Origin of the sequence: Weissella sagaensis, from assembly GCF_010306265.1 — a bacterium.
Classification (GTDB): domain Bacteria; phylum Bacillota; class Bacilli; order Lactobacillales; family Lactobacillaceae; genus Weissella; species Weissella sagaensis.
Map to the genome: position 1 here is coordinate 228,381 of NZ_BLKA01000001.1, position 57,671 is coordinate 286,051.

The window sequence follows — 57,671 nt, forward strand, 5'->3', positions numbered from 1 at the left end:
TACATCCCGCTTTGCAGCTAATAATGTAGCCACCATATGAGAACCGATATAGCCAGCTCCCCCCAATACTAATACGGACATTTTTATTCTCCTTATCGTCTTAATATCTTTAGTTTAGCTTAAATATTTACTAACGTCCAATCAATTGTTGCTTCTGCTGAAACAGTTTCCCCAAACATAATACGATGCTTTGTCGTATTGCCAACGACTTGTACTTCAGATTTTACTTGATTTCCTGGCAAGACTTCATGTTCATACTTAATATTCATTGCCGTTGGTTCATGACTGGTTAAAAATTCTAGTGGCAAGACATCTACCATCCAGTCAGCATATTTAGAATTATTCACATGATGATTTGAATCAATATCTAAGTAGCGAACTTCATATTCTTTTTTATAATCAATTGCTTGTGACTCATCAAATTCACTAACATCTGCTAAACGTGGAATCTTACGGACATGTTCCGGTTGATATGCCTCAGCCATATCTTTTGGAATACGCGCTAACTTACGCTTATCCATGTCAATCATTGAAAACAAGCTTTCCATAACAACCAATTTATGATCATCTGCATCAAGCAAACGATATTGACGACGAGCAAAGAACGGATTAAACTGCTTAGCCGTTGTTGCTAAGATGATTTTTTCACCATCTTTTGGTCGACGCTTAATCGTGACTACCTGCTGCAACACAACCCAACCAACGCCTTTGTCATGAGTATAATCAGGGCCAATTCCTAATTCTATCGCTTGTTGCGTTGAACTAAGAATCGCTAAATTATAAACCATTGGCAAACTTAATTTGCCAGTTACATCAGCTTCATAATATACGACGTCATGTGGCATCCGGAATTCTACAGCCATTACTTATTTTCTCCTTGATATTGTAAATACAATGTTTGACGGTCTAATGCACGTTGTTTAGCAATTTGCTTAATAGCTGCTGTAGGCTTTAGACCCTCATCAACCAATGCTTGCACTGCTTGCACTGAAGTCATTTCAGCTAAAGGATCTACCTCCTCTACTTGTTCAGCTTGGTCATTACCTGCTACTAAAACAACAAATTCACCGCGAACCTCGTTCTCATTAGCCCAAGTGACTAATTCAGCAACTGTTCCCCGTAAAAACTCTTCGTAACGTTTTGTTAACTCACGAGCTAGCACAACCTGGCGATCCGGGCCAAAGGCTGTTGCCATTGCCTTTAAGGTCTTAGCCAAACGATGTGGTGCTTCATAAAAAATCATTGTTTCTTGATGCACCTTTAACGTTTCTAATTCATATCGTTGTTCTTTGGGCTTACGTGGTAAAAAACCATAAAACATAAATGGTTGTGGGGCTAGCCCTGACGCAATTAATGCTGTAATCCCAGCACTAGCACCTGGAATTGGGACAACTGGAATATCAACTAAAATAGCAGCTTTCACTAATTCATGTCCTGGATCAGATATCGATGGCATCCCTGCATCGGATACTTGAGCAATACTATCGCCTGCCTGTAGCCGGGCAACTAATTCAGGAATACGATTTTCTTTGTTATGCTCATGAAAGGAAATTTGCTTCGTATCAATATCAAATTGGTTTAATAATTGTTGTGTATGCCGCGTATCTTCAGCTGCAATTAAATCAACTGATTGCATCACTTCAATCGAACGATTAGTCATATCACCTAGATTACCAATTGGCGTAGGCACTAAATATAAGGTTCCCATTGTCTGGGTGCCAAAACTCTTTTGTTGTTTCATGTTAAACCTGCTAACTTAAATTGACTTTCTAATATGGTGGCTTCTAAAGTTGTTTGAAAACTAATATTTTTTTGTAATTTTTGTGGGGCTGCTAACACAATGTTAACGACAGCCAGCAACGTGGTTTCATCGTATCGTTTTACTAGCTGTGTCCAATCTTTAGCAAAATGATTTGTTTGAATACCAGATTTTGTTAACAGAATATCTCGCCAAACCTGTGCAAACATCATCAAAATAGTTTGTTTATCTGCTTGTTCACCTGCTAAAGCTAAACAAGTTGTTTGTACCTGTGTAAATGCTTGGTTAGAATTCTCTAACATCGCAATTGCTAATGTTGAAACCGCCTCACTTACTTGCGTAAACCAATCATCAATCAACCAGTCTTTAGCAACTTGCGCGCTATCTGTTAATGATTGCACTAACGGTATTTGATTATCTGCATATCCCATATTACGTAGTACCACTTTAAATTGTTGTGGACTAACATTAGTAAAATTAATAACCTGTGTTCGTGAAACAATTGTCGGTAATAATTGGGCTTTATTTTCAGCAATTAAAATGGCCGTCTGACCTGGTGCTGGTTCTTCAATAAATTTTAACAAACCATTCGCTGCACTACTCGTCATTGTATCAGCACCGTTAATAATAAAAATCTTCTGTTGTCCTTCAACCGCAGTTTTAGTAAATTCTTCTTTCAAAAAACGTACTTGATCAACTTTAATGCTTTTACCATCCGGTTTTATTTCAATCACGTCAGGGTGTTCATGATTGGTAATTCGTTGACATTGATGGCAAGTACCATCAGGTTGTCCATCTTCATCGATATTCGGACACATTAAACGCATTGCTAACCAGTCAGCCACCAATGTTTGTCCCCGCCCAGCTGGACCCGTAAACAAAAAAGCGTGAGCAAGTTGTTGACTTGCTGACGCCTTTTGTAGTTGCGCAATTAATCGTGGCTGTAAGTCATTGACACGCGCAATTAATTCTTCAGCATCCATGAGCACCTCTTAAAAACGGTGGAATTGCTCAATGTCTTGAACAAAGACTGTTGCACCACCAACTTGAACTTCCATTGGCGTTGCAGCCGTTGATTCCATTGCAACATCAAGACTAACTGCTGGCGTCATAAATTGCTTACGTGTGTGTGATGTTTCTTCAATCAAATCAAGTACTTCTTGAACACGGTCATCTTCAACACCAATCATAAATGTTGTGTTTCCAGAACGAAGAAATCCTCCAGATGTTGCCAAACGGGTTGCACGTACGTTTGCCTTGACAAACTTACCACCTAATTTATTCGCATCTTTATCTTGTACAATTGCAATAATCATTTTCATAATGTGAAAACCTCCTATTCCTGGATACCAAGTATTGGCATCAGTGCTGTCCATGTATCTGAAATAACAGTTGCTAAGTCTTGCTCAGCATCAATAATTAGAAAGCGTTCCGGGGATTGTGCAGCCAATTGATGATATGCATCAGCTACCCGTTTGTGAAACGACAACGCCTCAACATCCAAGCGATTAATTTCATCTTGACGATGCTCTTGAATTCTTTGTAAGCCAATTTCTGGTCTAATATCCAAATAAACCGTTGCTGTTGGCATCACACCATTCGTCGCAAATTGATTAATCGTTGTCACAGCATCTACACCTAGACGACGTCCTCCACCTTGATAGGCAATCGAACTATCTAAATAGCGATCACTAATGACCACCTTGTCAGCTGCCAACGCTGGTAATACCGTGTCTACCAAATGTTGACGACGAGATGCTGCATACAACAATGCTTCAGTCCATGCATCCATGCTAGGTAAATTTGGATTTAATACCAAGTCACGAATTGCCTCAGCCACCGGGCTTCCCTGTCCACCCGGTTCTCTAGTTAAAACGAGTTTCTCATTTAACAAAGGTGTTAGCCGTTCTACTATCGCGCGTAAGACTGATGTTTTCCCTGCACCTTCAGGACCTTCAAATGTAATAAATGTCCCAGACATGTATTTCACCACTTTCTAATCATCATTTGTTTTTAATTATAACCTAAAAAAGAAGTCGACACAAAATAGCTTCGACCTCTTTTTCGTATAACCATCAATAAATTTCATTATTTATACAAAATTTATTATTTTTTCATTTCTCGGGATGAACAAAAGCTGTGGACCAATGACCTTTCATACCACGTTGTCGAGCCGCCCGTAATAAGAAAAAATACTTTTGCTTAGCAAGTGCTGTTTCGGATTTAATCATACTTGGGGCAATATCGCTTTCAAACATAGCCCTCTCAGAAATACGTGCTTTTTCATAATCATACTTAGCGTGTTCAATTGCCTGATTCAAACGCTCATCGTAAGCTTTAGCATCAAATTTAGGACGCTTACTTCGTAATTTAAACATTACAATTGCGTCCTCCCTTCAACCGCCTTAATCAAGGTAATTTGATCAGCGTAATCAATATCACTACCAACCGATAAGCCCGTTGCGAGACGAGATACTTTCAAACCAGCTGGTTTTAACAATCGTGATAAGTACATCGCTGTCGCTTCACCTTCGGCATTGGCATTAGTTGCAACAATAATTTCTTGAATCGTATCGTCTTTTTGTAAGCGATTGACTAACGCCTCAATATTAATATCATCAGGTCCCTTACCTTCAAGTGGTGATAATACCCCGTGTAGCACGTGATACAGTGCTTTATATTCACCGGTATTTTCAATTGCCATTAAATCTTTAACTTCTGCCACCACTAAAACCGTGCTTTGATCACGACTATTATCCGAACAAATAACACATGGATCTGTTTCCGTTAAATTCCCACATATTGAACAAAAATGTAAATCACGTTTTGCCGAAATCAAAGATTGCGCAAAACTTGTTACATCTTCTTCAGGCATATCAATCGTAAAAAATGCTAATCGCGTCGCCGTCTTTATCCCGATACCTGGTAATTTTGTATAACTATCAATTAACTTCGCAATTGGCTCTGGATACTGCATACAGCCGCCTTCTTTCTATTGGTATGTTAGAACATACCCTTAGGAGCAAATTGACCTAAACGCTTTTGTTGGTCTTGTTCGATTTGCTTCAAGGCATCATTAACGGCAACCAACACCATATCTGCTAAGCCATCAACATCTTCAGGATCAACAATATCTGCGTTAATTTGTAAATCTTTCAACTCACGATCACCACTAAATGTTGCCAAAACTAAATCAGATGGTGCATGCCCAACGTAATCTGTTTGCGCAATGGCAGATTGCTCATCTTCCATTTGCTTTTGCATTTTCTTAGCTTGCTTCATCATTTGTTGCATATTTTGTCCACCGAACATTATTAATTCCTCATTTTCTTTTATTTAATCATCTACTTCTTCAACAAGTGCTTCATCAAAGATGTTTTTTGCTTCTGTTATTAAATTATCTGCCTGTTCTACTGGCTGATCAATTGCCGGTTCATCCGAAATTTGTGTTGCCATTTCATCAGGTATGGGTTGTGCTTGTGTGTGTTGATTTGGCAGTTGTGCAACGTATTTAGCTCGTAATTGTTGCCAATCATCACTTGTAATAAATACCAGTTGTCGCTCATTAGCTGCTTGCGTTAATTCACGAATTTGCGTCACCATCGTTTGCAATAGATCGTTTTTTTGCATCGCATTATGCCGAATAATATCAAAATTAAAAGCAACAACTAAGCCACTAGCAGATGCTGCTACTGGTCGTGACACATTTAACATCGCTTGCTCAGAAACCGGCAGCATATTTACCATGTCTGCCCATACTGCCGTTATGCGATTTAAATCACCACGTGTTGCTTCAGCTAACACCTTAAAGACCGATGTCTGATCTTCACTCACATGAACAGTAACTGCTGGCTTATGTGATATTTTGTCAGTCTTTGGCTCAGTGGTTGGCTCAGATTCGGCCTCTACTGGCGCCTGCTCAACTGTTTTGGTTGCTGCCGTTTTTATTGGCTGTTTCTTCGAGTCTGGTGTCATCGACGTATGTTGAACAACTGTTGTAATTGGCTGACTAAGCTTTACGGTTAATACCTCTAAATAAATAGCTGGGCGATTCGTGAAACGTAACTGCTGTTGTGTTTCATTCAATTGATCAATCATATTATACCAAAGTAACGCTTCTTGCTCTTGCGCTAACTGCATAAATACTTCATCGGGTACCAACGTTACTAATTCAGGCGCTTGCGTGTAGAGTAATAAATCACGTGCATAACTAATTAAGTCTTCAACAAAACGGTTAGCATCTTTACCAGCATCCAACACTTCAGCAAGTTTGGCCAATGCAGCCTTGGTATCTTGCTGTACCACTGCTTGTACATACTGCCCTAACAAGGTTTGCGTAACGGAACCCGTTACCAGCAAAGCATTTTCCAATGTCACATGGCCATCCCCAAAAGATAATGCCTGATCAAGAATGCTTAAAGCATCACGCATACCACCATCAGCTGCATTAGCAATGACATGTAAAGCTGCTTCATCGTAGGTATTACCACGTTCATTTAAAATGTAAACCATTCTCTCAAATGCTGCTTGGGCATTAATTCTTTTAAAGTCAAACCGTTGCGTTCGTGAAATAATCGTAGCCGGAATTTTTTGTGGTTCAGTCGTTGCTAAAATAAAAATAACATTGGCTGGTGGTTCCTCTAATGTTTTTAACAGGGCGTTGAACGCTCCCGTTGATAACATGTGTACCTCATCAATAATGTATACTTTATACTTTGCTTGCGTTGGTGCGTAGGTAACATCTTCGCGAATTTCACGGATTTCATCAACCCCATTATTTGATGCGGCATCTAGTTCAATGACATCACCTAATGTACCTGCATCCATGGCCTGACAAATCTCACAAGTACCATCTGGTTCACCATCGACTGGATGCAAACAATTAATTGCCTTGGCAAAAATTTTTGCTGCCGACGTTTTACCAGTCCCCCGAGGACCATTAAACAAGTAAGCGTGGGTTGTTTGCCCCGTAATAATGGCATTTTTCAATGTTTTGGTCACGACTTCTTGACCAATCATATCGCTAAATTTTTGTGGACGCCATGTCCGATATAAAGCTTGATATGCCATGACTTGTGACCCCTTTTCTATCAGTTTTTACTCCTGATTTATGTGTGTAACTATCATTACCAATAATATCAGAAAAAGCGTTTTACGAACAGACACATTTAAACAAACCTAGTCTGAGATTACATGCCAATAATAGACAAAAAAGAGGTTAGAACAATTTGTTCTAACCTCCGCTAATTTACTTAAGAAGTGAAGCACAATACACGGTCTCCTTAGTGCTGCTGCCTTCCGACCCTGACACAATTCGAAGTGCATACTTGCCCCACAAACTATATTATAGCAAGAACTAAAGATTTTGACCAGCTTTTTTATCAGCCAATTGCCGTGCTTTTTTAGCTGCTTTTTTTCGTTTTCGCACATCTTTGAAAAAGGTTTTCAAAAGCGCACTTGCTTCTTGATCACGAACACCTGCATGTACATTTACTTGATGATTTAAGCGCTCATCAGTCAATAGTTCATACATTGATGTGACACCACCACCTTTTGCATCATCCGCACCATAATAAACATCTGTGATACGCGTTTGTTGAATTAAACCTGCACACATAATACAAGGCTCTAACGTTACAAACAGTTGGGCTTCAGGTAACCGCCATGAATGTTGCAAACGATTTGCTTCTAAAATAGCTTGGTACTCAGCATGTTGACTACCATCTTGTAAGTGTTCACGTAAATTAAACGCCCGACTAATAATTTGCCCATTTTGTACAACAACTGCACCAATTGGCACTTCACCAATTAATGCTGCCTTGCGTGCTTCATGCAAAGCTTCACCCATAAAATACTGAATTTGATTAGCTGTTAGTGGTACCGACATACGTACTCTCCAAAATGTAATACCCTTTATCTTTGGCAATGGTTTGTACATTTCCAAATAATTGAGCCATCAATTTTTTAGCAGATGGTGCCCCTTGCTTCTTTTGCAAAACAACGGTTAATGTGCCGTCCGGTACCAAGTGATCAGCTGCACCAGTAATCATGTCAGTTACAATTTGCTTACCAGCTCGTACTGGTGGATTAGTTAAAATAGCTGCAAACTTGCCGTCAACATTTTCATAACGATCAGATTGCACAACTGTAATTTGTTGCTCCACATGGTTACGTTGTGCATTTCGTTGGACTAATTCAGCTGCCCGTGAATTAATTTCGGCTGCAACAAACGCCCGTTCTGGCAATACTTTAGCCAAACTAATCGCAACTGGTCCGTAGCCAGCTCCTAAATCAAGAATTTTTCCAGCCGGGATATCTCGATTAAAGGCAGTTAACATTGCTCGTGTCCCATAATCAACGGTTCCTTTGGAAAAGACCCCAGCATCAGTTGTAAAAGTTAAAGCATGATCCAACAAATCAAATGTCCAGGTATGTTCGTCATGGGCCGTAGTTGGATTAGCTGTATAATAATGTTCCGGCATAATACTCCTCTTTTAATTAAAATATTTTTGTAAAAATTTTTGAACTGTTTTTTCATATTGAACCGGATTAGTCCGATAGGATTCTACATGAGCAGCACCCGGTACAAGGTATTTTTCCTTAGGACCATTAGTTGCCTGATAAACGGGTGCCATAAACTTTGTTGGCACAAATTTATCATTATCACCATGAATAAATAACATTGGTCGTTTATTATTAGCTAACAACTTTTCAGCATCTGCCTGGTGATAACTATAACCTGCCAAAACCTTTGAATAACCTGATACAACTGGAATTAACACATTTGCTAACCATTTAGGTAAGCCATACATATTACCGGCTTCATAATGTAATTCATCCGCAACTGATGTATATCCTGAATCTTCAATATAAGCTTTTACTTGTGATGGTGGATTCATACCCGATAACATCATAGTCGTCGCTGCTCCCATTGAAGCACCCATGACCAAAATTTCACTGTTTTTACCATCTTTAGCAATAATCTGGTTAATCCATCCTTGATAATCTTTAGCATCCAAGTAACCAAAGCCAATATACTTACCTTCAGATTTACCTGATGCGCGATCGTCTGGCATCAAAACATTATACCCAAAACGATGGAACATCTCACCATATGGCGCCATTGCTTTATGATCAACCCCAAAGCCATGAATAACGATGACTGTTTTATTTGTTTTTTTTGCAGCAGGCAAGTAATTTCCTACTAGTTTAGTACCATCTTTGGCTTTTAGATGCCATTCCTTTGTATCCGCAGCTAGCCACTTTTCTTGCTGAGCATAGAGTGGATTTTTTTTGCTAACTAAACCACTACCCACAAAATCTTTTTTAGCCCTTACTTCGGCAACATGGAAGAAATAGCCTCCTGCACCCAAAATAGCTGCGCCAACCACGACAACCAGCGTAGCGACCGCCGTCCATACCTTGCGTTTTGTTGACCATTTTTTATGTTGCTTTATCATCTTTAAATCCTTATCTTGTCCCTATCAAACTTACTCAAGATATTATAGCACAAGGGCTTAATGACTTTATTTATCACGATGAATTTCATAATTTATCTTTATTCGTGGTGCAGCTTAATCACTTGTGTGGCGATATTATTCAAAAATGTTTCATCGTGTTCAACTAGCAACATAGTCGGTTGCACTGATTGAATGACTTCCTCCAATTGTTCCCGATTAAAAACGTCCAAATAATTTAAAGGTTCATCCCAAATAAATAAGGTTGCCGGTGTCGCTAATGATTTGGCCAATTCGACACGTTTTCGCTGTCCCATACTCATATTTTCAATACGCGTATTGAATATGTGACGTTCCAAACCCAATTTATGTAAGTTGTTTAATAATATTTCGTAAGATAAGTGATGTTCAGCTGCAAATTCTGCCAAAGTCCCTGTATTATCTTCATAATTTTGACGCACATAACTAATACGTATATTCTCTGGCATTGTTATTTCACCAGCAATTTGACCAGCAAACATTCCCAATAAATAATGAATAATTGATGTTTTACCCGAGCCATTATTTCCTTGAATAGCCAGCCTTTCACCTTTTGCTAGTTGAAAAGAAATTGGTTCAAATAATGATTGTTCATAAGCTAATTGCAGATTTTTAACACTGATTAGTGTTTTATGGTAGCTCGGTTGATAATTCATGATTAACCGATCAATGGTTTCAATTTCTTTAAGCAATTGTTCCTTAGAAGCAATTTTACTTTCCATATGGCGCACTAATGTTTTGGAACGCTTCATGGTCCGTGCAGCACGCGCACCAATCGCGCCACGGTCAAAAATAGCACCACTGCCTTCAACGTGACGATTACCAAATTTTTCTTTTTCACGACCACGTGACCACTCTGCTTTTTCACTTGCTGTTTGCTTTAAACGGCCAATTTCTGTTTGTAATTTTTTATTCTGATCTAATTCGTATTGATCACGTCTAGACTTTTGTTCTTCATAGGTCGCAAAATTCCCCTGATAGCTTATTAATTGCTGCTTTTCAATTGCAATCACATGGTCCACGACTTCATTAACGAATGCACGATCATGACTAACTAAAATAAAACCTTGCTTCTTATTTTTTAAATATTGGGCAATCTGTTTCCTTGATTGCTGATCTAAATGATTAGTTGGTTCATCAATTAGTGGAAAATGCTCATGATCACTAAACAATAATCCCAATAAAACTTTTGTTTTTTCACCACCGGATAGGCTAGCGAATGGTCGCCATAAAACAGCAGCATCCGTTTGCATTAACCGCAGTTCTTTTTCAATCTGCCAAATTTCAACGTTCGCGACTTCATTTAATACATCATAAGTTAATTGACTAGCATCTTTAATTGATTGTGGAAAATAGTTAAAACTGACTTGATGTGTAATCGTGCCTTGATAGGGGTACATGCCACGTAATAAATTTAACAATGTTGTTTTACCACGACCATTTCGCCCAATTAATCCCAATTTCCAAGACACGTCAATTGTTAAATCAGCTTTTTCAAACAAAGATTGCGCCTGATTATCAAAACCAAATGTTAATTGTTTTAATTCAATAGTACTCAAATTGTCACCTCACTTTAAGAATTCAGGTGAGCAACAGTACGATTAAAGAGCACATAAAAAAGACTCTCCATCTAAACTAATACCACCTGAAATGCACACTACACCCCTAAAAGATATAGTCATCATTGCAATTTCAAAATCGTATTAATTCTTCAATGGACAGTCCTCAATTTTCTTTTAATTTAGCTTTAGATTACCATATATACACCGCAAAGTATATAAAAACAGACCGACTATCTAAATACCCTTATGATACAGTATAAATGAATAACCAATTGGCAAAATGACGATACTTAAAATAGGTATAATAAGCAACCAAGTTTGTTGCAAAAAACCATTAATCAGCATAAAAATACCAACGATTAAAAATAACCAAGCCGCAAAACGATGTGTTCGATTCCAGTTTTCTTTACTGTGCAATGTCCACGGAATTTTAATGCCTACTGTATAATTTTGCTTCACTTTGTGTAAATAGTTACCCAAGGCAATAAATAATATTCCCACCATAAAATTAACAATCATCACAATATTAAGCGAATATCCTAAAGCAATGCCATAAATACTAAACATCATGATGTTTTCAATTATTGGCGCAATCCATAATAAGCCTTTGAACAATCTTATATTAATATTATTTTTTGAAGGATCAAAATAAAGGCTAAAAAAACAAATATATTGTATAACAATCATCAATAAAGGTAGTCCAAATACTGTCTTGCTTTTGCTATGCCAACCATTTGCTTGACCACCAGCGCCAAAGTGTGTTGCAATGTTATCTGGTAATTGTGCCCAAATCATTAATCCAACAACCAAAGGGACTAACATGACAATCGTTGTGACGATCAATAACCGTCGTAATTCTTTTTTAGTCATTTTTACGCTCCTTTAATGACATTAACCACCCCATCATTTCTTCAACTAATGTGGTATTTAAATCATAATAAATGAAATTCTTCTCTTTTTCCTCAAAAATTAAGCCAGCTTCTTTTAATAAACGCAAATGATATGAAATTGTTGCCTTGGTCATATCAAAATGCTCTGCTATATTGCCTGCAGTCATTGCACCATTTCTTAATAACTGCAGAATTTCTCGTCTAACCGGATCAGATAGTGCTTTAAAACTTTTTTCAAACCCCATTAATGACCCATCCTCTCCACTATTTAGATAAACGTCTAATTAGATATTTATCTAAACAATACCATAAAAACAATTATCACGGTATTATAATATACTTAAATGTGATACCCATATAGTTTTTGTACTAGAAAAAAGTTATGATAGAATAAATAACAAAATAATTAAAAAAACATGAGATTTATGGAGATTAAAAATGACTTATTCATTAAATTGGAACTTAGATACCATTTATCCTGGTGGTATTCATTCACCTGAATTTGCAGACAAATTAAAATTATTAGCACAACAGATTGCCGACTTAAAAACAGCGGTTAATGACTATAATTTAGTTAATGACACAAATTTTAAAACATTTAGTCAGCTTACCGCTGATAATCAAACGATTTTTTCTGGCCTACGCACAGCCACGCTGTTCGTTAATGCTTTATCAGCAGCCGACTATACAAATTCAGAATATCGGCCATATCAAACAAAAGTTGCCCAATTATCAGTAGCTTACCAAACACCATTAAATGCGTTTTCTAAACTACTAACAACTTTTTCAGATGACGATTTTAATCAAGCATTAGCAACCCCTGCAATTGCACCAGTTGCCTTTCATTTAAAAGGATTGCGTCACCAAGCTGCTCGTCTACTAGACGATAAAACTGAACAATTATTGGCGACATTAAAATTGGACGGCTTAGATGCTTGGTCTGAACACTATGACACGATTAGTGCTGGTTTAACAATGACCTACACTGACGAAAACGGTGTCCAACAAACACTGTCAGCTGGACAAGCATTAAACCGGATTGATGACTATCCTGATAATACAATTCGCGCTGAAATTATGCGACAATATGAAAAAATGTGGGGTAATGCTGAAAATCTAGCTGCTGACACGTTAAATCATTTGGCAGGGGCTCGTTTAACCGAACAAGCTGCCCATGGTTATGATGACTTCTTAGCAGAACCACTAGAATTAAATCACTTATCACGACAAACACTTAACACAATGTGGCAAGTTGTCGATGACAATAAAGCAATGTTTAAGGATTATTTTAATCGTAAAGCACAATTACTTGATTTGGATAAAATTGGTTGGCAGGATCAATCGGCACCAATTACCAAGTTAGGTGATTACACCCCTACGACAACAACTTATGATGAAGCCGCTGCATTTATCATTAAAAATTTTGGTAAATATTCACCTAAGATGGCTGCTTTTGCACAACATGCTTTTGAAAACCAATGGATTGAGGCAGAAAATCGGCCTGGTAAAACACCTGGTGCTTGGATGGAAAGTGTGCCAGATATCCATGAATCACGTATTATTACAACGTTTACAGGTTCTGTTAATGATTCAGCAACAATCGCCCACGAAATTGGTCATGGCTTTCACACTTCAGTCTTAACTGACCTACCTGTATGGCGTGACGATTACGCAATGAACGTTGCTGAAACAGCTTCAACCTTTGCCGAAATGTTAATCGCTGATGCTAATGTTCAAGCAGCCAAATCTGATGCCGAAAAAGTTGTCTTACTTGATGCTAAAATGGCTAATCCGATTGCCATGTTTTTAAATATTCGTGCACGTTTCTTATTTGAAAATAGCTTTTATGCAGAGCGACAAGCTGGTTTCGTACCGGCAAAACGCCTAAATGAATTAATGTCAGCTGCTCAAGAACAGGCCTTTGGTGGTATTTTGGATGAATTACATCCCCACTTTTGGGCCTCAAAACTTCACTTCTACATTAACGATGTACCTTTCTATAACTTCCCTTATACTTTTGGTTACCTATTTAGCCAAGGCATTTATGCTTGGGCCCAAACCCAGGAAAACTTTGAGGAAGCGTATATCGCTTTGCTACGTGATACTGCCAACATGACGACTGAAGAATTGGCCCAAAAGCACTTGGGTGTTGATTTAACAAAGCCTGACTTCTGGCAAGCTGGCGCTGATTTAATTAAGCAAGATATTGATGAGTTCCTAAAACTTTCTGAACAGTTTGTCTAATAGCTACTTTTAGTGTCAGCAATCTCCCCATAAAAGGGGCAGGTTGCTGACACTTTTTGAATATAGATATTACGGCTGACAAAAAATTTAATTTTTCTTTAAGTTTACAAGTAGTACACTACTTTCTGTAGGGATGTTATTTTTAATATGATCATTTTTTATCTTTAGCTTGATAAATGTTGTACAACCATTGAGTTTTTTTAAATTCTGAAAGGAAGTGTTTTTTATTTCGTATAAAGAAAAGTCTGGTCCCAAAAAGAACAACTCGTTTCTTAATTACACCTCATATATTATCGCATTAGGCGGCTTTTTATTTGGTTATGACACCGGTGTGATTAATGGTGCCTTAACTTTTATTAGTCGCGCTGATCAATTAGGCGCTGCACCAAGTACCCAAGGACTAATTTCTAGTTCTTTAGTATTAGGCTGTATGTTTGGTGCTTTGGCAGTCACTAAACTGGCGGATAATCTCGGGCGTAAAAAGCTATTACAATTGGTAGCAGCTGTCTTTACAATTGCAACTGTTGCTTGTTCATTATCAATTAATGCCTGGATGCTAATTATTTCACGTTTTATTCTGGGCTTGTCAGTAGGTTGTGCTTCAAGTCTATCACCATTATATTTAGATGAAATTTCTCCTGACAGGCTTAAAACAAGAAACGTCAATAAGAACGCAATTGCCATTGTTATCGGTCAATTAACGGCTTTTACAGTCAATGCAATTCTCGGCTCGCTTTGGCCAAACTGGCATCCAATTTGGCGTGTCATGATGTTAGCCGCAGCTATTCCTGCAATCTTTTTGTGGATTGCTTCTGCTAACATTCCAAATAGTCCATTTTGGTACCTCCTAAAACGCCAACGAGATCGTGCACAAGGCGTGTTTAAAAAATTAGGCTTTCCAAAACTAGACATTCGAGAAAATATTAATGAAGCAAAACAAGCTATTGGGCAAGGAGAAAAAATTAATTGGCAATTAATTTTTTCTTCTAAAGCGTCAATATACCTGCTTGGTGCCGGTCTGACAATCGGTTTTATTCAACAAGCTTCCGGTATTAATACAGTCATGTACTATGGTTCAACTATCTTAGAAAAAGTTGGTCTTGGTTCTGGTGCATCACTGTACGGTAACGTCTTAATTGGTGTTGTATCAGCCATTGCCATTTTTGCGGGTAAACATGTCGTTGAACAGATTTCACCCTATCGATTATTAACAATTGGCTTAATGTCCAATGTTTTCAGTCTAGCTTTACTCAGCTGGGTCATGAAAACAACGCCCTTAGCATCCAGCATGAATAACATTTTAATTTTGATTATTTTAGCTTATTTCTTAGCTACCCAACAGGGACTTGTTAGTCCAGTTACTTGGATGTTACTTTCTGAAATGTTTCCACAGCAATTACGTACCACGTTCAATGCCATCAGTACTGCAATGATCTGGTTAACTAACTTTGGTATTAGCCTGGTCTTTCCACTACTTATTGCACAACAAGGAACTGCTGGGGTATTCTTAATCTTTACATTTGCTAATTTTGGCTGCATTATTTTGGCAGCCGTATTTGCAAATTCGCATCTTGTTAAACGAGCTACTGCAAAATTTGAGTAACTAATTTAGATAATGATTATTAGAATTTCATAAGTTTTCATGTATAATGAACGTAAAGGCTTATAGGGGGAATATATTATGAATCTATACCGTTCAACAAATCATCGTGTTTTTGCCGGTGTCTTAGGTGGCTTAGCTGAACGCTTTGATTGGAATGTTAATTTACTAAGAATTATTTGGGTATTACTAACACTAAGTCCTTTCCCGGGTTTGGTTATTTATTTAATTCTTTGGCTACTATTACCTGAAAAATAACAGATTAATAAAAAGGACTGATGAGCATTCATCAGTCCTTTTTCTATGTTAAATGCCGAATTCCATAAATAGTTGCTTATAAATGTTAATAAAGTTCAAAAACTGTGACTTTGGTACAAATTCATTATCTTGATGCGGCGTATTATTACCTGGACCATACATGACAAAATCAAATCCCACTGGTTGATTAATGATTAATTGACTTGCATCAGTTCCCCCGGGAACACCTTCAGCAATAATTTCACCAGGTGTATAATTTTGAATACCTACAGCTTTAGCTTCTGCACGCAATTTCTGTCGTTCATCATCAGACAGCTTATCACTAGAAACAAAGGGAGCCGCTATGCGTTGGATATCCTTTAACAGCTTAGAATCACTATTACCACTAATTGGTGTCACATCCATACCTACTGTTATTGTAATCTCACCCGTTCCCGAAGCATTGTAGGCGTTAACAATGTCTTGCAACTTTGTCCAGATTTTAGCATTATCAAATTCTGGAATGGTCCGGATATTAATTTCCGCTTCTGCAGCTGATGGAATTGCATTAACCTGATTACCACCCTTAATTGTATCAATATTAATAACCGTCTTACCCAATACATCATTGTTAAAGTCAGCCGTTATATCTTTAACTTCTGTCTTAATTTTTTGCAAAACAGCAATCAAATGTTCCACGGCATTATTACCAAGATATGGCATTGAACTATGAGCAGCTTTACCAGCTGATTTTACAGTAACATTCAGCTCACCTTTATTTGCATAAATAGCACGATAAATACCCGATGGCTCTGTAATCAACAAAGCATCAACATCATCCATATAACCTTGATCTTTAAAAGCCTTTGCACCAGGCATACCAACTTCTTCGCCCGCAGTCGCTAACAAACGAATCGTTCCTGGAATTTTTGCGCCACTCTCTTTTAATTCCAGCATGGCAATCACCATTGCTACCAAACCAGCTTTCATATCCGTTGCACCACGACCATAAAGATTACCGTCTTTTTCCGTTAGTGTAAATGGATCCGTATCCCAACGGTCAGCATCAACCTCAACGACATCCATATGCCCAGAAATCGCAAGCACCGGCTTACCATTACCGATTTCAGCAACTAAATTAGCACGTGTTTTTGAATTGCCTAAAGGCAAAATGTCATTTTTAATACCCGTTTCGTCAAATAATTGCTTTAAATAAACTGCAACATCTTTTTCATGATCATTCACAGATTGAATTGCAATAATGTCTTTCAAAATTGATAGTTTTTGTTCTTCTTGCATCACAAATTCCCCCATAAATATTTTGCATCTTCTTTAAATAAGGTATGACAAATTTAACACCTGATTGCATGCATGTACACAATATAAAAGTCTCAATCCATGTAAAAAAGTATTCAACTGTTTTTACCAGTATACTTAATTACTTTAAAACTAATTTAGAAGACACACTGGCCAAAGCTACCGTTAGCCCTAATGGTAATAAGGCTGAAGAATCTAAATGACACACTTCAAATAACATAAACAATGCCATTAATGGTGCTTGTTGTGAAGCGGCTAAGAAACCGACCGCTCCAATAACACCTGCTTGCGCAATTGTCGCCATTGATAACCCAGGCATAATGACCATATAAGCAAACCCGACGATACTACCTAATGCACCACCGATTGCAATCGATGGTGTCAATGTACCACCTGCCACGCCTACTTTAATGGTCAGCAAGGTCATAATTGTTTTTAATGCAGCCCCTACTAACAAGAACACGACAACATTTTGATCAAGATTCACAAAAGAAAATTCAGCCAAACCACGACCGTTCCCCATAATTTGCGGCATCTTCATTGCAATTATACCGGTTAATAAAGCAACTAATGGTAATTGCCATAAAATTTGTTGGGACTTGGCGCTATGCTTGCCTGCCCATTGAAAGCCACGTCGGAAAAGCCCGCCCAAGACACCCATCATTAACGCAACAACTACGACAAATGGTAACATTTTTATTGAAAAATCCTTATGCGCAATCAAATAGTACGGCACAAATCCCTTCGTAATCGAACCAACTAGCATCGCAATAACAGACATACTCAAACTAACTGATATTGTTCGAATGTCTACTCTTTTAAGTAAAATTTCAACAGCAAATAACATTCCCGTAATGGGCGCAATATAGATACCAGCAAATCCTGCTCCGGCAGCAGCAGCCAATAGCAAACGCTGATCATCAGCTGATAGTGTGGCTAATCCTATCCGACCGGCAAATTTTTGCCACGTTTGTGCCATCAGTGTTCCGGCTTCGCGCGGTGCTAATTCACGACCAATTGACCCACCAGTCGCTACATAGAAAATTTGCGTCATCACATGAATTATTGTCACACCAAATGGCATTTGTTCTCCTTGTAACGCTTTATTGATGCTAACGGTTGGTTTGCCATAACGTTGCAAAGCATACCAAATCAACGCCACAATAATACCACCTAGGGTTACTGAAAGTAAGCGATTAATCGGTGTTGCAGCAGTGGCAACGGGTATATGCGCATTTTCCTCAAACTGTAAGAATAACCGTTCAACAATATCTAATAATTGGCCTAATAATAACGAGCTAAAGCCAACAATGATTCCTAAGACAATCGTTGCAATAACTAACGCTATCGTTTGACGTTTTGTTTTAGCTAACATGTTTAAATAATATCCTATTCTACTTCATAAACTTGTTCATTAATTAAATCAAAAGTATGATGGTGCGTTGCTAGCACTGGTTTTAATTTGGCTTGCTGCCAAAATACTTTTGAATTTGTTGCACCTTGATACTCACCAATGACTAATAACTTTTTAGTTGGATAGTTTTCACGTATTACTTGTAATAAATCCCAGTCAGCTGTTGAAGTATCAGGGGCCCAACTCATCATGATGACGGCAACCTCTTGACCATATTTTTCTAATGCAGCTAATCCGGTCATATTTTCAACTATTGTTACAGGCTGATCCAGTGTAATATCTGGTTGTTCACGCCATAATTGATTATCCGTCGCGATTATGACTTGCTCTGGATTAAGCGCCCGTAAGCCAGCTGATAAATAACCATGCCCTGCCATTAATTCTAAAATAGGCTGATTACCAAGATATCGTGATAAATCTTGGACAAATGGCGTTGAAACATACCCATACATACTAAAATATTCTATCAAAGCATCTCTTAAATGACGAACTAAAAAATCAACTGCTTCTAAAGATTCACTTAATTTTCCCCACAAAGCATTTCCTTTGGCAGGTTGGTTAGGAAATTTATCAACAACATATCGTTGCACATCCATAATCATATTATCACTCACTTCAAGCATTGGTAATTCTGTGGGTAAAAAACCTTGGTTAATTGCATTAATTGTCTGACTAACTTGTGCAATTAATTGGCCGACTGATTGAATTGGCTGAAACATTGTTTGATACGACAACAGCTCACTAAGATAATCAATCTCAGTGAGCTGTCGACCAGTACCAAATCGAATTAATTCTGTTTGGTTCATATTCATTCCTTTTTTAAAATAAACTTTCTTGATGGTTACTACGTAAATCATCTTCAGCAGTATACGAAACTGGATTCAAATAAGAATTAACATATTGAAAAATATCAAAACGTTGTTGATCGGTTAATGGTTTACCATTAAAATCAATTTCTTTACCAGATAAAAACAGCAATGACAAATCTGTCTTTTCTGACATGGCACGTCCCACTAAAAAGTCCATCGAAACATTAAAAAAATCCGCCAATTTACGAACTTCAATATAGGATGGTGAACGGTCACCGCGTTCCCAGTTTCCGATTTGAGCAGCTGTATTTGGTTTTTGACCTGGCTCAAGATGTTTATTCATTTCTTCAGCAAGATTTTCCAATGTGATATTACGACCTTTTCGTAATTCACGTAAGCGATCAGGAAACATATACGCAGCTCCATTCATTAAATATAGTGTAACGGGCTTTCACCCTATTATGACTATTTTACCGAACTTTCGTAACTTTTTCCACAATTTTTTGTGGAAAAATACTTGTTTTATCCACATTATGCACAATTAATTCTGATAGGTCATCACGACGACATTCACCGTTACCTGCTTTAAAGCCATATTTTCTGCGATTATTTGTGTTTCAGGACGTGCTCCCCAATGTAGCGGTGTCATATGTAATAGGTCAACATATAAGTCACTTGGAATTTCCCACGTATATGTGATTTCGCGTTGTGTGGCTGTCGGATAATTTTCCATAAAGCGTTGCACAACTTTGTCATTTTGATACGTATGTTTTGGTGAATCAACTGGATATAATATCTCTCGTAATTCATGCAAATAACCTGATGCTGGCACGATTTTAACTAATGTGCCGCCAGGTGCTAAGACTCGTTTAAATTCTTCATATGCACTTGGTGAAAAAAATTCAACAACACTATCAAAACTAGCATCCGTAAATGGTAAATTTGCTAAATCAGCCACTGCAAAAAAGGCTTCTGAGTCTAATTGAGTTGCTAAATTAACCCCGGCTTTTGAAATATCAAATCCGATAGCTACGTCATGTTGTTGTCGTAAGTCTAATAAACGCTTGAGTGGTGTCCCTTCACCAGTACCAACGTCTAAAATTCGTTGTGGTTGCTGAGGTAATTCTTCATAAACCGCTTGTACAATCCCGTCAAACAACCCGGCTGTTAGTACTTTACGTCGTGATGCTAACATATTATCATCGTATTCTGTATTTACAGCTTTATTCAAAAAATACAACGATCCTTTTTTATTTAAATCTAGGCGATGACCATGCGGACATACCAAGGTATGCCCAACGATATGATCATAAGGTTCATTATCAACCAAGCAACGAAACATTTTTAGATTTTGGGTGACAAATTGGACACCTTTATCAATTTTTTTCATACTGTACCATCATTTTCTATTTGCAAACAAAAAATCAAAGTCCCTGACGAATCCGGTTAACTTTGATTCCTCATATTATTTTATTTATTCAAACCCATCAGTCGTCATCGAGGCAACAAAGATAGCCACAACATCATCAACTGTTAAATTAACGTAGCCGCCATTTTGATCCAACTGTCCAACTCGAACTGCATTTTGCGCCATTTTAACAAAATTTGTATCATCATTAATATGAACACCTGACAATGTCATTGGTATCCCCAATGACTTAATCCAATCATACGTTGCTTGGATTGCACGTTGTGCCACATCTAAATCATCTTCCCCCGTTAAATGCCAGACTTCACGACCATAACGGGCAAAACGGGCTTGTGTTTCTGTAGACAAGGCACGTTTCATCCAGCGTGGTGTTAAAATCCCCAAGCCAACACCATGTGTAATATCATAATAGGCTGATAATTCATGTTCAATTGGATGAACAGTCCAATCGTTAGCATTACCTAAGCTAGCGAAATCGTTTAATGCCATCGTGGCACCCCACATTAAATTAGCCCGCGCATCATAGTTATCTGGTTCTCGCACAGCAACTGGAGCCCATTTAATGACTGAGCGCATCATACCTTCAATAATACCACTTGTCACATCGTTAGCTGTTGCCCGATCAAAGTATTGTTCTGCCAAATGTGAAAATACATCAAATGAACCTGCAGCTGTTTGCCATTTTGACACAGAATATGTCAACTGTGGATCTAAAAATGAGACTGCGGGAGTTTGCGGACCAAATGAATCTAATTTCATATTTAATTGTGCATTAGATATCACTGAGCCATTATTCATTTCTGAACCCGTAGCCGCCAACGTCAAGATATCAACGACTGGTAATTGTGCTATTTGATAACGACGTTTTGTGCCGGCTACCCCGATTAAATCCCAAGGATCCCCCTCGTAAAATTTTGCTGAGGCAATGACCTTTGCAGCATCTAATACTGAACCACCACCAACTGATAAAATGACATCAACTGCATGCTCTTTCACCAACTTTTGGCCATCACGGATTGATGCCACCTTGGGATTTGGCGCAATCCCTGATAACTCAACAACATTTAAGTCTGATAGTGCGGCCAAAACACGATTATATAGGCCTGATTTCTTAATCGATCCACCACCATACGTTAATAATACATTGTGCCCAAATTGGGCAACGGCATCATGTAACTCTTTATCAATACGGTCTTTACCAAAACGAATCGCTGTCTTATTTTGAAAACTAAAATCCTCCATGCAACCTCCCATAATTTAGATTATTGCTGTTTATGCATTCTTAAGTTACTTTAACTCTCTTTATCTTAACAAAAACATCCTATCGATAACAAATGAATGTCATCAATAGGATGCCTATAAATCAATTAATATCTTATTTATTCAAAACCAGCCGTTGTCATAGAATCATGATATAAGGCCGTTACATCGTCAACTGTTAAATTAACGTAACCACCATTTTGGTTCAAGTTACCAATGCGGACTGCTTCTTGGGCCATTTCAACAAATTTTTCTTCGGAATTAATCGCAACACCAGGGAGTGTCATTGGGATATCAAGTGACTTAATCCAATCATACGTTGCTTGGATTGCACGTTGTGCCACGTCTAAGTCATCTTTGCCAGTTAAATGCCAAACTTCACGACCATAACGAGCAAAACGGGCTTGTGTCTCACCTGACAAGACACGTTTCATCCAACGAGGTGTTAAAATAGCTAACCCAACACCGTGTGTAATATCGTAGTAGGCTGACAACTCATGTTCAATGGGGTGAACCGTCCAGCCATTCTTATTTCCTGAACGAGCAATGCCATTTAGTGCCATCGTTGCTCCCCACATTAAGTTAGCACGAGCATCATAATTATCTGGTTCTGCTAACGCAACTGGGGCCCATTTAATGACTGAGCGCATCATACCTTCAATAATACCACTTGTCACGTCGTTAGCCGTTGCCCGATCAAAGTATTGTTCTGCTAAATGTGAAAATACATCAAATGACCCTGCAGCTGTTTGCCATTTTGAAACTGAATAGGTTAATTGTGGGTCTAAAAATGAAACCGCTGGTGTATTAGGACCATATGTGCCTAGCTTGATATTCAAATCTGAATTTGAAATCACTGAGCCAGCATTCATTTCTGAACCAGTTGCAGACAAAGTCAAAATATCAACAACAGGCAATTGATCGATATCTGATCGTGATTGTGCACCACGATCAGCAACTAAGTCCCAAGCATCACCATCATAAAATTTTGCTGAGGCAATGACCTTTGAAGCGTCTAATACTGAACCACCACCAACTGATAGAATGACATCAATATCATGTGCCTTCGCCAATTTTTGGCCATCACGAATAGAATCAATTTTTGGATTAGGTGCAATCCCAGACAATTCAAATACTTGTAGATCAGCTAATGCTTTTTGGACGCGATCATATAAACCAGATTTTTTGATGGAACCACCACCATACGTTAACAATACCTTTTGCCCAAATTGCGCAACAGCATCATGCAATTCTTCATCAATATGGTGTTTACCAAAACGAATCGCTGTCTTATTTTGAAAACTAAAATCTTCCATACAATCCTCCTACAATTTAGATTGTGACATTATGAATTTAACTACCCTTATCTTAACAAAAACATCCTATCGATAACAAATGAATGTCATCAACAGGATGTTTTAACATGTTTCATAAAGATTAGTCTTTATAAGAACACTTTATTTTGTTAAGTTCATAGCACTTTCAATATCAGCAATTGAAGTTGGCATATTATTATCTTCTTCAGAAGCAGTAATAATTGGGTCTGCAACGACCTTACCTGCAATTTCTTGATATTGCTTCATTCCAGTACCAGCTGGAATTAGCTTACCAATAATAACATTTTCCTTCAAACCAACAAGTGGATCGTTCTTACCGCGAATAGCAGCATCAGTCAAGACACGTGTTGTTTCCTGGAATGATGCAGCTGACAAGAATGAGTTAGTTTCCAATGAGGCCTTTGTAATACCAAGCAAAACAGGACGACCTGTTGCAGGCAAACCACCCTTAAGCAAGGTACCTTCATTAGCATCACGGAATTGTGCAATATCCATCAAAGTACCTGGCAATAGATCTGTTTCACCTGGATCCATGACACGAACCTTACGCAACATCTGACGAGCCATAACTTCGATGTGCTTGTCAGAAATCTCAACACCTTGCATACGGTAAACCTTTTGTACTTCAAGCACAATATAGTTTTCCGTTGCTAATGTATCACGAACTTGGATAATTTCCTTAGGATCAGCAGAACCTTCATTCAACGTCTCACCACGGTGAATATGATCACCTTCACCAACACGCATACGTGATGACATAGGCAAAGTGTAAGTACGAGTATCTGTCTCACCTTGGATAGTTACTTCCTTAGTACGATCAGCAGGGTTTTCTTCGATAGTTGTTACTTCACCAGTAACTTCAGTAATCATCGCACGACCCTTAGGGTTACGTGCTTCAAAGATTTCTTGCACACGAGGAAGACCTTGTGTAATATCGTTTCCGGCAACACCACCCGTGTGGAACGTACGCATCGTCAATTGCGTACCTGGCTCACCGATTGATTGTGCAGCAACAGTACCCACAGCTTCACCAACTTCAACAACATCACCAGTAGCCATATTACGGCCGTAGCAACGAACACAAACTCCGTGTTCAGTGTTGCAAGTAAATGCTGAACGAATTGTAACAGTTGTAATACCAGCTTCGACAATGCGCTTTGCGATATCTTCTGTAATCATCTCGTTATGACCAACCAACTTATCACCAGTTTGTGGATCAAAGACTGACTTTTGAGCATAACGACCCAAGATACGTTCGTACAATGATTCGATTACTTCATTACCATTCATAATGGCTGAAACATCCAAGCCACGGTCACTACCACAGTCATCTTCACGGATAATAACATCTTGTGCCACATCAACCAAACGACGTGTCATGTAACCTGAATCGGCAGTCTTTAGCGCCGTGTCGGTCATTCCCTTACGAGCACCGTGAGTTGAGAAGAACATTTCCAAAACAGATAGTCCCTCACGGAAGTTGGCGATAATAGGTAGTTCCATGATACGACCATTAGGTGCTGCCATCAATCCACGCATACCAGCCAATTGTGTAAAGTTAGAAATGTTACCACGTGCTCCAGAATCAGACATCATGAAGATGTTGTTATCTGGTTCGAAGTGTTCAATTAGCTTTTCAGTAATGTCATCCTTAGCCTTATTCCAAATAGCAATAACACGTTCATAACGTTCTGAATCGGTAATCAATCCACGACGGAATTGTTTTGTAACAGTTGCAACTTGCTTGTGAGCATCTTCAATAATTTCTGGTTTTTCTTTCAAGTCAGTAACGTCAGAAACTCCCACCGTCAAACCAGACTTTGTTGACTCATCGTAACCCAAGTCCTTCATACGGTCCAACAACAATGATGTTTCTGTAACCTTGTAAATCTTATATACTTCGGCAATGATGTCTGACAAGTAACCCTTCTTAAATGGTGGCAAGATTGGTGTTTCAGCGTAACGTGCCTTAATATCCTCACCTGGCTCCAAGAAGAAACGGTTGTCAATTTCGTGTAGATTTGCTTCTGTTGGCTCATTCAAGTATGGGAAATCTACTGGCAAGATATCATTAAAGAATAGCTTTCCAACAGAAGTCATCATAATGCGTGAACGTTGTTCAGCAGTAAATGGCTTTTCAGCAGGTAATGAAGCTGTTTGAATACCAATACGTGTGTGCAAGTGCACATACTTGTTTTGGTAAGCTGTACGAACTTCGTTAAGATCCTTAAAGATCATTCCTTCACCTTCACGACCAGCTTCTTCAGTCGTTAGGTAATAGTTACCGATAACCATGTCCTGTGATGGCGCCACGATAGGCTTTCCATCTTTAGGTGCCAAAATGTGGCCCGCAGCTAACATTAGCAAACGTGCTTCAGCCTGTGCTTCATCTGATAGTGGGACGTGAATAGCCATTTGGTCCCCATCAAAGTCGGCATTATAAGCTTCAGTTACCAATGGGTGTAGACGCATTGCCTTACCAGAAACTAATACTGGCTCGAATGCTTGAATACCCAAACGGTGCAACGTTGGTGCACGGTTCAATAGAACTGGGTGCTCCTTGATAACATCTTCCAAAACATCCATAACATCTTCATCATGACGATCAATCTTACGCTTAGCGGCACGAATATTACCTGCCAAATCGCGTTTAACCAATTCCTTCATAATAAATGGGCGGAACAATTCCATTGCCATTGGGCGTGGTAGTCCCATTTGGTTCATCTTCAAGAAAGGACCAACGTCGATAACTGAACGACCAGAGTAATCAACACGCTTACCAAGCAAGTTTTGACGGAAACGTCCTTGCTTACCCTTAAGCATGTGTGATAGTGACTTTAATGGACGATTACCAGGACCAGTAACTGGACGACCACGACGACCATTATCAACCAAAGCATCAGCTGCTTCTTGCAACATACGCTTTTCGTTTTGCACGATAATACCAGGAGCATTTAGCTCTAGCAAACGCTTTAAACGGTTATTTCGGTTAATAACACGACGGTACAAATCATTCAAATCTGAAGTGGCAAAACGACCACCTTCAAGTTGAACCATAGGGCGTAAGTCAGGTGGGATAATTGGAATAACATCCATAACCATCCACTCTGGCTTGTTACCAGACTTTACAAACGCTTCGATGATGTCCAAACGACGAACAGCACGGACACGCTTTTGACCAGTTGCTTCACGCAATTGTGCCTTTAGTTCTGTAACTTCTTCTTCCAAGTCAACATTTGATAACAAGGTTTGGACAGCTTCAGCACCCATACCAGCTTCAAAAGCATTACCATATTCAGACTTTAATTGACGATACTCACGTTCTGATAGCAATTGCTTTTCAGTTAGTGATGTATCCCCTGGCTTAGTAACAACGTATGAAGCAAAGTAAATAACTTCTTCAAGTGAACGTGGTGACATGTCCAAAACGAGTCCCATACGTGATGGGATACCCTTGAAATACCAGATATGTGATACTGGTGCAGCCAACTCAATGTGACCCATGCGCTCACGACGAACCTTAGCTGAGGTTACTTCAACCCCACAACGGTCACAAACAATGCCCTTATAACGGATACGCTTGTACTTTCCACAAGCACATTCATAATCTTTTGTAGGTCCGAAGATACGTTCATCGAAAAGACCATCTTTTTCAGGCTTAAGTGTACGGTAGTTGATTGTCTCAGGCTTTTTTACTTCACCGTAAGACCAGCTGCGAATCTTATCTGGGCTTGCCAGACCGATTTGCATACTTTCAAACTTATTGACATCGATCAATTGTTCGACCCCTTTCATAGGTTCTTTATACAATTCCGACCCAAAACTTCACTAGGCTTGTCCTTAGTATGCCGATTATTAACACAATACCCTTCACACTAAGCACAAGCCTAGCAAAAACTAGGTCGGCTACACTTTATTTAAATTTTATTTAGTACTATCAGTTGTATTAGCAACACTATTTGAATTAGCTGCTGATGTATTTGTACCGTCAGCATTAAATTCTTGGGCTAATTGGTCAGTCTTTTGACCAGCTGTTTCAACGTTTAGCACTGAATCATCCTCATCCATATCACGCAATTCAATTTCGCGCTCTTCGGCGTCCAAGACCTTCATGTCCAAACCAAGTGCTTGTAATTCTTTAACCAACACACGGAATGATTCAGGAACACCTGGCTTAGGAATTTGTTCACCCTTAACAATGGCTTCATAAGTCTTAACACGACCGACAACGTCGTCAGACTTGTACGTTAAGATTTCCTGCAATGTATGTGCAGCACCATAAGCTTCAAGGGCCCAAACTTCCATTTCTCCGAAACGCTGTCCACCGAATTGTGCTTTACCACCAAGTGGTTGTTGCGTAACTAATGAGTAAGGTCCGATTGAACGGGCGTGAATTTTATCATCAACCATGTGTGCTAGCTTCATGTAGTGCATGATACCAACAGACACACGCTTATCAAAGGCTTCACCAGTACGACCATCATAAAGGATTGACTTTCCATCGGCTGGCAAACCAGCTTCTTGAATAGCATCCCAGATATCTGTGTCACGTGCCCCATCAAAGACAGGTGATGCAACGTGGATACCTAGTTCACGAGCAGCCATACCTAAGTGTAATTCAAGCACTTGTCCAATGTTCATACGTGAAGGAACACCCATTGGTGACAACATAATGTCAATTGGTGTACCATCTGGCATGAATGGCATATCTTCAGAAGGAACAATAACTGAAACAGTACCCTTGTTACCGTGACGTCCGGCCATCTTGTCACCAACTTGGATCTTACGACGTTGGGCAATGTAGACACGAACCATCATATTAACACCAGGTGACAATTCATCACCATTTTCACGAGTGAAGATACGGACGTCTTGAACGACACCGCCACCACCGTGAGGTACCTTTAATGAAGTGTCACGTACTTCACGTGCTTTTTCACCAAAGATAGCATGTAGCAAACGCTCTTCAGCTGATAGTTCAGTTACACCCTTAGGCGTTACCTTACCAACCAAAATATCACCGTCTTCTACTTCAGCACCAATACGAATAATTCCTCGTTCATCCAAATTCTTCAATTGGTCTTCACCAGTATTTGGAATTTCACGTGTAAATTCTTCAGGGCCAAGCTTTGTATCACGAGCCTCTGATTCGTATTCTTCAATGTGAATTGATGTATAAACATCATCACGAATCAAACGCTCATTAATAATGATGGCGTCCTCGAAGTTATATCCTTGCCAAGTCATGAAGGCAATCAACGGGTTTTGTCCCAAGGCCAATTCACCTTGCTCCATTGATGGTCCGTCAGCTAATACTTCATCAGCATCAACAGCATCCCCAACCTTAACAATTGGTCGTTGGTTATAATTCTTACCTGCGTTTGAACGACGGAACTTCATCAAAGCATACTTATCTAATGAACCATCTTCACGACGAACACGGATTTCACGGCCATCAACATATTCAACAATACCTGGATACTTTGAAATAATCGCAACACCCGCATCATGCGCAGCCTTGTATTCAATACCAGTACCAATTAATGGTGCATGTGGATCAACCAAAGGAACTGCTTGACGTTGCATGTTGGCACCCATCAAAGCACGATTTGAGTCATCGTTTTCCAAGAAAGGAATAGCTGCTGTGGCAACAGCAACAATTTGCTTAGGAGAAACGTCCATGTAGTCAACTTGATCAATTGGTACTTCAACGTTGACATCACTCTTACGTGCCAAAACAGTGTCAGTAGCAAACGAACCATCATCATTTAAGACAGAATTTCCTTGTGCAACCACAAAGTTATCTTCTTCATTAGCTGTTAAGTAGTCAATACGGTCAGTAACCTTGTGTGTATCCCAATCAACACGACGATATGGTGTTTCAATGAAACCATACTTATTAACACGTCCGTAAGTGGCCAATGAATTAATCAACCCAATGTTAGGTCCTTCAGGTGTTTCGATTGGATCCATACGACCATAGTGCGTATAGTGAACGTCTCGAACTTCATAACCGGCACGATCACGAGTCAAACCACCAGGTCCAAGAGCTGATAAACGACGCTTGTTAGTTAATTCACCCAATGGGTTTGTTTGGTCCATGAATTGTGACAATTGTGATGAACCAAAGAATTCCTTAACAGCTGCAACAACAGGACGAATATTAATCAATTGTTGTGGTGTTACTGTATCAGGATCTTGAATTGACATACGTTCGCGTACAACACGTTCCATACGGCTCAAACCGATTCGGAATGTATTTTGTAGCAATTCACCAACACGGCGGATACGACGGTTACCCAAGTGGTCAATATCATCAGTTGAACCGATGCCTAATGGCAAGTTTAAGAAGTGGTTCATACCGGCAATAATGTCAGCTGGCTTAACTGTTCGAATCTTTGGATCAAATTGACCGTTACCAATAACTGGCAAAGTCTTTTCAGGATCTTCTGGATTTTCAACTAAGATTGTTTGCAAAACCATTGGTTCCGTTACGACAGCATCATCAGATGGTGTAAAAGTCGTACGTTTGAAATCATCACGATCCAAGTAAGGTGACAAAACTGACATAACTTGCTTGTCAATGACAGTACCCTTTGTCGCAATAATCTCACCAGTATCAGGATCAGCCAGTGTTTCACCCAATGTCAAGCCCATCAAACGTGATTTCAATGATAGCTTCTTGTTAATCTTGTAACGACCAACAGGTGCTAAGTCATAACGCTTTGGGTCAAAGAAACGAGCGGTCAACAATGCACGTGCTGAATCAGCAGTCTTAGGCTCACCTGGACGAAGACGCTCATAGATGTCCTTCAAGGCCTCTTCTACACGTGAATCCTCAATGACCTTGTGTACATCTTTGTCTAATGTTAATGAAATTGAATCATATTGATCACCAAGCATTTGTAGGATTTCAGAATCTGAACCGTAACCCAATGCACGTACCAATTCAGTAATTGGCAACTTACGGGTACGATCAATACGAACATAGCTAAGACCCTTAGCATCCGTTTCAAATTCTAGCCAAGCACCACGACTTGGAATGAAAGTCGTACCAAAGTTTGGACGACCATTCTTGTCTAATTCTTCGTTATAGTACACACCAGGAGAACGTACTAATTGTGAAACGATAACACGTTCAGCACCATTAATAATAAAAGTTCCTGCTGGTGTCATCAATGGGAAATCACCAAAGAAAACATCTTGTGATTTAATTTCGCCAGTTTCTTGATTTGTTAAACGCAACGTAACGTGCAATGGTGCTGAATAATTAGCATCATGATTACGTGCTTCTTCTACTGTGTACTTAGGCTCCATGAGCTTATAGTCCACAAATTCTAGAGACAACTTACCTTGGAAATCTTCGATTGGCAAAATGTCCATAAACATTTCACGTAATCCTTCATCCAAAAACCAGTTGTATGAGTCCGTTTGAATTTCGATTAAGTTAGGCAAATCAAGAACTTCTTTGATTCGAGCATAACTACGACGAACACGGTGTTTACCATACTTTACAAGCGTTCCTACCAAGTTTTCCACCTCGCTTTGAATTGGCCAACTGTGCATCCAGTTTATTACAGTTTGTTTACAATTTCTGTTTTATACCGGTTTTTAAGTGCAAAAAAGACAACAGCATCCCCGTAATTGAAAATGCTCTTGTCGTTGCTATGCAGGCTTTCAGGGACAATATTTCCTGTCAGCCATTGTTTTATACACAATTAAACTATTATTAAGTATACAAGAAAAAGTAAGCATTAGCAAGAAAAAGACTTCTTGTCAACGCTTACTTTTTAAATTTAACCTGACACAGTTGCAGTGTCTTGTTTTAGTGGTTTAACACTAATCTTAATTTCACCATTTTTAGCACCAACTGTCACCTGATCATTAATCGTAATCTTACCAAGCAATAGTTCTTCTGAAAGCGCATCTTCAACCTTTGATTGTAATGCGCGACGAATTGGACGGGCACCAAACTCTGGGTCAAAACCAGCTTTGGCAACAACATTCATTGCTGCAGGCGTCATTTTAATATTAAAGCCTTGCTCACTAATGCGTTGCAAAACTGATTTAGCCATCAGCTTAACAATTTGATGTAATTCATCCTTATTTAGCGAACGGAATACAACCATTTCATCCAAACGATTAACAAATTCAGGACGGAATGTTTCTTTAACCGTCTTCATAATCGTATCACGCATTGCATCGTAATTAGCTGATTTATCAATTGCACCAAAGCCAACTGACTTTTCATCACGTAGACGTGTTGCACCTAAATTAGATGTCATAATAATGATTGTATTTCTAAAATCAACTTTACGACCCTTAGCATCTGTCATATAGCCATCATCAAAAACTTGTAACATCAAGTTATAAATATCTGGGTGTGCCTTTTCAGCCTCATCTAGTAAGACAACTGAATATGGATGGCGGCGAACCTTTTCCGTTAACTGGCCACCTTCCTCATATCCAACATAACCTGGTGCTGATCCAACCAGACGACTTGCAGAATATGCTTCGCGATACTCTGACATATCGACCCGAATCATGTTATCTTCTGAGCCAAATACTGCTTCAGCCAAAGCCTTTGCTAATTCAGTTTTTCCCGTTCCAGTAGGCCCTAAGAACAAGAACGTACCGATTGGCCGTTGTGGATCTTTCAAACCAGACCGAGCACGACGAATAGAACGTGCAATTGCTGAAACAGCTTCATTTTGGCCAATCACACGATTGTGCAACACCTTTTCTAGATTAACCAAACGCTCTTGTTCTGATTTTTCCATTTGTGTCAATGGCACACCTGTTTGTTCAGAAACTACTTGGGCAATATCATGAACTGACAACGTTAAATCATATTGCTCATTCGCTTGATTGTCATTTTGTTCATCAAGCAATTTATCAATTTGACGCTTTTGACGCATCTCCTTCTTACGATATTCAGCAGCTAATTCAAAATTCAACTGTTCAATTGCTTCATCTTTCGCTTGACGCAAAACCAACAACTTTTCTTGTTGCTTAGCAACTGGCGTTTGATGCCCAACACGATCGATACGAACTTTAGCAGCAGCTTCATCCATAATATCAATCGCCTTATCAGGCAAGAAGCGATCCGTTACATAACGTACTGAAAGTTTTACCGCTTCAACAATTGTCTCATCTGGAATTGACACTTGATGATGTTGTTCATAGCGTGGCTTTAGCCCTTTCAAAATCTCAATTGCATCTGATTGCGTTGGTTCTTCAACGCTAACCTGTGCAAAACGGCGTTCCAAGGCAGCATCAGCTTCAATATACTTTTGATATTCATCCAACGTTGTCGCACCAATTGTTTGTAATTCACCACGAGCTAATGCTGGTTTCAAAATATTTGAAGCATCAATGGCACCTTCAGCACCACCAGCACCAATCAATGTATGTAACTCGTCAATAAAAAGAATTACCTGACCATCTCGTTGAATTTCCTCAATCACTTTTTTCAAACGATCTTCGAATTCACCACGATATTTCGTACCAGCAACTAGTGATCCCATATCAAGCATCATCAACCGCTTTTGGGTCATATCTGAAGGAACATCACCAGTGACGATACGTTGTGCTAATCCTTCTGCAATTGCCGTTTTTCCAACCCCAGGTTCACCAATTAAAACGGGATTGTTTTTAGTTCGACGTGACAAGATTTGAATGACCCGTTTAACTTCAGCTTCACGACCAACAACGGGGTCCATTTTATCATCACGTGCCAATTGCGTTAAATCACGTGCCAACGTATCCAACGTTGGTGTTCCTTCTGTTTCTGGTTGCTGGCCGCGTCGATTACGACGTGGGTCACGTTTTTTAGCAACATCTTTAACGCCTAGTTTACGCAACGTTGCCCGACGCATTTCAGCAGGACTAATATTTAAATTAGCTAAAATACGTGATGAAAAAATCGTTTCATCTGACAATAATGCCAACAGAAAATGTTCGGTTCCCGTTTGATCTTGATGTAATTGCTTAGCATTTTCATGAGCTAAACGCATCATATCAGAAGCCTTTGGTGAATATGGCAAGTAGGCACTTTTAGCATTTCTAGACAATGTGCCATAGCCCGTAAATTGTTCAATTTGACTTTTAATATCATCATCACTAACATCAAATTCTTGCAATACTTTGCTAGCAATACCTTCTTTTTCAATCGCTAACGCAAGCAATAGGTGTTCGGTACCAACTGCTTGATGTTTAAAATACTTTGCTTGTTCTTGTGCAACAACTAGGACATTTTTTGCACTTGGTGTATATTGATTATCCATATTAATTACGCTCGCTTTCAAACCGTAAACGGCTTAATAATTGTTGTAATAATCTTGCTCGTAACTGACCTTGAACAGTCACATCCCCGACGCTTAGTGTTTCTTTTGATAATAATGTCAAAATTAATTCACTTTCGTGGACGGTTAAAATTTGTTCACGACACAAGCTTGATATTACTGATGTTGCTGTTCTAAAGCTAACTATCTTTGGGAGTTGTTGTTTTATTTCTTCAATAAGGCGTGGTTCATTTCGTAATGCCATTTCAACAATCCGAATATAACCGCCACCACCGCGTTTTGATTCAACTAAATAACCATTTTCCGTATTAAAACGTGTTTTAATCACATAATTAATCTGCGATGGCACAACATTAAATCGTTGGGCAAGTTCAACACGGCGAATTTCAATTTCATGCGCCTGCTGTAAAATTTGCTTCAAGTATGTCTCAATATTATCAGACATATTTGAATCATTCATAACCAACACCCCCCTTTGACCAATATTGACATAATTATAGAACGCATTGCAACACAATGCCACTAAAACCCCATATTTTTTAAAATATTCAATGTCGTTTGCTTCACGTTTATTTGTTGACACAAAAACCACCAAGATTTCTCTTGATGGTTTTCAATTGATGCACCTAGAAGGATTCGAACCTTCAACCTTCTGATTCGTAGTCAGACACTCTATCCAGTTGCGCTATAGGTGCATATTAATTTTAAAGCTTCCCATTTGGAAGAAAGCGAACAACGGGATTCGAACCCGCGACCTCTACCATGGCAAGGTAGCGTTCTACCAGCTGAACTATATTCGCATGGGATGCCGACTACTGGATTCGAACCAGCGACCTCTTCATTACTAGTGAAGCGCTCTGCCAGCTGAGCTAAGTCGGCTTCTGTATCGATAAACGATATATGCGGATGACAGGAATCGAACCTGCACGCCCTAGGGGCACTGGAACCTAAATCCAGCGCGTCTGCCAGTTCCGCCACATCCGCAACAGACGTCAGTCGAATGTAACATCCGACAACTTTTATAGTATAGCTAATTATCAAACAAGTGTCAATACTTAATTTAAACTAATTAACTAGTGCCTCAAATTGAAAAAACAACCATCAGCTACTTACCACTCGATATATATTACTAGCTTTTGCATATTTTTGCAATTACTTTTTTAATATCTTTTATTTTATTATCCAATCAAATAAAAAAAGACTGACACGAATTGCTTCACGTTAGTCTTTAATCATCATTCTTTAAATTGTAGCTTCTGGAACAATTTGATCAGCGCCAAAATAAGGACGCAAAACTTCTGGAATTGTAACCGTTCCGTCTGCATTTTGATAATTTTCCAAAATAGCTGCAACAGTACGGCCAACTGCCAATCCAGAACCATTCAAAGTATGAACAAATTGTAATTTACCATTCTCATCACGATACTGAATTCGTGCCCGACGAGCTTGGAAAGCTTCTGTATTTGAGATAGAAGAAATCTCACGGTAAATATTTTGCTGTGGCATCCAAACTTCCACATCATATGTTTTAGCAGCAGAAAAGCCCATGTCTCCTGTTGATAAGGTAATCACGTGGTAAGGCAAGCCCAATTTTTGCAATAATGTTTCAGCATTAACCGTCATATCTTCCAATGCTTGATATGAATCTTCTGGCTTTGTAAACTTAACCATTTCAACCTTGTTAAACTGATGCATACGAATCAAACCACGCGTATCGCGACCAGCTGATCCCGCTTCTTGACGGAAAGCTGGTGACAACGCAGTCACACTATATGGTAATTTGTTATCATCAATAACTTCTTCACGGAAATAATTTGTTAGTGGCACTTCAGCCGTTGGAATTAACGTCATATCATCATTAGTACCAACACGGTATGCATCGTCCATAAACTTTGGATACTGACCAGTTCCATACATTGCCTCATTTTTAACAATGTATGGCGTAATCATTTCTTTATAACCTTCTTTTTGGTGTTCATCCAACATAAAGTTATAAACGGCACGTTCCAAACGGGCACCTTGACCAACGTAGTAGACAAAACGGGCACCGGAAACCTTCGCACCACGTTCAAAGTCTAAAATACCCAAATCTTCACCAATCTCAAAATGCGCTTTTGGCGCAAAGTCAAAGGTTGGAATCTCACCCCATTGACGTTCTTCGCGATTAGCCTCTTCATCAGCCCCAACAGGAATTGTATCATTTGGCAAATTAGGGAAATGCAAAGCACGGTTCTTAATTTGTTCATCCAATTTTACAACTTGTTCATCTAATGACTTAATTGTTGCTGAAACCTTTTGCATTTCAGCAATAACATCGCTAGCATCTTCTTTTTGACGTTTCTTTAAACCAATTTGGTCTGATACTGTATTACGACGTGCCTTTAATTCTTCAGTTTGCACTAACAATTCACGACGCTTAGCATCGTCAGCCACCAGTGCGTCAACTTCTTTAGGATCAACCCCACGAGTTGCCAAGCGTTCCTTTACTTGTTCCGTCTTTTGACGAATTATTTTCATATCTAGCATAATAATTCTCCTAATTATTTTTCAAACCTAGCGCTTTGATTTTATCATCAATCAATGCCAATACTTGGTTCGCAGCCTCAGCATCTGTTACAAAATCAAAACGATCACCATCAATACTCAATTTGGGCGAACGATCATAAGATTCAAACCATGCCACATATCGTTCATTTAAACTTTTATAGTAATTATACAATGATGGATCATTTTCAATTTGTTCATACTCGCGACCACGTTTTTTAATACGTTCTAACATCGTATCAAAGCTAACATGAATATAAATTAGCAAATCAGGTGTTTTGACAATCGCATCATCTGAAAAATCAACTTGCTCCATAATATTGTTTAACAAGTCACCATAAATTTGTACTTCAGTTTGGGTTGCTCTATCTAAATCAGCATTTAGCTTAAATAACAACAAATCTTCAAAGATAGATCGATCAATGACATTTAATTGGCTACCTTGTGCATCTCTGATGTTATCCAACCGCTTATTTAGAAAATAATTTTGTAACAAGAAACCATAACGCTTTGGGTCCTCGTAAAACAATGGCAAAATCGGATTATCATCAACGGATTCGTATAATGCTTCACTTCCTAAATGTTCTGCAAGCATCGTTGTTAAACTGGTCTTTCCGGCACCAATAGTTCCCGATAATACGATCATCCTGTTGTCCTACTTTCTTTAATCAATACTAGATTCTATTTTATCAAATTTTACGGTATCTAACACATCAAGTTTTAGGATATATAAAAATACACTAAAGGCCACCAAATTCTGTTCGAATTTGATGGCCTTCAATTAATCATTTATTACCAGTAACGGCATGAATACGATTAGCCGCACGTAACAAGGCAGTTTGGGCACGAACAATATCATCAGTCTCACTAGCAGCTATATGCTTCTCAGCACGTTCTTTAGCTCTCTTTGCTCGTTCAACATCAATGTCTTTCGCACGCTCTGCACTATCAGAAACTATTGTTAATTGATTATTCGAGAATTCACCAAATCCACCACTAATCGCGATAATTTCTTCTGAATCCGCCGCTTCATCAATTACCTTAAGTTCACTAATCTGCAACGCTGAAATAATAGGTGCATGTTGTGCCATAATTCCTTCTTCACCATTAGTTGTATCTAATACCACTAACGATGCAGTCTCATGCTCAAACACAACACCATTTGGCGTAACCACCTTAACATGTAGGGTGTGTTCACTCATTGCGCCGCCCCCTTTACTTAATCAGCCATTTTAGCTGCTTTGTCAACTACCTGTTCAATGACTCCAACATTACGGAATGCATCTTCAGGGTATTGATCGTACTTACCAGCCAAAATTTCTTTAAAACTGCGTACGGTTTCAGACAAAGGCACATACTCACCAGGTAAACCTGTAAATGTTTCGGCAACTGAGAATGGTTGTGATAAGAAGAATTGAATTCGACGAGCACGGTTAACAACCGTCTTTTCATCATCTGACAATTCATCCATTCCTAGAATAGAAATGATATCTTGTAATTCACGGTAACGTTGTAATGTCTGTTGTACTTCAGTTGCAACGTCATAGTGTTCTTGTCCAACAATTTCTGGCGCCAAGGCCGTTGATGTTGATGCCAATGGGTCCACCGCTGGATAGATACCTTGTTGCGTCAAAGAACGTTCCAAATTAGTAGTAGCATCCAAGTGTGCGAATGTTGTTGCAGGCGCAGGGTCGGTATAATCATCGGCCGGCACATAAACTGCTTGGATTGAAGTAACTGACCCCTTCTTAGTTGAAGTGATTCGTTCTTGTAATTGTCCCATTTCAGTAGCCAAAGTTGGTTGATATCCAACGGCTGAAGGAATACGACCTAACAAAGCTGACACTTCAGAACCAGCTTGCGTGAAACGGAAAATGTTATCGATAAACAACAACACATCTTGTCCATTAACATCACGGAAGTGCTCTGCAATTGTCAAACCTGTCAAAGCCACACGCATACGTGCACCAGGTGGCTCATTCATTTGACCATAGACCATGGCCGTTTGTTTCAAAACACCTGATCCTTGCATTTCGTAGTACATGTCATTACCTTCACGGGTACGCTCACCCACACCAGTAAACACAGAAATACCATTGTGACCTTGTGCGATATTATGAATCAATTCTTGAATCAATACCGTCTTACCAACACCAGCACCACCGAATAAACCAATCTTACCACCACGAACATATGGTGCTAAGAGGTCAATAACTTTGATACCAGTTTCTAAAATTTCTGTTGATGTTGACAATTCATCGTATGCAGGTGCATCACGGTGAATTGAATCACGTGGTACGTCATCTCCAAGTGCTTCACCACCATCAACTGGTTCTCCTAGCACATTAAACACACGACCTAACGTTTCTTCACCAACAGGGACACTGATTGACTTTCCAGTGTCTGTTACCGTCATTCCACGTTGCAATCCATCTGTTGAATCCATGGCAATCGTACGTACGACACCATCACCCAAAGACAAAGACACTTCAACTGTCAATGTCGTTTGATCACCCTTTTCAATAACCAACGCATTGTTAATATCTGGAATCTTTGTATCTGATGGAAAGGCAATGTCGACAACGGGGCCAATGACTTGAACAACTTGTCCGGTATTCATTGTCGTTTCCTTCCTTCGTTTGTATTAAATCTGATGCAAAAAGCTTTTAATTCAAAGCGGCCATTCCACCAGTAATTTCTGTAATTTCCGTCGTAATTGCACTCTGACGCGCCCGGTTATATTGTAAACCAAGTGAATCAATAATATCTTTGGCATTATCAGTTGCTGAAGACATCGCATTAGCTGATGCAGCATGTTCCGCAGTCTTTGCATCAAGAATAGCACCATAGACTAAACTTTCAGCATACTGTGGTAATACCACACCCAAAATTTGTTCAGACGATGGTTCCATCTCGTAATCAGCCGTTAACTTAGTATCATCTTTAGATTCTGCTAAATCGTCTGTTGAGACAGGTAGCATTTTTTCTAAGTGAACTTCATTAGAAATACGACTAACATAATGCTGATAACCAACAATTAATTCATCAAAGACTTCATTATCATACATCGTTGTCACAGTTTTAACGATTTCACGAACCTCATTAAAGGTTGGCACATCAGAAACACCGCGATACTCGTATGCAACGTCAAAACCACGTTTTTTAAAGAAATCAGCACCATTACCACCAACCGCTAAAATAACAACTTGATCAGTTCTTAATTGGCGTTCGGTAATTTGCGACATCAACTCTTTTAATAGAGTCGAATTATAACCACCAACTAAACCACGATCAGAAGATAGCACCAAAAAACCAACTTTTTCAACATCACGATGTTCAAGCAATGTTCCTGAAACATTATTGATGTGTGCAGTTGCCAAATGGGCCACAACGTCGTGTAAGGCTTCAGCGTACACCGTATATGAACCACCATGGCGCTGAATTTGGCTTAATTTAGCAGTGGATACCATTTGCATGGCACTCGTAATCTGACGTGTCTTTTTTGTTGAGGCAATGCGGCGTTGAATATCTTGTAAAGAAGCTGCCATTTATCGCCCCTCCTTTATTATTCTGCCGAACTAGCAAACGTTGCTTTGAATCCTGCAACTGCTGCATCCATTGCGTCGGTATCAGGCAAATTCTTTGTTTCAATAATTGTCTCTAACAAATCATTGTGTGATGCACGCACTGCTGCAATCAATTCTGACTCAAAACGTAAAATATCATCAACCGCAACATCATCCATAAAGCCATGTGTCAAAGCATATAGTGATAACACTTGCTCTTCAACGGGCAATGGTTGGTGTAATGGTTGCTTCAATAGTTCAACGGTACGACGACCACGGGCTAACTTTGTTTGTGTTGCTTCATCCAAATCTGATCCGAATTGTGCAAATGACTCTAGCTCTTTATAAGAAGCTAAGTCCAAACGCAACGTTCCAGCAACCTTCTTCATCGCCTTAATTTGGGCATCTCCACCAACACGTGAAACAGATGTTCCAGCGTCAATAGCAGGACGAACACCAGCATAGAACTGATCAGCATCCAAGAAGATTTGACCGTCAGTAATTGAGATAACATTAGTTGGGATATATGCTGAAACATCTCCCGCTTGTGTCTCAATAATTGGCAAAGCAGTCATAGACCCACCACCAAGTTCGTCTGATAACTTTGCAGCACGTTCTAGCAAACGTGAGTGCAAGTAGAAGACGTCACCAGGATAGGCTTCACGACCAGGTGGACGACGAAGAATCAATGACAGCTCACGATATGCTGTTGCTTGCTTTGATAAATCATCATAAACAATCAACACATGTTTACCGTTATACATAAATTCTTCACCCATTGCAGCACCAGCATAAGGTGCTAGATACAACATTGGGGCAGGTTCAGATGGACCAGCTGTTACAACAATTGTGTAGTCCATTGCACCCAAACGACGTAATGTCTCAACTTGTGTACGAACAGTTGAGGCTTTTTGTCCAATTGCAACATAAACAACAATCATATCTTGATCTTTTTGATTCAAGATTGTATCAATGGCAACTGATGTCTTACCAGTTTTACGATCACCAATAATTAACTCACGTTGACCACGTCCGATTGGTACCAAAGCGTCTACGGCTTTTAGACCTGTTTGTAGTGGTTCAAACACAGACTTACGCTCCATAACACCCGGAGCTTTAACTTCAACAGGACGTGTCTTTCCTGTTTCAATTGGGCCCATACCATCAACTGGTTGTCCCAAAGCATTTACAACACGACCAATCAGTTGCTCACCAACAGGCACTTCCATGATACGGCCTGTACGCTTAACAGTATCGCCTTCACGAATATTGTCGTACTCACCTAGAACAACGATACCAACATCATTTGATTCTAAGTTTTGTGCCATACCATAAACGCCATTCTCAAATTCAACAAGTTCACCGGCAAGAGCGTTTTCCAACCCTGTTGCACGAGCGACACCGTCACCAATATAGGTAACAGTTCCAGTTTCTTGAACTGTCAAGTCGTCTTGATAATTGGCTAATTGCTTTTTGATGAGTGAACTGATTTCTTCAGCTTTGATGCTCATTTCAGCAGTTCCTCTTTCTTTATAGTGTGTCTATTCATCACACAACATCAATTTTAATTTCGATTACTAGCGAATGATACTCTGACGAATAGCAGCTAATTTAGTTGCTAATGATCCATCCAAAATTTGGTCATTTGCCTTCACGATAACACCACCAAGTATATTTTCGTCTACGATTTGCGTTAAACGCACTTCACTAGCTTGAAAACGAGCAACAAGTTTTTCTTTTAATCGCAAAACTTGTTCATCACTTAATGGTACCGCCGTTTGTACTGTGGCATTAACAATTCCTGCTGCTTTATTAACAAGCTCTTCATACTTGGTAATAATAGCTGGTAAATATTGAATACGCCGATAGTCAAATGTCATCTCAATCAAGTTCTTAACCACTTGACTCGTGTCTTTTGACAAAGTTGCTAACAATTGACGCTTCGTATCCTCATTAATGCGCAAAGACAACAATGCCTTTGTAAATTCTGAATTTTGTACCAATACTTCACGAATAGCTAATAGTTCAGCCATTGTTGATTCATCAGTACCTTGATCATGGGTTAATTCGAACAAAGCAACGGCATACCGCTTAGCAATCGTTGCTTTATCTAATGCCATTACTTGTTCCCTAACCCTTCAATGTAAGCGTCAATAAGCGCTTTTTGATCATCTAACTTTAGTTCTTTTTGGATAATCTTTTGTGCGATGGTTACTGAAAGTTCAGCAACTTCACTCTTAACGTCAGCCATTGCTTCTGAACGTTCTTGTGCAATTTGTGCACTAGCTTGTTCTTTTGTCGCTTGGGCATCTGCATGAGCGTCAGCAACGATTTGATCACGTTGCTTACCTGCTGTGGCTTTTGCATCAGAAATGATGCTATTTGCTTCAGTACGTGCTGATTGCAACTGCTCTGAACGTTTTGCAGCCATTTCTTCGGCTCTTTGACGTGCATCTTCTGCAGTATCCAAATCGTGAGCAACTTTCTCCGCACGTTTCTCCATCATTTTTACTACTGGACCCCAAGCATACTTCTTTAATAGAAGCATTAATACTAGGAATGCCACTAGCACAAACAACATGTTACCCAAAGCCAACCCTTCGCTAGCACCTGCTAGAACAATTTGATTAAACATAATTTAGTTGGCCTCCGCGTTTCGATTATCGTGCTAACAACATGAATGCAATAGCAATAGCGATGATTGGAACGGCTTCGACCAAACCAACTCCGATAAACATATTTGTACGCAATTTACCTTCTAATTCAGGTTGACGTGCTGTACCAGCAATCATACTTGAAATAACAATACCGTTACCAATACCAGCACCGATAGCGGCACCAGCTGCGGCAACACCAACACCAATGGTTGCAACATCCATTTTTACAATCCTCCGATTAATTTAAACAGTTACTATAGTTACTCTGTCTTTTCTGAAACATAGACAGTCGTCAAAGTGACGAAGACAAACGCTTGAATAGCCCCAATAAACAATGAAAATCCTTGCCATAGAATTGCGAGCACAAACGCTGGAACAAATGATAATGCACCAGCAGACTGCGCCAATTGCCACAATAGAGACAAGACCATTTCACCAGCAAAGATATTACCGAACAGACGGAGTCCTAACGTTAAGAAACTCGTAAACTGTTCAATAAGATTTAAGGGGAATAAGACACTAAATGGCGACAAATATACCGACTTGAAGTATTTCTTAAATCCTTGCTTTTCAACCCCCAAGAAGTGGGCAATAGAAATTGCAACTAATGCTAATCCCATTGTCACTAATGGATTTGCTGTTGGTGAGTTCAAAAATGTATTACCATCTACTTTGACTGTAAAGGCAACACCTAATTGGTTCCCAACAAAGATGAACAAAAACATGGAAAATATAAAAAACTTTAAATTGTTACCAGTCTTATTAGGTAATGATCCATCAACAATGTTATTAGTAAAATCAATGACCCACTCTAACATATTTTGCTTACTCTTCCCGGCTGGTTTCATAACCAATTTCCGTGAAGCCCATAATGCTAGTAAAAAAACGATCGCCATCGAAACTAATGTTGAAATAACCACGCTCCAATCAAACGTCAACCCCGCAATGCTAAAGGTCGCGGTTTTCTCCAATGAAATTCACCTCTTTTCTTCCATCGAAATAATATCAAGCGGTTTGCTTTAAAAAGAACCGTTTAACTTTTCCCCCCTATATTACCCCTTTTGAACGGTAATTCAATCATCAAACACTCTCTAATGTGTCCCATTTCTGCAACTGTTTTCAGTAAACCTTATTATATCACGATTTCAACTATTCCAAAAAGGAATGTAAAGGCCGTATCTATCCAAAAAAGGAACTCATTAAAATCCCATAATGTATTCTCTAACAAAATAAATAACACAAAAAAATAGCAAACTACCAATTTAATGGCATTTGCTATTTCATCATTTTTAACTAAATTAAGTACTACTTTAACAAGTTTGAAGCTGTTTGCCCTTATCTTTCAGAAACAGCTTTATCAGGCAAAATCAAATTTAAAACAATGCCTAAGACAGTTGCAATCGCAACACCAGAGAATTGCACAATACTATTACCATGACCTAATTGCAAATAAGCATTTCCGATTCCAATAACCAATACTGATGATGAAATCATCAAATTACGTTTTAAATTAAAGTCGATTTTATTTTCAACAATAATTCGCAAACCAGATGCTGCAATGACACCAAACAATAGGAATGAGACGCCACCCGTAACAGCTCCTGGAATTGATTGAATCAATGCTGATAGTTTACCAACGAATGAAAATAGAATTGCAAAGGTAGCTGCACCAATCAAAACATACACCGAGTGAACCTTAGTAATTGCCATAACACCAATGTTTTCACCATATGACGTTACTGAAGGACCACCAACTAACCCAGCAAACAAAGATGCCATTCCATCACCAGCTAGTGTACGGTGCAATCCAGGATCTTTAATATAATCACGACCTGTCAAATCATCCAAGACCATTAGGTGACCTAAATGTTCTGTAATAGTTACTAAGGCAATTGGTGCCATCACTAATATGGCATCCCAATGAATAATTGGCTTATAATCTAAAAATGGTATATCAAAATCTGGTAGTGCAAACCATGCCGCGTCTGCTACCGGTTGAAAATTCACTAAACCGACCATCACCGCAACAATATAGCCAACAACAATGCCAAGCAAAATTGGAATTAACCCTAAGAAGCCGCGCATATACATATTAAAGAAAATCGTAACCCCTAAGGTTAACATTGCAACTAAAAATACACGAATATCATACTTACCATTCAACAATGTTGCTGATTCAGCAGCTGATCCTGATAGTGACAAACCAATCACCATGATAATCGGACCAACCACAATAGGTGGCAATAACGTTTCAATCCATCCAGTTCCAATTAAGCCAACAATCAGTGCAACAATTAAATACACAATTCCAACGGAAATAACACCTGTTGCAACACCTGGATACCCAGTTGTTTTCATTAAAGCAACCATTGGAATAATAAATGCGAAACTTGATCCCATGTAAGCTGGAATTTTACGTTGTGTAATTAAAATATGAAGCAACGTTCCAACCCCAGAACTAAATAACGCAATTCCTGGATTCAAGCCAACTAACAACGGTACCAATACTGTTGAACCAAACATTGAAAACATATGTTGCAATGATAACCCTATCCATTGCCAAAATTTTGGTTTCTCATCTACATCTAAAACGACATCACGTTTCATTTCCATCATATTTCCCTTTCATGCGACACAAAAATTAGTATTAAAAAAGCTGAGGTATACAAGACACCTCAGCTTGGTTCACTTTTCTAATATGACAGTTATCATGACGATAGTATAAACCTAGTCACAACAAATTAATCTTATTAGTCTCACAGGACCAAGTTAAAGGTATTTACAGTGATTTATTATATCTTAGTTAACAAAGTTAGTAAACACATATTTTTATAGTAAAACGTCTAAATCAGTCTTAATCTCGTTTAAAAAAACTGCGATGAAATTTCATCCCAGCTTTGCTTTAAATTATTAGTGCGTACCGAACAAACGATCACCAGCATCCCCAAGACCTGGAATGATATAACCATGTTCATTAAGTTCATCATCCAAACCTGCTGTATAAATATCAACATCAGGATGTGCCTTTTGCACTGTTTCAACACCAATTGGTGCTGAAACCAATGTAATCAGCTTAATCTTAGTAGCACCACGCTTCTTTAAGGCATCAATTGCCATAACAGCTGATCCTCCTGTTGCTAACATTGGATCAACCACTAACACTTCACGTTGATCAATATCTTCTGGCAACTTGACGAAGTATTCAACTGGCTCTAATGATTCTTCATCACGATACATCCCAATGTGACCAATACGAGCCGCTGGAATCAACTTCATGATACCATCAACCATTCCTAAACCAGCACGTAAAATCGGTACAATTGCTAGTTTCTTACCCGCAAGCGTCTTTTGCATTGTTGTTGCAACGGGTGTTTGGACTTCAATATCTTCAACTGGTAAATCACGTGTCACTTCATAAGCCATTAATGAAGCGATTTCATCAACAATTTCACGAAATTCTTTTGTTCCAACATTCTTATCACGAATAATCGTTAATTTGTGTTGAATTAGTGGATGATCAAAAACCGTTAGCTTACTCATTTAAAAGCTCCATTTCATTTTTCTTAATTATATAACTTTTTTATCTTAATTAGCATGTTCAATCTCTGACAAAGGGAAACGACTTGTTAAATCTACTATTGTTTGCTTAACTTCTGCAAGGTTAGCTTCATCATCAGGATTGGCCAAAACTTGTAGGATTAATTCTGCAACTTGAGTCGCCTCAGCTTCCTTGAAACCACGCGTTGTGATTGCTGGTGTACCAATACGAATACCAGACGTAACAAATGGACTACGTGGGTCGTTTGGAATCGCTTCTTTGTTGGTCGTAATATAAACTTGATCTAATACATTTTGGGCCTTTTTACCTGAAATACCAGTCTTAGTTAAATCTAAGTTAAACAAATGATTGTCAGTGCCCCCAGATACAACTCGGACCAACTCCGATTGATTAAATACCGCAGCCATTGCTTTTGCATTAGCTACTACCTGTTGACCGTATGTTTTAAAACTAGGTTGCATTGCTTCATAGAAGGCTACAGCTTTACCTGCAATCACGTGTTCTAGTGGACCCCCTTGTGTGCCAGGGAAAATAGCTGAGTTAAGTGCCTTACCTAGGTCAGCTTTCGCCAAAATCAAGCCACCACGTGGTCCCCGCAATGTTTTGTGTGTTGTTGACGTCACCACATCTGCAATACCAACTGGTGAAGGATGCACACCAGCCGCAACTAAGCCAGCAATGTGTGCCATATCTACCATTAAGTATGCGCCTACTGAATCAGCAATCTCACGGAAACGATCGAAATCAATAAATCGTGAATAAGCTGAAGCACCCGTTACAATTAACTTTGGCTTATACTCAGCAGATAAAGCAGCAACTTGATCATAATCAATCAACTCATCTTCATTTAATCCATATCCATGGAAATGATAATTTTTTCCTGAAAAGTTAACTGGTGAACCGTGTGTTAAATGACCACCAGCATCTAAATCCAGCCCTAAAACATGATCACCTGGCGTCAACAAAGCAGCATAAACAGCTGCATTTGCTTGTGAGCCAGAATGTGGTTGTACATTCGCATATTCTGCGCCAAATAATTCTTTGACACGATCAATTGCTAACTGTTCCACTTGATCAATGTACTCTGTTCCACCATAATAGCGCTTATTAGGATAACCTTCTGCATATTTATTCGTTAAAATACTTCCTTGAGCGGCGCGCACACCAGCAGAAGCAATATTTTCTGATGCAATCAATTCAACATTATGCTCCTGTCGATCAGCTTCACGATCAATTGCAGCCCATAGTTGTGGATCAAAATCACGGTAATTTGTCATAGGTTGACCTCCTCATCAGTCAAAACAGGTTAATTATTCAGTAACTCACTAATCCAATGTCCACCAGCCGCTTTACCCAACCGGTTGTTATAAGCACCATTTACATCTAATTGTGGCAATGCTGCTACCAGAATCGTTTGGACATCCTTTTTATCATCAAAATAGCGTAACCCTGCAAACAACTTGGCTGCAGCGGTCTCGTTATTATCACCTAACGACCAGATAAAATCCATCCCTGCCAATTGGTGCTGACGAATTAAATCATTTGTCAACATTAGGCCAACTGGCTCTAATTGCGCTTGCATCCAAATAATGGCTTGCGTCCAATCTTTTGGAGCGACCATATACACATTTTTATCTGGTGCATAATGACGGTATTTCATTCCTGGCGCCTTTGGCGTTTCGTTATCCGCAACATGATGAATTTCAGAATCCACAGTAGTTTGTAACACCGCTTCAATTTGTGCAGGTGTAATCTTTCCCGGACGTAAAACAGCTGGCATGTTAGCAGATAAATCAAGAACAGTTGACTCTACCCCAATTTTTGTTGGGCCATCATCTAAAATCCCCGCAATCTTACCATGCAAATCGTGATAAACATGTTTTGCTAAGGTTGGGGATGGCTTCCCAGACGTATTTGCAGACGGACCAACAAGTGGGGTTTGACTTGCCCGAATTAATTGGCGCGTTGCGTCATTATCCGGTAAGCGTACGGCAACTGTATCTAAACCGCCCGTAACTGTCAATGACAACTTGCCTGGTTTAACTGGCAAAATCATCGTTAAAGGCCCTGGCCAGTATGCTGACATTAACTTTTGAGCTTGCTCATTGACAATTGCAAATTCAGAAACTTGTTCTGGATCAGCAACGTGCACAATTAATGGATTATCAGAAGGCCGACCTTTTGCTGCATATACTTTACTAACAGCTTCTTCATTAAAAGCATCCGCACCTAATCCATAAACTGTTTCTGTTGGAAAGGCGACTAACACACCGCGCTTAATAGCCCGTGCTGCTGCGTCCATTTCATCAACCGTCCATATTTTTGTTTCTATCATTTCTACATCTCCCGCAATACTTTAATCATTCGGTCATGACCACTTAAATCTTGGTGTAAAGTTACTTGCACATTTGGCAAAGCAGCAAACAGATCAACTAAGGTTTGTCCTTGTTGATACCCTATCTCAAAATAGGCTGCACCACCAGGATTTAGGTAATTAAGGAGGCCGGTTGCAATTTTTTTATACACTGCTAATCCACTGTCATCTGCATATAAAGCAACATCTGGTTCAAAAGCAACCACTGATTCGTCCATTAATAATTGCTCATCACGATCAATATATGGTGGGTTGGCCACAATAATATCAAACGTCCCTGTTACATCTGTAAACAGATCACTAGCTAAAAACGTAACTGCCGGTGCATATAATTGCGCATTTTCTTTGGCCACAGCCAAAGCGTCTTTAGAAATATCAGATCCTAAGACATGCCATGCAGGCCGTTGCGCTTTGAGCGTAACAGCTATTGCTCCTGAACCAGTGCCGATATCTAAAACCGTTTTAGGTGTTTTATTTGAATAATCTTTTAAAATCCATTCCACTAATTCTTCAGTTTCTTGACGCGGAATTAACACACGCCGATCAACATTAAATTCACGACCATAAAAAGCAGCATGTCCCAGCGCATATTGAACCGGTTGCCCACCTTTAATTGCTCGCACTGCCACCATGAAACGTAAACGTTTTTCATCTTCCAGTACAGTATTTGAATTATTAGCTAATTGCGCATAATTCCAATCCATCATACCCGTTAGTAGATAATCAATTTGTGACATACGTTCTATTTCATCATGAATATAGGGTTCAAGTTGCCAATCACCCCACTCACGAACCGCTTGAATCGTCCATTGTTCATCAAACATATTTTTATCCTTGCTTTAATGACTCTAGCTTTGCTGTTTGATCAGCAATCAACAAGGCATCAATCACATCTGCTAATTCACCGTTCATAATACGATCCAACTTATTCAATGACAGCCCAATTCGGTGGTCAGTCACACGATTTTGTGGGTAGTTATATGTTCGGATACGTTCTGAACGATCACCAGTTCCAACAGCTGTCTTACGTTGTTGCGCATATTCAGCCTCATTTTGTGATGCATAGTAATCATAAACACGTGTCTTTAAAATTTCCATTGCCTTGGCACGATTTTGTTGTTGTGAACGTTGATCTTGCATTGCAACAACAATTCCCGTAGGCAAGTGGGTCATACGAACAGCAGATGACGTCTTATTAATGTGTTGTCCACCAGCACCAGATGAACGATAAACATCGACACGCAAATCTTTATCTTCAATTTCAATGTCGACATCTTCATACTCTGGCATCACACCAACTGTTGCCGTTGATGTATGCACACGTCCAGCTGATTCCGTCTCAGGAACTCGTTGTACACGATGCGCACCATTCTCAAACTTTAATTTTGAGTAGACGTTATCCCCAGTAATCATCAAAACAATTTCTTTGTAACCACCAATTTCTGTCTTATTTTCATCGATGATTTCAACTTGCCAATTTTGTTTTTCAGCATAGCGTACATACATATCGTAAAGATCAGCTGCAAACAATGCACCTTCATCACCACCAGCAGCCCCATGAATTTCCATGATAATATTCTTATCATCATTAGGATCTTTAGGAAGCAACAAAATCTTTAATTCTTCTTCAACGGTTTCTTTTTCAGCACGTAATTCCTTTAATTCTTCTTTAGCTAATTCTTCTAATTCTGAATCGTTAGCTTCCTCACGTAAAATTTCTTCGTTTTCAGCAATGCTATCAGTAACATCTTTATAATGCTTATACTTTTCAACGGTATCGCGGAGGCTACCTTCTTCTTTAGATAACGCCAAGAAACGCTTGGTGTCAGCAATCACTTCAGGATCTGAAATCATTTCGCTGACTTCTTCGTATCGATCCACAACAGATTGCACTTTTTCAAAAATTTCATCCATAATGCTCTTCTCCTTTAATTTATTCCTTATTTATCGATGTTCGTCGTGCTAAAGCGACTAAATCTGGTTGATTATAATGTTTACGGCAAACAGGCATATAAGCTTCGTCACCACCGATTTGGACTTGTTCACCTTCGTATACAGGTTGCCCATTTGAAAAGCGTAGGTTCATAACTGCTTTACGACCGCAGAATGAACAAAGTGTCTTCATTTCCTCAATTTTATCTGCATAAATAAGCAAGGCTTCTGAACCAGGAAATAATTGATTAAATGCATCATTTTTTAGACCAAACGTTAACACTGGAATGTTAAGTTCATCAACAACCCGCGTTAACTGCAATACTTGCGCCTTAGTCATAAATTGCGCCTCATCAATTAAGACAGCTGCAATACTCTTTTGCTTTGAAATTAATTCAAACAGATCGTCAGCAGCTTGTATCGCCCTAGCAGAACGTTGCATACCAATCCTAGAAGCAATTTCACCAACGCCAGACCGATTATCTAACGCACTTGTTAGTAATAATACTTGACGTTGTTGCACTTCATAATTATGAGCAACTTTTAAAATTTCAATACTCTTACCACTGGCCATTGCACCGTAGCGAAAAAATAATTGCGCCATGCTTTTCCTGCCTTTCTCCTGTAAAACTCCGATTTACACTCCATTCTAGTATAACAAAATTGTAAATAAAAAAAAGACACTGCGACAAAAGGAAAATTAAATCTATCATCACATAATTATCTCAAATTGGTGACGTAAAATAACGAATTTAAAAAGCAGCAAGTCACTTCAGCAACTTACTGCTTTATCAGGATAAACGCACCGCTTAATGCGGTCATCTCAATTCTTGATTAATTTAGAAAAATTCTGGTGTAATGGTTGCAATTTTTTGCTGCCAATCAACTTGTGGATACTTACGGTCCAATATAAGTTGAAGCATATGTAAAGCCAAATTACCATTACGCGTTAAAATTGGGCCATGAAAATAAGTGCCATACGCATTTTTATAAACCAGACCTTCACCACCATCTTCGCCGTTATTACCATTTCCTTTGATAATTTCCCCTAAAGGACGTTCATTATCTCCCAAAAAAGTCCGACCTTGATGATTCTCAAAGCCATGATATTCCAAACCATTTACCTCATCTTTAATGGTTACATTCCCAATGAACCGACTATCAGGCTGATTAAGCGTATAGTGGCTAAGTGCACCAATGCCTTTTACCTTGGTACCATCTGCTAAAATAAAATACTGACCAATCAATTGAAAACCACCGCACACACCCAAGAAAGGACCATCATCTTCAATATAAGCCTTTAGTGCTACTGCTTTTTTGGGCAAATCTTCAGCAACAATCATTTGTTCATAATCTTGACCGCCACCAAACAAAACAAAATCGTAGTCTTCAGCATCAAAATCATCCTCTAACGAAACAATATGTTGTTCAACAACGACACCAATCTTTTGTGCGTAATAACGTAAAGCGACGATATTACCAAAATCACCATAGGTATTCATTAAATCACCATATAAATGAGCAGCATTAATTTTATATTCAGCCATTAATTTAATCTCCCATTCCTGTATTAATGTACCCTTGTTGCTTTAAAGTTGCTCGCAATTGCAACATAGCTGTATAAGTTGCCAAAATATAAACTCGCTTCGTTGGCATACTTGCAATTGCAGGCACAATTTGTTGTAAATCCTGATAAACGGGATGGTCACCAAAACCAGCCATTTTTAAACGAACATACAAATCTTTATAACGTTCACCACCCGTTGCCACTGCTTGAATACCAGTATCATGCAATGACTCAAAATCAGCATCCCAAATCCAACTTGTATCAATACCATCTGCATAATTAGCATTAAGCAATGCCAACATCGAAAATGGTTGATCGTCCGTCTTCATCATATCAATAACTTGATTTGCCCCCACTGGATTTTTGATGAGCACAATCGTGACTTCTTTATCTTTAACCTTAACAGACTCTTGACGGCCAAAAATTTGGGCATTTGATGAAAAGGCATGTTGAATTTGTTCAGCTGAAACACCCATAAACCGTCCCACTGCATATGCTGCTAGTGCATTATAGATATTGTACATACCACCAATTTCAATTTGGTAAGTTACACCATCAATATCAAAATTTGATGAAATCGGAGTTAACTTATTCAAACTTGTCACAGCATAATCTAGTGCTGGTCGCTTAAAATCATCAGTTACTGAGAAATAATCACCCTGATTGCCAAATGTTATAAAATGGTATCGTAAAACTGAATTATCTGTCGGTGATAAAACACCATCGGTATTATGCGGTGCACGCATGCTATTAGTTGTTTGTAAATGATTGAAGCCAAAATAAACCTTAGGATTTGGTAAATCACCACGCATAAAAATTGGTGAATCAGCATTTGCAATTACCGTTGCTTCTGGAAATAGACGAATACCTTTTAAGATTTTTTCATAGGTCGTATAAATCTCGCCATATCGGTCTAATTGATCACGAAAAATATTTGTTAAGACAAAAGCTTTGGGCTTCAATTGACGCGCAACTGACTCAACATTAGCTTCATCAACTTCTAGTAGCGCAATTGGTCGTTGCGTTTTGTCCTGAAGTTTAGCAGTCAACATGGTTCCTGTAATCCCTTGCATCATATTTGATCCAGAAGGATTAGTAATAACATCTGCATATTTTTCACGTAATACTCGTGTCGTTAACGTTGTCGTCAACGTCTTACCATTAGTCCCTGTAATTAAAATAACATCATATTTTTCAGCATAATTTTTCATTACGTCTGGGTCAATTTTAGTTGCTAGTTTACCCGGTAGCGATGTACCTCCGCGATGTAAAACACCATGTAACAGCGTATATGTACTTTTACCAACAAAAGTTGCTAATCCACTTTTAAGGCTCATGCCATCCTCCTAATCGTGTCAGTTAGTCACGCATATTTTTCGTATTTTTAAATTCATTGCTCATATAAGCATCTAACAAATTTTACCATTTTAAATAAATAAAAACACCACCGCTAATTTTTATACGTTGGTGTGCTTATTTACTTTAAACATTATAATGATTTTGGACCAGGTGTCGTTGTCATCAAAGTTGCTTCGCCTGCCAAATGCCATGACTGCACATCGTTTGGCAAAATAAAGCTAGCAGCCTTATTCAGATGATAGGTTGCACCATCAACAGTCAAATCAACTTGCCCTGCAACAACTGTTGCTAGCGTATAAGGTGCTGTTGCATTCAACGATGCTTTACCAGCAAGTTCCCATTTCACAACATTGAAATAAGGTGCTGAAACTAAATTAGTTATTGTCAAATCACCAACATGTGACACAATCTGAACTGGCTTTTCTGGCACAAATGGTACCGATGTCACTTTTTTTGCGTCTGCTAAATGTAAATCACGTTTCTGACCAGTCTTAGCATCAACGCGATCAAAATCATAAACACGGTAAGTAACATCTGAAGATTGCTGCGACTCTAAGGTCAAAACACCTGCACCCAATGCGTGCAAAGTCCCTGATGGTACATAAAAGAAATCACCAGCTTTGACAGGTACTTTTTGTAGTAAATGATCCCAGTCACCCGTATCGACTGCTTGATCAAACGCCACCTTATCAGTTGCAGTATGACCATAATAAATCATAGTCCCAGGCTTAGCAGCCAATATATACCACGATTCTGTTTTCCCTAATTCGCCAGCATGTTCCTTAGCATATTGATCATCAGGATGTACTTGAACTGATAGGTCTTGATGTGCATCTAAAATTTTTACTAACAACGGAAAAGGACGCTCAACATCCTGATTAGCAAACAACTGTGGCTCATCGTGCCACAATTGTGCCACTGTTTTACCAGCATATTCACCATTTATAACAGATACAACACCATTAGGATGACCAGAAATCACCCAAGCTTCACCAGTTGTTTCTGACGGAATATCCAAATCATAAATATCACGTAGCGCCGTACCACCCCAAATTTTTTCATGTAATGTTGGTTTTAAAATCAATGGTTCTGTCATTATATCCCCCTATTATGATGTTTTTTAAACGTCTAATGCTGCATAAATACTTGAAATCCATCCTTGCTGTGCGATGTGATACCAAGTAACTTGTGCTGAATCAACAACCTTTTCCGTTATTTCAATTTCAACACCATGTTGTATTCGTCCAATTTCACGGCCATATGGTTGTGCATAAACTGCAATATCTGCGCCTGGAATATAGTCCACACTTCCCGTTGCATTGTAAGCAACAGGTTGCCAATTCGTTGTACGTTGCCAATCAGCTGCCGGGCGTTGATTACGGCCATCATTATTCGCTAATTTCATAACTTTCATGTCATACTTCACCCATCTTGAATCTGCTAATTGATACCAAAATTCACCGGTGCGTGATGCCATTCGTTGCGATACTTTAGCAATTGATCCTGACCACAATTTTTGTCCAATTGCAGTTTGATTTTCAATAGAAATCATTGGTTGTACTTCAGAAAAAATATGTAAATATTTATCTGTCAGTGCTTGTGTTTCAGCCACTTGTGCATGCCGATAATAAAACGTTATCGTATGCGTATCTTCTTGTGTAAAGACTCCCGCAGTAACACCAGCTGCAGACACAAAACGATAACCATCAATTTCTTGTGGTTCAACATTAAAGGTCTCACCAACATGCCCTTCAATCAATCTCGCACGTACAATTGCAGCCTTTGAATCAATATCTTTGGCATAAACCCAGATTGGCATTCCCATTAGTTGAAATTCAGCCATTTGCGTCGCCCCCTCATCGTTTTTTATTATCTCTATCATACCAATTAAATTGTATTTTTTCTTGCTTTATTATTCTTTTTCTTCACAGCTCTATCAATATAGCGTTCTATTAAGATTAAGTTTTTTTCATTTAACTTGTTGACTTTTAATTTTATAAATTGTATATTATCAACACGTGCTAATTAATTAGTACCTATTAATCTTCACAAATTCAGCTTAATATTTGCTCTAATCATAGCAAACGACTTATAACTGAGGTTAACTAAAAACAATAAAATCATTTATTAGACAGCGTTACTTTATATAAAAATAAAATTAAAAAACATTCATTTTTATAGTTGATTTTTAATAAAAAGCATTGTATAGTTAATTTATTGATTTAAACAATTATTGCTCTGTAGTTCAGTGGTAGAATAACTCACTGTTAATGAGGAGGTCGCTGGTTCGAACCCAGCCAGAGCAGTTACATAAGTATCATGTAGTACTTATGTCTAATCATTTAATCAATCAATTTTTGCTCTGTAGTTCAGTGGTAGAATAACTCACTGTTAATGAGGAGGCCGCTGGTTCGAACCCAGCCAGAGCAGTAATCAAAATAAAAGCACCGAAACGTTACCAAGTTCGATGCTTTTTTCATGTAAAAAGAATCAAAACAAATACATAATCATATAAAAAGCAAGTAATTATCTAAAAAATAATTGCTTGCCTTTTTTCATAATTTTTACTTTTCTAAAGAAAGAATTGGATCAAAATACTTTAAGTTCGGATAATCAACATTCCCCCCATCCGTTAATGCCAAATCTGGAATTGACGTAATGGGTAAAAACGATAGGTAGAATAATGGATCTGGTAATTGGCTACCCAATTGACGAGCTGCCTCTTTCAAATCAAGTTCTTTTTGCGCTAATTCATTCGGTGTCATGTCAGTATTAATACCTGCAATTGGTAATTCGAGCAATGAAATAACTTGACCATCAACAACCACAACTTGACCACCACCACAAGCAATTAAGGTATTAGCAGCTAAAGCCATATCTTGCGGATTAACACCTGCAACAACTAAGTTATTATCATCAGGTGCCATTGTCGTTGCAATAGCACCTCGTTTAATTGACCAACCCGAGATAAATCCACGTGCATGATTACCATTAACCCCATAGCGTTCAATAACTGATGCCAATGCAACATCATCTGCCACACTTGGTTGCACAACCCCTTCTATAACCGGCAATGTCACATCTAAACGCTTACGAACAAATGGTCCCACACTATTAATCGTTTGTACCACTGCTTGCTTGGCATCATCTGCCACACGATAAGCAAAATCATCTGCCGTTAAATTATGATGATGAACCGTATCTAAAATATTTGCACGACGCTTTGGTGGCATAAATGCAATCTGTTCTTCATCTGCAACTGTCACAATCTCTCCCTTGCTGATAACAGTTTCCACGTTAAACGAAGTTGGGTCATCAACCAACAAAATATCTGCTTGCTTGCCTGGTGCAACTGAACCAATCTGATCATCAACATGATAAGCTTCTGCGCCATTAATCGTCGCCATTTGAATAGCTGTCATTGGACTAACACCCGCTTGAATGGCTAGTTTAACCATATGATCTAAATGACCATGTGTCAAAATATCGTGTGCATTAACATCATCAGTACAAAAACTCGTATGACGCGCAACATTAGCTGTATTTTCGGTAATGGCTTTAATATTTTCAGCCAAAAATTTTGTAACTGATGATTCCCGAATAACAACGTGTAACCCCTTACGTGCTTTTTCTAAAAATTCTTCATGACTATAACTTTCATGATCAATATGGACACCGCCCATCAAAAATTGATTCAAGTCTTTGCTCGTAGCCATAGGTGAGCAACCAAAAATCGGCTTATGATACTTTTGTGCTGCTAAAATTGCCCGCAGCGTATCTTCGTCTTTTGTTTGAATAGATTCTCGGACAGTTTCCCATACACCATACGTTTGTTCTAAAGCTTGATATTTATCATGGTCTGCACCAGTAACATTATAGGCAACTGTTGATTCTGGAATCGTATAAGGTGTCTTGTAAGGTAATCCCCAGAATACTTTCATCGGTAACTTAGCCAATTCATCAAACACTTCCGTTAATCCGTCTAAACCAACCACTGAAATGTACTCATCTAAACCTGATACAATACTGGTCGTCCCGTGAGGCACAACTGCTTGTGCGAACCGTGTCAAACTCAATTTACTACATTCAACGTGGATATGCCCATCAATTAGCCCTGGCACAATATATTTGCCCGTTGCGTCAATATGTTTCGTATCCTCATTAAGATAATCTGAAACATCAGCGTCCACTGCAACAATGCGATCGTGATAAATTGCAACATTTGCTTTGTAATATTCTGCCGTATCTACATTTACCAAGGTACCATTTTCAATTACAATATCGGCTGCAATCTTTGCTGCCCCAGCATCAATATAATTTCCCAATTCTGCTAAAGTCGTCATTTTACTCCCCATTCCCTAATTACTGTTTTGGTAACACATTTAAAACATACAATAATACAACAAAGACAATTAACATTGCCCACATAATGCCATTCACTTCCTTACGGCGACC

Annotated in this window: 52 protein-coding genes, 6 tRNA genes, 1 other RNA gene and 1 pseudogene (2 of these 60 cut by a window edge); 5 read left to right on the forward strand and 55 right to left on the reverse strand. The window is 38.9% G+C overall.

Going from position 1 to position 57,671, the window contains the following annotated elements:
* From galE to G7Y65_RS01285, 17 genes are all read right to left on the reverse strand, one after another.
* Positions 1 to 81: the start of a UDP-glucose 4-epimerase GalE gene (gene galE / locus G7Y65_RS01205; RefSeq protein ID WP_042491892.1), read on the reverse strand. Its footprint begins 912 nt before the window's first position; the window shows 81 of its 993 coding nt (coding positions 1–81); it begins with the start codon at positions 79 to 81; the stop codon falls past the left edge of the window.
* A 38-nt stretch (positions 82 to 119) separates the two neighbouring features.
* Entirely contained in the window at positions 120 to 863 is a 744-nt protein-coding gene (locus tag G7Y65_RS01210) for an acyl-[acyl-carrier-protein] thioesterase (RefSeq protein ID WP_165314488.1), read from the reverse strand.
* Complete coding sequence (gene rsmI / locus G7Y65_RS01215; RefSeq protein WP_042491895.1) at positions 863 to 1,741, reverse strand: 16S rRNA (cytidine(1402)-2'-O)-methyltransferase; 879 nt, start codon at positions 1,739 to 1,741, stop codon at positions 863 to 865. The genes G7Y65_RS01210 and rsmI overlap by 1 nt, the downstream gene beginning before the upstream one ends.
* Entirely contained in the window at positions 1,738 to 2,742 is a 1,005-nt protein-coding gene (holB, locus tag G7Y65_RS01220) for a DNA polymerase III subunit delta' (RefSeq protein ID WP_042491897.1), read from the reverse strand. The genes rsmI and holB overlap by 4 nt, the downstream gene beginning before the upstream one ends.
* Before the next feature lie 9 nt (positions 2,743 to 2,751).
* Positions 2,752 to 3,081, reverse strand: a complete 330-nt coding sequence (gene darA, locus G7Y65_RS01225; protein ID WP_042491899.1) for a cyclic di-AMP receptor DarA — start codon at positions 3,079 to 3,081, stop codon at positions 2,752 to 2,754.
* A 14-nt stretch (positions 3,082 to 3,095) separates the two neighbouring features.
* Positions 3,096 to 3,740 carry a dTMP kinase gene (gene tmk / locus G7Y65_RS01230; protein ID WP_042491900.1) on the reverse strand — a complete coding sequence of 215 codons (645 nt, stop codon included), beginning with the start codon at positions 3,738 to 3,740 and terminating at the stop codon, positions 3,096 to 3,098.
* Between the two features lie 133 nt (positions 3,741 to 3,873).
* A complete protein-coding gene (locus G7Y65_RS01235; RefSeq protein ID WP_042491902.1) occupies positions 3,874 to 4,137 on the reverse strand; it encodes a YaaL family protein in 264 nt (87 codons plus the stop codon).
* Positions 4,137 to 4,736 carry a recombination mediator RecR gene (gene recR, locus G7Y65_RS01240; protein WP_042491904.1) on the reverse strand — a complete coding sequence of 200 codons (600 nt, stop codon included), beginning with the start codon at positions 4,734 to 4,736 and terminating at the stop codon, positions 4,137 to 4,139. The genes G7Y65_RS01235 and recR overlap by 1 nt, the downstream gene beginning before the upstream one ends.
* 26 nt (positions 4,737 to 4,762) lie before the next feature.
* Positions 4,763 to 5,071, reverse strand: a complete 309-nt coding sequence (locus G7Y65_RS01245) for a YbaB/EbfC family nucleoid-associated protein (protein WP_042491906.1) — start codon at positions 5,069 to 5,071, stop codon at positions 4,763 to 4,765.
* A gap of 24 nt (positions 5,072 to 5,095) precedes the next feature.
* Positions 5,096 to 6,829 carry a DNA polymerase III subunit gamma/tau gene (gene dnaX, locus G7Y65_RS01250; RefSeq protein ID WP_042491908.1) on the reverse strand — a complete coding sequence of 578 codons (1,734 nt, stop codon included), beginning with the start codon at positions 6,827 to 6,829 and terminating at the stop codon, positions 5,096 to 5,098.
* Between the two features lie 183 nt (positions 6,830 to 7,012).
* Positions 7,013 to 7,098: signal recognition particle sRNA small type (gene ffs / locus G7Y65_RS01255), an RNA gene on the reverse strand.
* 17 nt (positions 7,099 to 7,115) lie between these two features.
* Complete coding sequence (locus G7Y65_RS01260; RefSeq protein ID WP_042491909.1) at positions 7,116 to 7,646, reverse strand: nucleoside deaminase; 531 nt, start codon at positions 7,644 to 7,646, stop codon at positions 7,116 to 7,118.
* Positions 7,624 to 8,241 (reverse strand): class I SAM-dependent methyltransferase, encoded by a 618-nt coding sequence (locus tag G7Y65_RS01265; RefSeq protein ID WP_042491910.1) that lies wholly within the window; start codon positions 8,239 to 8,241, stop codon positions 7,624 to 7,626. Before G7Y65_RS01265 ends, G7Y65_RS01260 begins: the two co-directional genes overlap by 23 nt.
* Positions 8,242 to 8,253: 12 nt before the next feature.
* Positions 8,254 to 9,219: an alpha/beta hydrolase gene (locus G7Y65_RS01270; RefSeq protein WP_137600393.1), complete on the reverse strand. Its 966-nt coding sequence runs from the start codon at positions 9,217 to 9,219 to the stop codon at positions 8,254 to 8,256.
* A 98-nt stretch (positions 9,220 to 9,317) separates the two neighbouring features.
* On the reverse strand, positions 9,318 to 10,814 hold the full coding sequence (abc-f, locus tag G7Y65_RS01275) for a ribosomal protection-like ABC-F family protein (RefSeq protein ID WP_042491913.1): 1,497 nt from the start codon (positions 10,812 to 10,814) through the stop codon (positions 9,318 to 9,320).
* A gap of 237 nt (positions 10,815 to 11,051) precedes the next feature.
* On the reverse strand, positions 11,052 to 11,687 hold the full coding sequence (locus G7Y65_RS01280) for an SdpI family protein (protein ID WP_042491915.1): 636 nt from the start codon (positions 11,685 to 11,687) through the stop codon (positions 11,052 to 11,054).
* Positions 11,680 to 11,952, reverse strand: a complete 273-nt coding sequence (locus G7Y65_RS01285; RefSeq protein ID WP_042491917.1) for an autorepressor SdpR family transcription factor — start codon at positions 11,950 to 11,952, stop codon at positions 11,680 to 11,682. Before G7Y65_RS01285 ends, G7Y65_RS01280 begins: the two co-directional genes overlap by 8 nt.
* Before the next feature lie 193 nt (positions 11,953 to 12,145).
* On the opposite strand from G7Y65_RS01285, the gene G7Y65_RS01290 reads away from it, so the two are divergent.
* The 3 genes from G7Y65_RS01290 to G7Y65_RS01300 all read left to right on the forward strand — a co-directional run bounded on the left by G7Y65_RS01290 (position 12,146) and on the right by G7Y65_RS01300 (position 15,809).
* The gene (locus G7Y65_RS01290; RefSeq protein ID WP_042491918.1) at positions 12,146 to 13,951 is read left to right on the forward strand and encodes a M3 family oligoendopeptidase; all 1,806 of its coding nucleotides are present in this window, start codon (positions 12,146 to 12,148) and stop codon (positions 13,949 to 13,951) included.
* Positions 13,952 to 14,168: 217 nt separating this feature from the next.
* Positions 14,169 to 15,554: a sugar porter family MFS transporter gene (locus G7Y65_RS01295; RefSeq protein WP_228179951.1), complete on the forward strand. Its 1,386-nt coding sequence runs from the start codon at positions 14,169 to 14,171 to the stop codon at positions 15,552 to 15,554.
* Positions 15,555 to 15,632: 78 nt separating this feature from the next.
* Positions 15,633 to 15,809, forward strand: a complete 177-nt coding sequence (locus tag G7Y65_RS01300; RefSeq protein ID WP_042491919.1) for a PspC domain-containing protein — start codon at positions 15,633 to 15,635, stop codon at positions 15,807 to 15,809.
* A 48-nt stretch (positions 15,810 to 15,857) separates the two neighbouring features.
* Here G7Y65_RS01300 and G7Y65_RS01305 read toward each other — a convergent pair whose 3' ends face one another.
* The 36 genes and pseudogenes from G7Y65_RS01305 to G7Y65_RS09285 form a co-directional block, all read right to left on the reverse strand.
* The gene (locus G7Y65_RS01305) at positions 15,858 to 17,087 is read right to left on the reverse strand and encodes an ArgE/DapE family deacylase (RefSeq protein ID WP_165314489.1); all 1,230 of its coding nucleotides are present in this window, start codon (positions 17,085 to 17,087) and stop codon (positions 15,858 to 15,860) included.
* 139 nt (positions 17,088 to 17,226) lie between these two features.
* Positions 17,227 to 18,480 carry a chloride channel protein gene (locus G7Y65_RS01310; RefSeq protein WP_042491923.1) on the reverse strand — a complete coding sequence of 418 codons (1,254 nt, stop codon included), beginning with the start codon at positions 18,478 to 18,480 and terminating at the stop codon, positions 17,227 to 17,229.
* Positions 18,481 to 18,494: 14 nt separating this feature from the next.
* Positions 18,495 to 19,325, reverse strand: coding sequence for a hypothetical protein (locus G7Y65_RS01315; RefSeq protein ID WP_052348370.1), 831 nt, complete (start codon positions 19,323 to 19,325; stop codon positions 18,495 to 18,497).
* A 13-nt stretch (positions 19,326 to 19,338) separates the two neighbouring features.
* Positions 19,339 to 19,740 carry a helix-turn-helix domain-containing protein gene (locus G7Y65_RS01320; RefSeq protein WP_042491925.1) on the reverse strand — a complete coding sequence of 134 codons (402 nt, stop codon included), beginning with the start codon at positions 19,738 to 19,740 and terminating at the stop codon, positions 19,339 to 19,341.
* Between the two features lie 129 nt (positions 19,741 to 19,869).
* Positions 19,870 to 20,718: a methyltransferase domain-containing protein gene (locus G7Y65_RS01325; protein WP_042491927.1), complete on the reverse strand. Its 849-nt coding sequence runs from the start codon at positions 20,716 to 20,718 to the stop codon at positions 19,870 to 19,872.
* Between the two features lie 84 nt (positions 20,719 to 20,802).
* Positions 20,803 to 21,999 carry an iron-containing alcohol dehydrogenase gene (locus tag G7Y65_RS01330; protein ID WP_042491928.1) on the reverse strand — a complete coding sequence of 399 codons (1,197 nt, stop codon included), beginning with the start codon at positions 21,997 to 21,999 and terminating at the stop codon, positions 20,803 to 20,805.
* Between the two features lie 137 nt (positions 22,000 to 22,136).
* Positions 22,137 to 23,333, reverse strand: a complete 1,197-nt coding sequence (locus G7Y65_RS01335; protein ID WP_042491930.1) for an iron-containing alcohol dehydrogenase — start codon at positions 23,331 to 23,333, stop codon at positions 22,137 to 22,139.
* Positions 23,334 to 23,474: 141 nt separating this feature from the next.
* Positions 23,475 to 27,131 carry a DNA-directed RNA polymerase subunit beta' gene (gene rpoC / locus G7Y65_RS01340; RefSeq protein WP_137600457.1) on the reverse strand — a complete coding sequence of 1,219 codons (3,657 nt, stop codon included), beginning with the start codon at positions 27,129 to 27,131 and terminating at the stop codon, positions 23,475 to 23,477.
* Between the two features lie 258 nt (positions 27,132 to 27,389).
* Positions 27,390 to 30,893, reverse strand: a pseudogene (gene rpoB, locus G7Y65_RS01345) (DNA-directed RNA polymerase subunit beta); the annotation flags it as partial.
* A gap of 257 nt (positions 30,894 to 31,150) precedes the next feature.
* A complete protein-coding gene (locus G7Y65_RS01350; protein ID WP_042491935.1) occupies positions 31,151 to 33,640 on the reverse strand; it encodes an ATP-dependent Clp protease ATP-binding subunit in 2,490 nt (829 codons plus the stop codon).
* Position 33,641: 1 nt separating this feature from the next.
* Positions 33,642 to 34,118, reverse strand: coding sequence for a CtsR family transcriptional regulator (locus G7Y65_RS01355; protein WP_141926927.1), 477 nt, complete (start codon positions 34,116 to 34,118; stop codon positions 33,642 to 33,644).
* A 161-nt stretch (positions 34,119 to 34,279) separates the two neighbouring features.
* Positions 34,280 to 34,353: transfer RNA gene (locus G7Y65_RS01360), tRNA-Arg, on the reverse strand.
* A 32-nt stretch (positions 34,354 to 34,385) separates the two neighbouring features.
* A tRNA-Gly gene (locus G7Y65_RS01365) sits at positions 34,386 to 34,458 on the reverse strand.
* A 6-nt stretch (positions 34,459 to 34,464) separates the two neighbouring features.
* Positions 34,465 to 34,537: transfer RNA gene (locus tag G7Y65_RS01370), tRNA-Thr, on the reverse strand.
* 22 nt (positions 34,538 to 34,559) lie between these two features.
* Positions 34,560 to 34,642, reverse strand: a tRNA-Leu gene (locus G7Y65_RS01375).
* 258 nt (positions 34,643 to 34,900) lie between these two features.
* Positions 34,901 to 36,184: a serine--tRNA ligase gene (gene serS, locus G7Y65_RS01380; protein WP_042491938.1), complete on the reverse strand. Its 1,284-nt coding sequence runs from the start codon at positions 36,182 to 36,184 to the stop codon at positions 34,901 to 34,903.
* A 10-nt stretch (positions 36,185 to 36,194) separates the two neighbouring features.
* Positions 36,195 to 36,848, reverse strand: coding sequence for a deoxynucleoside kinase (locus G7Y65_RS01385; protein WP_042491940.1), 654 nt, complete (start codon positions 36,846 to 36,848; stop codon positions 36,195 to 36,197).
* A 139-nt stretch (positions 36,849 to 36,987) separates the two neighbouring features.
* Entirely contained in the window at positions 36,988 to 37,404 is a 417-nt protein-coding gene (locus G7Y65_RS01390) for a F0F1 ATP synthase subunit epsilon (protein WP_141926928.1), read from the reverse strand.
* A gap of 17 nt (positions 37,405 to 37,421) precedes the next feature.
* Positions 37,422 to 38,822 carry a F0F1 ATP synthase subunit beta gene (atpD, locus tag G7Y65_RS01395; RefSeq protein WP_042491943.1) on the reverse strand — a complete coding sequence of 467 codons (1,401 nt, stop codon included), beginning with the start codon at positions 38,820 to 38,822 and terminating at the stop codon, positions 37,422 to 37,424.
* A gap of 46 nt (positions 38,823 to 38,868) precedes the next feature.
* Positions 38,869 to 39,750: a F0F1 ATP synthase subunit gamma gene (locus G7Y65_RS01400; RefSeq protein WP_042491945.1), complete on the reverse strand. Its 882-nt coding sequence runs from the start codon at positions 39,748 to 39,750 to the stop codon at positions 38,869 to 38,871.
* Between the two features lie 17 nt (positions 39,751 to 39,767).
* Complete coding sequence (gene atpA / locus G7Y65_RS01405; RefSeq protein WP_165314491.1) at positions 39,768 to 41,279, reverse strand: F0F1 ATP synthase subunit alpha; 1,512 nt, start codon at positions 41,277 to 41,279, stop codon at positions 39,768 to 39,770.
* A 66-nt stretch (positions 41,280 to 41,345) separates the two neighbouring features.
* Positions 41,346 to 41,888 (reverse strand): ATP synthase F1 subunit delta, encoded by a 543-nt coding sequence (gene atpH, locus G7Y65_RS01410; RefSeq protein WP_042491949.1) that lies wholly within the window; start codon positions 41,886 to 41,888, stop codon positions 41,346 to 41,348.
* Complete coding sequence (gene atpF, locus G7Y65_RS01415; RefSeq protein ID WP_165314492.1) at positions 41,888 to 42,403, reverse strand: F0F1 ATP synthase subunit B; 516 nt, start codon at positions 42,401 to 42,403, stop codon at positions 41,888 to 41,890. The genes atpH and atpF overlap by 1 nt, the downstream gene beginning before the upstream one ends.
* A 25-nt stretch (positions 42,404 to 42,428) precedes the next feature.
* Complete coding sequence (atpE, locus tag G7Y65_RS01420; protein ID WP_002828033.1) at positions 42,429 to 42,647, reverse strand: F0F1 ATP synthase subunit C; 219 nt, start codon at positions 42,645 to 42,647, stop codon at positions 42,429 to 42,431.
* Positions 42,648 to 42,685: 38 nt separating this feature from the next.
* Positions 42,686 to 43,396: a F0F1 ATP synthase subunit A gene (gene atpB / locus G7Y65_RS01425; RefSeq protein WP_042491953.1), complete on the reverse strand. Its 711-nt coding sequence runs from the start codon at positions 43,394 to 43,396 to the stop codon at positions 42,686 to 42,688.
* Between the two features lie 364 nt (positions 43,397 to 43,760).
* On the reverse strand, positions 43,761 to 45,038 hold the full coding sequence (locus tag G7Y65_RS01430; RefSeq protein ID WP_137600456.1) for a solute carrier family 23 protein: 1,278 nt from the start codon (positions 45,036 to 45,038) through the stop codon (positions 43,761 to 43,763).
* A 297-nt stretch (positions 45,039 to 45,335) separates the two neighbouring features.
* On the reverse strand, positions 45,336 to 45,965 hold the full coding sequence (gene upp, locus G7Y65_RS01435; RefSeq protein ID WP_042491955.1) for a uracil phosphoribosyltransferase: 630 nt from the start codon (positions 45,963 to 45,965) through the stop codon (positions 45,336 to 45,338).
* A 45-nt stretch (positions 45,966 to 46,010) separates the two neighbouring features.
* On the reverse strand, positions 46,011 to 47,261 hold the full coding sequence (gene glyA / locus G7Y65_RS01440) for a serine hydroxymethyltransferase (RefSeq protein ID WP_165314493.1): 1,251 nt from the start codon (positions 47,259 to 47,261) through the stop codon (positions 46,011 to 46,013).
* Positions 47,262 to 47,290: 29 nt separating this feature from the next.
* Entirely contained in the window at positions 47,291 to 48,319 is a 1,029-nt protein-coding gene (locus G7Y65_RS01445) for an L-threonylcarbamoyladenylate synthase (RefSeq protein WP_165314494.1), read from the reverse strand.
* Positions 48,320 to 48,321: 2 nt separating this feature from the next.
* Positions 48,322 to 49,182 (reverse strand): peptide chain release factor N(5)-glutamine methyltransferase, encoded by an 861-nt coding sequence (gene prmC / locus G7Y65_RS01450; protein ID WP_042491960.1) that lies wholly within the window; start codon positions 49,180 to 49,182, stop codon positions 48,322 to 48,324.
* Positions 49,183 to 49,186: 4 nt separating this feature from the next.
* Positions 49,187 to 50,272 carry a peptide chain release factor 1 gene (prfA, locus tag G7Y65_RS01455; protein WP_042491962.1) on the reverse strand — a complete coding sequence of 362 codons (1,086 nt, stop codon included), beginning with the start codon at positions 50,270 to 50,272 and terminating at the stop codon, positions 49,187 to 49,189.
* A 19-nt stretch (positions 50,273 to 50,291) separates the two neighbouring features.
* Positions 50,292 to 50,894, reverse strand: coding sequence for a thymidine kinase (locus G7Y65_RS01460; RefSeq protein ID WP_042491964.1), 603 nt, complete (start codon positions 50,892 to 50,894; stop codon positions 50,292 to 50,294).
* A gap of 235 nt (positions 50,895 to 51,129) precedes the next feature.
* On the reverse strand, positions 51,130 to 51,837 hold the full coding sequence (locus G7Y65_RS01465) for a type 1 glutamine amidotransferase (RefSeq protein ID WP_042491966.1): 708 nt from the start codon (positions 51,835 to 51,837) through the stop codon (positions 51,130 to 51,132).
* A gap of 4 nt (positions 51,838 to 51,841) precedes the next feature.
* The gene (locus G7Y65_RS01470) at positions 51,842 to 53,194 is read right to left on the reverse strand and encodes a Mur ligase family protein (protein WP_042491967.1); all 1,353 of its coding nucleotides are present in this window, start codon (positions 53,192 to 53,194) and stop codon (positions 51,842 to 51,844) included.
* 152 nt (positions 53,195 to 53,346) lie between these two features.
* Positions 53,347 to 54,312, reverse strand: a complete 966-nt coding sequence (locus G7Y65_RS09280; RefSeq protein WP_240006068.1) for a type I phosphomannose isomerase catalytic subunit — start codon at positions 54,310 to 54,312, stop codon at positions 53,347 to 53,349.
* A gap of 24 nt (positions 54,313 to 54,336) precedes the next feature.
* Complete coding sequence (locus G7Y65_RS09285; protein WP_042491970.1) at positions 54,337 to 55,059, reverse strand: MucBP domain-containing protein; 723 nt, start codon at positions 55,057 to 55,059, stop codon at positions 54,337 to 54,339.
* Positions 55,060 to 55,450: 391 nt separating this feature from the next.
* Here G7Y65_RS09285 and G7Y65_RS01480 point away from each other — a divergent pair.
* Positions 55,451 to 55,522: transfer RNA gene (locus G7Y65_RS01480), tRNA-Asn, on the forward strand.
* A gap of 52 nt (positions 55,523 to 55,574) precedes the next feature.
* Positions 55,575 to 55,646 (forward strand) — tRNA-Asn (locus tag G7Y65_RS01485).
* Positions 55,647 to 55,780: 134 nt separating this feature from the next.
* Here G7Y65_RS01485 and G7Y65_RS01490 read toward each other — a convergent pair.
* Complete coding sequence (locus G7Y65_RS01490) at positions 55,781 to 57,559, reverse strand: adenine deaminase C-terminal domain-containing protein (protein ID WP_165314495.1); 1,779 nt, start codon at positions 57,557 to 57,559, stop codon at positions 55,781 to 55,783.
* A gap of 19 nt (positions 57,560 to 57,578) precedes the next feature.
* Positions 57,579 to 57,671: the 3' portion of an NCS2 family permease gene (locus G7Y65_RS01495; protein ID WP_042491974.1), read on the reverse strand. It continues 1,260 nt past the right edge of the window; 93 of the gene's 1,353 nt are visible here — the last part of the coding sequence; its start codon lies beyond the right edge, outside the window — the gene reads right to left on this strand; it ends in the stop codon at positions 57,579 to 57,581.

Excerpts from the sequence above, each read along its gene's own strand:
- G7Y65_RS01210 (WP_165314488.1), bottom strand. The coding sequence starts at position 863 with ATGGCTGTAGAATTCCGGATGCCACATGACGTCGTATATTATGAAGCT.
- rsmI (WP_042491895.1), bottom strand. The coding sequence starts at position 1,741 with ATGAAACAACAAAAGAGTTTTGGCACCCAGACAATGGGAACCTTATAT.
- holB (WP_042491897.1), bottom strand. The coding sequence starts at position 2,742 with ATGGATGCTGAAGAATTAATTGCGCGTGTCAATGACTTACAGCCACGA.
- darA (WP_042491899.1), bottom strand. The coding sequence starts at position 3,081 with ATGAAAATGATTATTGCAATTGTACAAGATAAAGATGCGAATAAATTA.
- tmk (WP_042491900.1), bottom strand. The coding sequence starts at position 3,740 with ATGTCTGGGACATTTATTACATTTGAAGGTCCTGAAGGTGCAGGGAAA.
- G7Y65_RS01235 (WP_042491902.1), bottom strand. The coding sequence starts at position 4,137 with ATGTTTAAATTACGAAGTAAGCGTCCTAAATTTGATGCTAAAGCTTAC.
- recR (WP_042491904.1), bottom strand. The coding sequence starts at position 4,736 with ATGCAGTATCCAGAGCCAATTGCGAAGTTAATTGATAGTTATACAAAA.
- G7Y65_RS01245 (WP_042491906.1), bottom strand. The coding sequence starts at position 5,071 with ATGTTCGGTGGACAAAATATGCAACAAATGATGAAGCAAGCTAAGAAA.
- dnaX (WP_042491908.1), bottom strand. The coding sequence starts at position 6,829 with ATGGCATATCAAGCTTTATATCGGACATGGCGTCCACAAAAATTTAGC.
- G7Y65_RS01260 (WP_042491909.1), bottom strand. The coding sequence starts at position 7,646 with ATGTCGGTACCACTAACAGCTAATCAAATTCAGTATTTTATGGGTGAA.
- G7Y65_RS01265 (WP_042491910.1), bottom strand. The coding sequence starts at position 8,241 with ATGCCGGAACATTATTATACAGCTAATCCAACTACGGCCCATGACGAA.
- G7Y65_RS01270 (WP_137600393.1), bottom strand. The coding sequence starts at position 9,219 with ATGATAAAGCAACATAAAAAATGGTCAACAAAACGCAAGGTATGGACG.
- G7Y65_RS01280 (WP_042491915.1), bottom strand. The coding sequence starts at position 11,687 with ATGACTAAAAAAGAATTACGACGGTTATTGATCGTCACAACGATTGTC.
- G7Y65_RS01285 (WP_042491917.1), bottom strand. The coding sequence starts at position 11,952 with ATGGGGTTTGAAAAAAGTTTTAAAGCACTATCTGATCCGGTTAGACGA.
- G7Y65_RS01290 (WP_042491918.1), top strand. The coding sequence starts at position 12,146 with ATGACTTATTCATTAAATTGGAACTTAGATACCATTTATCCTGGTGGT.
- G7Y65_RS01300 (WP_042491919.1), top strand. The coding sequence starts at position 15,633 with ATGAATCTATACCGTTCAACAAATCATCGTGTTTTTGCCGGTGTCTTA.
- G7Y65_RS01305 (WP_165314489.1), bottom strand. The coding sequence starts at position 17,087 with ATGCAAGAAGAACAAAAACTATCAATTTTGAAAGACATTATTGCAATT.
- G7Y65_RS01310 (WP_042491923.1), bottom strand. The coding sequence starts at position 18,480 with ATGTTAGCTAAAACAAAACGTCAAACGATAGCGTTAGTTATTGCAACG.
- G7Y65_RS01315 (WP_052348370.1), bottom strand. The coding sequence starts at position 19,325 with ATGAACCAAACAGAATTAATTCGATTTGGTACTGGTCGACAGCTCACT.
- G7Y65_RS01320 (WP_042491925.1), bottom strand. The coding sequence starts at position 19,740 with ATGTTTCCTGATCGCTTACGTGAATTACGAAAAGGTCGTAATATCACA.
- G7Y65_RS01325 (WP_042491927.1), bottom strand. The coding sequence starts at position 20,718 with ATGAAAAAAATTGATAAAGGTGTCCAATTTGTCACCCAAAATCTAAAA.
- G7Y65_RS01330 (WP_042491928.1), bottom strand. The coding sequence starts at position 21,999 with ATGGAGGATTTTAGTTTTCAAAATAAGACAGCGATTCGTTTTGGTAAA.
- G7Y65_RS01335 (WP_042491930.1), bottom strand. The coding sequence starts at position 23,333 with ATGGAAGATTTTAGTTTTCAAAATAAGACAGCGATTCGTTTTGGTAAA.
- G7Y65_RS01350 (WP_042491935.1), bottom strand. The coding sequence starts at position 33,640 with ATGGATAATCAATATACACCAAGTGCAAAAAATGTCCTAGTTGTTGCA.
- G7Y65_RS01355 (WP_141926927.1), bottom strand. The coding sequence starts at position 34,118 with ATGAATGATTCAAATATGTCTGATAATATTGAGACATACTTGAAGCAA.
- serS (WP_042491938.1), bottom strand. The coding sequence starts at position 36,184 with ATGCTAGATATGAAAATAATTCGTCAAAAGACGGAACAAGTAAAGGAA.
- G7Y65_RS01385 (WP_042491940.1), bottom strand. The coding sequence starts at position 36,848 with ATGATCGTATTATCGGGAACTATTGGTGCCGGAAAGACCAGTTTAACA.
- G7Y65_RS01390 (WP_141926928.1), bottom strand. The coding sequence starts at position 37,404 with ATGAGTGAACACACCCTACATGTTAAGGTGGTTACGCCAAATGGTGTT.
- atpD (WP_042491943.1), bottom strand. The coding sequence starts at position 38,822 with ATGAATACCGGACAAGTTGTTCAAGTCATTGGCCCCGTTGTCGACATT.
- G7Y65_RS01400 (WP_042491945.1), bottom strand. The coding sequence starts at position 39,750 with ATGGCAGCTTCTTTACAAGATATTCAACGCCGCATTGCCTCAACAAAA.
- atpA (WP_165314491.1), bottom strand. The coding sequence starts at position 41,279 with ATGAGCATCAAAGCTGAAGAAATCAGTTCACTCATCAAAAAGCAATTA.
- atpH (WP_042491949.1), bottom strand. The coding sequence starts at position 41,888 with ATGGCATTAGATAAAGCAACGATTGCTAAGCGGTATGCCGTTGCTTTG.
- atpF (WP_165314492.1), bottom strand. The coding sequence starts at position 42,403 with ATGTTTAATCAAATTGTTCTAGCAGGTGCTAGCGAAGGGTTGGCTTTG.
- atpE (WP_002828033.1), bottom strand. The coding sequence starts at position 42,647 with ATGGATGTTGCAACCATTGGTGTTGGTGTTGCCGCAGCTGGTGCCGCT.
- G7Y65_RS01430 (WP_137600456.1), bottom strand. The coding sequence starts at position 45,038 with ATGGAAATGAAACGTGATGTCGTTTTAGATGTAGATGAGAAACCAAAA.
- upp (WP_042491955.1), bottom strand. The coding sequence starts at position 45,965 with ATGAGTAAGCTAACGGTTTTTGATCATCCACTAATTCAACACAAATTA.
- glyA (WP_165314493.1), bottom strand. The coding sequence starts at position 47,261 with ATGACAAATTACCGTGATTTTGATCCACAACTATGGGCTGCAATTGAT.
- G7Y65_RS01445 (WP_165314494.1), bottom strand. The coding sequence starts at position 48,319 with ATGATAGAAACAAAAATATGGACGGTTGATGAAATGGACGCAGCAGCA.
- prmC (WP_042491960.1), bottom strand. The coding sequence starts at position 49,182 with ATGTTTGATGAACAATGGACGATTCAAGCGGTTCGTGAGTGGGGTGAT.
- prfA (WP_042491962.1), bottom strand. The coding sequence starts at position 50,272 with ATGGATGAAATTTTTGAAAAAGTGCAATCTGTTGTGGATCGATACGAA.
- G7Y65_RS01460 (WP_042491964.1), bottom strand. The coding sequence starts at position 50,894 with ATGGCGCAATTATTTTTTCGCTACGGTGCAATGGCCAGTGGTAAGAGT.
- G7Y65_RS01465 (WP_042491966.1), bottom strand. The coding sequence starts at position 51,837 with ATGGCTGAATATAAAATTAATGCTGCTCATTTATATGGTGATTTAATG.
- G7Y65_RS01470 (WP_042491967.1), bottom strand. The coding sequence starts at position 53,194 with ATGAGCCTTAAAAGTGGATTAGCAACTTTTGTTGGTAAAAGTACATAT.
- G7Y65_RS09280 (WP_240006068.1), bottom strand. The coding sequence starts at position 54,312 with ATGACAGAACCATTGATTTTAAAACCAACATTACATGAAAAAATTTGG.
- G7Y65_RS09285 (WP_042491970.1), bottom strand. The coding sequence starts at position 55,059 with ATGGCTGAATTTCAACTAATGGGAATGCCAATCTGGGTTTATGCCAAA.
- G7Y65_RS01490 (WP_165314495.1), bottom strand. The coding sequence starts at position 57,559 with ATGACGACTTTAGCAGAATTGGGAAATTATATTGATGCTGGGGCAGCA.